We start from the raw sequence: 55,279 nt of genomic DNA, 5'->3' as shown, positions 1-55,279 counted from the left end.
ATTGAATGCACCATCAATAGTGCTCAGGGGTCTCTCATGTCCGCACTGCTTCGCAACGTCTCGATCCGGCACCTGCTGTTGAGTGCCAGCCTCATCATTCTGCTCACCATGGCGCTGGGCGGGCTCTGGCGCAGCAGCCTGACCGCCCGCCTCGGTGAGCTGCCCAACCAGCTCATCCTCAGCGCCAACGAGCAGATCACCCTGCAGGAGCTGCGGTATCACACCACCCAGGTTCAGCAGTTCCTGACCGATGCCGCCGTCTCCGGCGAGATGGACTCCATCGGCGAGGCCGAACAGCACGCCCAGGCGGCTCGCCAGCTACTGGAGCGGCTGCCACAGTTGCAGGCGCCGCTCACCCCGCTGCTGACCCGCCAGCTGGAGATCGGCAAGCGGATGGTGGACATCTATCTGAAAGAGGGGCGCGAGGCTGGCAACCAGCTGATGAAGCAGCCGAACGAAGGCTTCGATGCCCTCACCGACAACATCGCCAGCCAGGTCGCGGCCGTGCTGGAACAGCAACAACAAGGGTTCAAGCAGCGGGAACAGGATATCCGCGCCCAGAGCCAGACCCTGCAGCGTCAGGACATGCTGCAGCTGGCCGTCAGCCTGACCGTCATCCTGCTGATGTTGCTGCTCATCTACCGCAAGACCGTCGGCCCGCTGCAGCATCTGATGGGCCAGCTGGTCGAGCTGGCCAACCACAGCCACAATCTCACCTTCCGCCTGCACAGCCAGGGCAAGGACGAGTTCGCCTATCTGGCGGAGGTGTTCAACCGCTTCCTCGGCAATATCGACAACCTGATCGGCACGGTGCAACTGGTGTCGCGCAAGACCCACGACAAGATGGCGCTGCTGATGGCCCACTCCGGCAGCACCCTCAGCAGCATGCAGCAGGCCCAGCAGAATACCGACATGCTGGCGACCGCCATCAACGAGATGACCGCCACCGTCCACAACATCGAGCACAATACCGAGCAGGCCAGCCAGGACACCCTGCTGACCCAGCAGCAGGCCCACGACGGCCAGCGCCAGGTGAGCCAGACCATCACTCTGATCCGCCAGGTGGCCGACCACATCGAGCAATCCGCCGGGGAAGTGACCCAGCTGGATCAGGAGAGCACCCAGATCGGCAACATACTGCAGGTGATCCACACCATCTCGGAGCAGACCAATCTGCTGGCCCTCAACGCTGCCATCGAGGCGGCCCGGGCCGGCGAGCAGGGCCGCGGTTTCGCGGTGGTGGCCGACGAGGTGCGCCAGCTGGCGACCCGTACTCAGGCCGCCACCGTCGACATCCAGCAGCGTATCGAGGCGCTGCAGCACAACACCCGCCACGCGGTGACCACCATGCACACCACCCGCAACGTGAGCGAACAGGCGGTCAGCCAGGCGGCGGGCACCGGCGAGACCCTGACCGCCATCGTCGAAGCCATCACCCGGGTCAACGACATGAACGGCCACATCGCCACCGCCGCCGGCCAGCAGGCCCAGGTCACCGAAGAGACCAACCGCAATGTGATGGAGGTCGCCAGCATCGCCCGCGAATGCCTGGAGCTGGCGCGCCAGAGCCGCAGCCACACCCGGGACATGAACCAGGCCAACGAGGAGATCGGCCTCATCAGCGATCAGTTCGACGTCAGCAAGGCTGGCTCAGCCAGCCAGGATCAGGAGCTCTTGCACTGGAACGAGGCCTTCATGGTGCAGGTACCCAGCATGGACAACCAGCATCTGGGCTTGTTCGAGGCGATGAACCGGCTCTACCAGGCGGTAATCGACAAGAGCCCGGCCCAGCTGCGCAAGCAGCGGCTCGACGAGCTGCTCAAGCTCGCCACCCGGCACTTCGCCGACGAGGAGCAGGTGATGGAGCAGGCGGGCTACCCCGAGCTGCGCCGCCACAAAGAGGAACACGCCCGGCTGCTGGCGGAGCTCGATACCCTGATGCAGCGCAACGGCACGGACGACGAAGAGTTCAACATGGAGCTGCTGGTGTTTCTCAAAAACTGGCTGCTCAACCACATCTCCAAGGTCGACAAGCAGTACTCGGGCTCCCTGCGCCAGGCCGGGATCGCCTGACGGCCCCATGACAGGCGCCATGCCGACATGCAGAAGGGAGGCATCAGCCTCCCTTCTCTTTTACCTTGCGCCCGGTTTATTGGCGCGCAGGGCTCTGCTGGCACTCGGCGTGGCAGGGGCAGGTCACCAGATGATCGTTCACCATCCCCACCGCCTGCATAAAGGCGTAGCAGATGGTGCTGCCGACGAAGGTGAAGCCGCGCTTCTTGAGCGCCTTGGACATGGCATCCGACTCCGGCGAGGTCGCCGGAATGTCACCGTTGCCCTGGCGCTGGTTGACGATGGGGGCGCCACCCACAAAGCCCCACAGATAATCGACAAAGTCGATGCCTTCCGCCTCCAGCGCCAGATAGGCGCGGGCATTTTTGATGATCGACTGCACCTTGAGCCGGTTGCGGATGATGCCGGTATCCTGCATCAGCCGCTCCACGTCCTGCTCGTCGAACTGCACGATGCGCAGCGGATCGAAGTCGGCATAGGCGCGATGGTAGCTCTCGGTGCGCTTCAAGATGGTGATCCACGACAGCCCCGCCTGCTGGCCGTCGAGGCAGAGCTTGGCAAACAGCTCGCGGGCGTCATGGACCGGCCTGCCCCACTGTTTGTCATGGTATTCAATGTATTCCGGGTCTTTGGTCACCCAGGCGCAACGCAACTCCATTCCCTCTCTCCTGTCATTTCATCCACTCCCCGGGGTCGATGCCAACCCGGGCGTGGGAGTGCCGACAACCCCTCCCGCCCAGGCCCGGCGCAGCGTCATCACATTAATCCGCTGTAATTTCGCCTATTATCCGACCATGCCAGACGGTATACTCCTTCGGTTCACATTCAGCAAATCTTGCTCTGATTTCATTTCGCGCGAAAAAAATTATGCAAAAATTCGATGTCAAAACCTTTCAGGGCCTGATCCTGCAGCTGCAGGACTATTGGTCCCGCCAGGGCTGTACCATCATTCAGCCGCTGGATATGGAAGTGGGTGCCGGTACTTCTCACCCCATGACCTGCCTGCGCGCCCTGGGCCCCGAGCCCATCGCCTGCGCCTACGTGCAACCGTCCCGCCGTCCGACTGACGGCCGCTACGGTGAAAACCCCAACCGCCTGCAGCACTACTACCAGTTCCAGGTGATCATCAAGCCTTCCCCCGACAACATTCAGGAACTCTATCTGGGCTCCCTGAAAGAGCTGGGCATGGATCCCGAGATCCACGATATCCGCTTCGTGGAAGACAACTGGGAAAACCCGACTCTGGGTGCCTGGGGTCTGGGTTGGGAAGTGTGGCTGAACGGCATGGAAGTGACCCAGTTCACCTACTTCCAGCAGGTTGGCGGCCTCGAGTGCAAGCCGGTCACCGGCGAGATCACCTACGGTCTCGAGCGTCTGGCCATGTACATTCAGGGCGTGGACAGCGTCTACGATCTGGTCTGGTCTGACGGCCCGCTGGGCAAGACCACCTACGGCGACGTGTTCCACCAGAACGAAGTGGAGCAATCCACCTACAACTTCGAACACGCCGATGTGGAGTTCCTGTTCCACTGCTTCGAGCAGTACGAGAAGGAAGCCCAGAATCTGCTGGCACTGGAAAAACCGCTGCCGCTGCCTGCCTACGAGCGCATCCTCAAAGCCGCTCACTCCTTCAACCTGCTGGATGCCCGCAAGGCCATCTCGGTCACCGAGCGTCAGCGCTACATCCTGCGCATTCGCACCCTGACCAAGGCGGTGGCGGAAGCCTACTACGCCTCCCGCGAAGCGCTGGGCTTCCCTATGTGTCAGCGCAGTGAGAACAAGCAAGGTTAAGGAACGGACATGGCACAACATACATTTCTGGTAGAGATCGGTACTGCTGAGCTGCCGCCCAAAGCCCTGCGCTCCCTGGCCGAAGCCTTTGCCGACAACTTCAAAGCCGAGCTGACCAAGGCCGATCTGGCCTTCGGCGACGTCGAGTGGTTTGCCTCCCCACGCCGTCTGGCGCTGAAGGTGCACGCGCTGGCCAGCGAACAGCCGAGCAAGAGCGTCGAGAAGCGCGGCCCGGCCGTGGCGCAAGCGTTCGATGCCGAAGGCAAGCCGACCAAGGCTGCCGAAGGCTGGGCCCGTGGCAACGGCATCACAGTCGAGCAGGCCGAGCGTCTGGTCACCGACAAGGGCGAGTGGCTGGTCCACACCGCCAAGGTCGAAGGCCGTCCGGCCAAAGAGTTGTTGGGCGAACTGGTCGCCTCCGCGCTGGCCAAGCTGCCGATCCCGAAGATGATGCGCTGGGGCGACAAGACCATCCAGTTCGTGCGTCCGGTCTTTACCGTGACCCTGCTGCTGGATGGCGAGCTGGTGCCCGCCCACATTCTGGGTATCGACTCTGCCCGCACTATTCGCGGTCACCGCTTCATGGGCGAGAGCGAATTCACCATCGACAACGCCAGCCAGTACCCGCAGATCCTGCAGGAGCGCGGCATGGTGATTGCCGACTTTATGGCGCGCAAGGCCAAGATCAAGGCTGACGCCGAAGCGGCCGCTGCCGCCTTCGGTGGCGTGGCCGATCTGGACGACGACCTGCTGGAAGAAGTCACCGCACTGGTCGAGTGGCCGGTGGTGCTGACCGCCAACTTCGAAGAGAAGTTCCTGGCCGTGCCAGCCGAAGCGCTGGTGCACACCATGAAGGGTGACCAGAAGTACTTCCCGGTCTACGACAAGAACGGCAAGCTGCTGCCGAAGTTCATCTTCGTCACCAACATCGAGTCCAAAGACCCGAGCCAGATCATCAGCGGCAACGAGAAGGTGGTTCGCCCCCGTCTCTCAGACGCCGAGTTCTTCTTCAAGACCGACCTCAAGCAGACCCTGGCCTCCCGCCTGCCGCGCCTTGAAACCGTGCTGTTCCAGCAACAGCTGGGTACCGTCAAGGCCAAGGTCGAGCGCATCGAGACCGTCGCCGGCTTTATCGCCGAGCGTATCGGCGCTGATGTGGCTCAGGCCAAGCGTGCCGGCCTGCTCTCCAAGTGTGACCTGATGACCAACATGGTCGGCGAGTTCACCGACACCCAGGGTGTCATGGGGATGCACTACGCCCGTCACGATGGCGAAGACGAAGCGGTAGCCGTGGCCCTCAACGAACAGTACATGCCGCGCTTTGCCGGCGATGCCCTGCCGTCCGGTCTGGTTGCCTGCGCCGTCGCGCTGGCCGACAAGTTCGACACCCTGGCCGGTATCTTCGGCATTGGCATGCTGCCGAAGGGTGACAAGGACCCGTTTGCCCTGCGTCGCGCCGCCATCGGTGCCCTGCGCATCATGACCGAGAAGCAGCTGGATCTGGATCTGGTGGAACTGGTTGAAGAAGCGGTACGCGTCTACGGCGACAAGCTGACCAACAAAACCGTCGTCACCGACGTGGTCGACTTTATGCTGGGTCGCTTCCGTGCCGCCTATCAGGACGAAGGCATCGGTGCCGACGTGGTGCTGGCCGTACTGGCCCGCCGCCCGACCCGTCCGCTCGACTTCGATCGTCGCGTCAAGGCCGTCAGCCACTTCCGCACCCTGGATGCCGCCCTGGCACTGGCTGCCGCCAACAAGCGCGTGAGCAACATTCTGGCCAAGGTCGAAGGCGAACTGTCGACTGCCGTCAAACCGGAACTGCTGGTCGATGCCGCCGAGAAGGCGCTGGCCACCCAGGTTGCCGAACTGCAAGCCGAACTGGCCCCGCTGTTCGCTGCCGGTGACTATCAGGCTGCCCTCACCCGTCTGGCCGCCCTGCGCGAGCCGGTCGATACCTTCTTCAACGAAGTTATGGTGATGGCCGACGACGAGGCCCTCAAGGCCAACCGTCTGGCGCTGCTGAACAACCTGCGCAACCTGTTCCTGCAAGTCGCGGATATCTCCCTGCTGCAGTGATTCTGGTTGGGTAAGTGATATAAAAAACGGCGCCGTTAAGGCGCCGTTTTTATTGTATTATTCTGTTTTTAGAGAAATTATTTTATTTATTTTTTAGGGGAGGCTACAAATTTTAAAAAATACCGTGCGCAATTTTAACGTGCAGGAGTAGATGAAAACAGAGCAATCCATCACCTCAAAAACTATTTACCGAGACCCACATCTAAAATAGATCTTAACTTGGCATTTCTATTTCCAGCCCCAACATAGTCTAACCAATATAAAAAGTTTTCAAGAAAAATATTATAATATTCCGCCCTAAAGTGTGGTGTTATTTTAGTTGTTGATGAGGTTTTCGCCGCCGAGATGGTAAGCTCTGTCTTTATTTCTACCATATTCATGTCTGCCGCTTTTATTTTATCTTCATTTATAACTATTTTTCCGTTCTGTTTTACTTGTCTAACGCTATGTTTATAGGCGTTTGCCAAGTCACCTAATTTAGACATTGAAGGATGTTCGTTTAGGATACGTCTTCTAAACTCATTTAACTGCACATATTCCACAAGCTCGTCATAGTTATCAAAATAAATATAATCAATAACATTGTTCATTGACTCAACTGCGTTAACAAAATACCTGAATACATCCATATCAAACTCACTCGCATCGGTTAGCCTGTCTCGAGTATAATACTGATTAAAGTCCCTTCCATTAGGGAGTACGATATAACCTATATATTCAACGTGATTACTAAAACATCCAAGCATATAAACTAACACCTAATTAATTACAAGCTGTTTAATTATATAGAAGATCTCACTTATAAATTGAGTGAGATCTCACGAAACCCGTATATTCAATTAGTCTGTAGGTTCGATTAGCCGTCAGGAGTAATCGGACTTTCGCGTAAATGGATTCCCCCCTCATAACGGCCAACCGAATTTTCCAATTTTCTGGCCACCAGCTGATTGGCAGGAATAGGTGGAAAAACAGCATATCAGTCATCCGACTGATAACTCGCTAATCTGACCCATGACGCCTTTGCCAGCAAAGTGGATAGATTCCGGGATCCACATCCTTTGCTACCAATATATTTCTCATATATCTCTTTACGAGATAATAAAACATCCCTCATATGGATACTTACTACAAACATTAATTAACGTACCATATCAAATGTTTTATTATGCATAGGAGATTAACATGAAATATTTAGCCAGCGCACTACTACTCGTACCTAGTTTGTCATTCGCAGGGACAGCAATAATTCCAGATTTTTACACCTTGGAGCAAGTAGGTCAGACATGTATCAAGATATCAAATGTTTCTGGAGAGCCCGCTCAAGTATCAGTCAAGATATATGGTAAAAATGGTGAGAATTTTAATGGTACTTTTGTTCCTTGGAATATTATCCCGAGCCTCAATACTCCATTTGTTCTAGAACCAAGAAAAACTGCTCATTTCTGCCTTCGCGATGCACAAAAAATAACACCGGGTTATGGTGTGATTGATAGTCAACCTCTCGATGGTTCTACAGGGCAAGTATTTGTGGTGGCTAGTGGATACTATGGTAGTGCGTCAAAAGACTACAGCATGGGGTTCTTGATTCCCATCAATGGAGGCCTTCCATTCTAATCGCCATAACGGCCAGCCGAATTTCCCCCTCCGGCTGGCCAACCCCGACTCACGGCAACAACCGCAATCAAAGCCTCTCGTTCGTTCGATGACGTTGCGCTAATCGAACCTACGATTCCTGTGCCAACGCGGCGACAATCGTTTCCACGCTCTGGGCGACCGACAGGGTGGCGCTATCCAGCACCAGACGCTCACTCTCCCAGAGTTGATAGTCGCGATCGATCACCGCCTGCCAATCCGGCAATGCCAGCCCCTCGATATCCACCGTCCGGTTTTCGACCCGCTCGCGGTACAGCTTCGGATTGGAGCAGACGACCTCTACATCGAGACAGGGCACCCCGACCGAGCGGGCGATGTCGTGGTAAGCATCCCGAGTGAGCTGGATGGGGTTAACGGAATCCGTGATGACGGTCGAGCCAAGTGTCAGGTTTTCTCTGGCCAACCCATAGGCAACGAAATAACCGGCGGGTCCCATCTCGTTATCCGCCTGCTCAGCGGCACGAATGGCCTGCTCTATGGTATCGATGCGCAGGTAGACGGCCCTCAACCGCCGGGCCAGGGCCCGTGCTATGGTGCTTTTCCCGCTGCCCGGCAAACCACTGAAGATGATCAGCATGTTCCATTCCCGTGATGAAAGAAGAATCCGAGCCATAGGGTACCGGATTGTCATCGCGCCCACAGCGTCTTGTTCAAGGCTGCACGGGATATGCCCGTCAGCGGACTCCCTTGAGCGATAGCCGTTATCGAATACGCGCGCATATAAGCCAGCCTCTCTACCGATCATCAAAATGCATATGCAGGCTGGCTGCTGCCGATGGATAGCAATAGCCACAAAAATATTTTGTGCGCCCCATTTCTCGTTATTGTACCTCATCAATCAAGCCGTGATTTCTGCCAAAACATGGCTAAATATAAATAACAAAGCATTAAAAACGGATTGTTTTATATATCCAACCATCTTTAATACCATCGTGACAATGAAAAATAGTGACACCCACATTCAAAAACAAACCATTGAAAATCAATAAGTTATCACCCGATCAAAATAAGCAACCCAAACAATAAAATTGAAAAAAGATATATGGCATCAATATCAGATTTATCTGAATTAAATAGCCATGGCCTTTTCCATCTCTCCATTTTAATTTCCGCCATTCACCTGAAACACACAGATGGAGATGTGTAGAATGATCATAAAAAAGAAGTTCGTTATGTTGGCCGCCTTGTCCGCCCTGATGTGCTCTACCAGTGCCTTGGCCACTTACCGGGTCGACGTGCAGTGTCTTGACCAGGTCATCTTGACCGATGTTCATGCCGGTTATATCAAGTCGGCCAGTGGCGGCCCCGACGCAGGCAATGCGGTGGTAATTTCATGGGAAAAGAATTATGAGCAGGGCAGCACGAGCTTCCATGTCTTCAAGAACCTGAATGATTACCCCGGCAGGGGCATGTTCGAGATGGCCTTGCTGGCGCTGGAACGCGGCCTGCCGGTCAGCGCCTGGGGCAATGATGCCCAGTGCTCCGGCGGGATTCATCAGCTGAAGATCACCCGCAGCTTCAACCCCTAATCCTGTCCGCGCACTGATTCGTGCGATAAAGGGAGTGAACACCAAGCCGGGCCAGTCAGCTGCGCCCGGCTTAAACAACCCGCACGACCGTCGCTTGCCTTGCGCTGCAACATGCGAGGATAGGGTCGCCAGGTATCTCCCCCGTTCGCGCCACATCTGCCCCATCGACACATCTGACCCGACCACCACCCGGATAGCCAGTCCGCCGATTTAGTCATATCTTGTCAGGGCGGCTCTGCCAGGGTGACAGGGCCCCTTCACGAGGTGCAACGATGAAACGAGCAATTCAGGCCGCCCTGCTGGCCGTCACCATGGCCGCCGCCGGTGCGCAGGCCGCCGACAAGATCACCACGGTCCCGGTGCAGTTTGCCAAGGGGGCCCACAGCGCCCAGCTCAAGGGCAGCTTCGCGGGCTACGACACCATCCATTACACCCTGGTGGCCAAGGCGGGCCAGACCATGACGGTCAAGATTGGCGGCAGCAGCAACGCCAACTTCAACGTCTTCGCCCCCGGTGCCCAGCCCGGTCAGGCCGAAGCTCTGGGCCGCAACGATGGCGATGGCCAGTGGCAAGGCGCCCTGCCCGCCTCCGGCAAGTACCTGATCCAGGTCTATCAGATGCGCGCCTCCGCCCGCCGTGGCGAGCAGGTCCCCCACACCCTCTCGGTCAGCATCCAGTAAGCCCCGCCAACGCGATGCCCGAGCAACCACCGTCATGCCCTCCTCCCGGGCTGGGCATGACGGCGGCCTGCTGGTAGGGTGGAGCCATCAATTAATCAACGACCGAGACACTATGCAACGCAAGACCCTGACCCTGCTGCTGGCCAGCCATCTGCTGGTGGGCGCCGCCGGCTTTGCGGCCGGCATCTATGCCCTGCCGATCCTGATCGCCCCGCCCGCCCCCGCCAACGAGCAGGTTGCCGCCCGGCAGGCTCAGGCCAGCTTTCACGGCACCTTTCGCCGGGATCTGCAAGACAGCGACCGGCTGCACTGGGGCGAGGGGCAGGTCAGCATAGGGCCCGATGCCATCAGCCTGATGGGCAGGCTGGCGCCTGGCCCCGACTACCAGCTCTACCTGTCGCCCACCTTCGTCGAGACCGAGGCCGACTTTGCCCGCCAGAAGGAGAAGATGGTGAAGATCGGGCCGGTGAAGACTTTCGACAACTTTATCGTCCCCCTGCCTGCCGATGTGAACCCGGCCGACTATGACAGCGTGATCATCTGGTGCGAGACCTTCGGCCAGTTCATCACCGCCGCCCGCTACCGCTAACCATGCGGTCGGTTGCCGGCCCCCATAAAAAAACGGCGCCGCAAGGCGCCATTTCGTCTCAGTCTGCTGCATCAGCCCGGCGGAAAATGGCCACCAATGCTGATTACGCTGACCTGCTGCAGGGTGCTGTTGATGGTAAAGGCGACCCTGTGCTCCTGACTGAGGCGGATCGTGTAGATCCCCTTGTGCTTGCCGCCCAGCTGTTCGTAATGCATGTCGCCCACCTTGTCGGCGGCGTTCTTGGGGTCCGTGCCTCGCACTATCTCCCGTCGCCACTCGTGGTACTTGCTCATGGCCGACGCCGTCACGGCTACGTGCTTGTCCTTGTTGTAGAGGATGCGAGGTTGCGAATCATCGATAGTCCATGCCATAGCCAGCTCCTATTTTTGGCTCCAAAAAGAACCAAACTATAGTGCACACCAGCCAGCCGGCCAGCCCGCCCAACCCCAACCTGTCTGTCTGAGTCACAATCTGGCATGCAAAACGGCGCCATCAGGCGCCGTTTTTTGTCGCAGCCTGCCGCGGCAGACCGGGGGGAATTCAGCCCCTTCAGCCGGTATAGACCGGCAGCAGGCCCGCCATGTTGAGCAGGTGGAAGGCGGCGGTCAGCACCCCGAACAGGAAGACGCCGACGATCATCGGCATGCCACCCGGTGCGCGGAAACCCTCGTCCTTGCCCTCCTGCTTGCCGGCGCGCACCTTCCAGGCCAGCAGGGCCGGGATGATGCAGGTCCACAGGGTGGCCACGGCGCCCGCGTAGCCGATGGCCATCAGGAAGCCGAACGGGAACAGCAGGGAGAGCAGCAGCGGCGGCAGGAAGGTGGCGGCCCACGACTTGGCGCGGCCCTGGCGGCTGTTGTCGAACTTGAACAGATCCGCCAGATAGTCGAACACCCCCAGCCCCACTCCGATGAAGGAGGAGAGGATGGCGGCCATGGAGAAGGCGTTGAGGGCGCTGGCGACCGCCTCGGATTCGATCACCGAGGCCAGCGCCTTGAGCAGCACGTCGACGTTGCCGCCCTGCGCCACCACGGGCCCGAACTCGCTGCGCGGCAGGTTGCCGAACACGCTCACCAGCCAGATGAGGTAGAACAGCAGCGCGATGGCAGTGCCGCCGAGGATGGCGTAGCGGGCGCGGCGCTCTTCACCGTAGTAGGCGCGCATGGAAGAGACTGAGTGGTGATAGCCGAACGAGGTGAGCGCCACCGGCAACATGGCCAGCGCATAGGGAGCATAACTGGCGTGCTGGCTCAGGGTGTCGAACAGCAGGGTCGGCTTGATGTTGATGGAGAGCCCGGAGATGCCGAACACGAAGCTGAGTCCCATGGCGATGACCAGCACTACTGAGATGCGATCCACCGCCCGGGTGGAGTGCCACACCAGGCCGGAGAAGCCCAGGGTAAACAGGATGGAAGCCCACTGGCTGCCGATGCCGGTCATGCCGTCTATGATGAGGCCGGCCGAGGTGATGTAGGCGTAGAGCAGGATGCCGCCGACGAAATAGACGGTGAGGTTGTTGAAGGCGTTGACCTTCTCCCCCAGCAGCTCACGGGTGACGGTATCGAACGACACGCGCAGCGGATAGCCCTGATAGGACTCCAGCAGCATCCAGCCGGAGACTGTCATCACTATCATGGTCAGGGTGATGGCCAGTACCGACCAGAGGGTCCAGGCACCCGCCCCCGCACTCGGCAAACCCAGCATGCCAGCCCCGACACAGACGCCGGCAATGATGCATGCCCCGCCTACCAACGATGGTTTCTGTCCCATTTACTTCTCCAAAGACGATTGTGGATCTGATCGCGACCGCGGACCGTTGCATTTGCTACGCCGGTTGTCATGGTAGATCGCGCTCATCTAGGTGCCGGCGCCCGGCGCTGGCTGCTTCGAAGGGGAAGCGAGGTGCGCTCAGGGCTGACTGCCGGTCCGGCACGGCTGCAGAGCCGCCATGTCGGGGAAGGGACTTTACCCTGCTCCCCCTCAGGTATCAAATTTGGGTGCATTTTCAGGCAGCCCGGCCCCCCTGGGCAGACCGCCTTTGACCGGCGTGTCGGTATTCAATGGGTCAACTGCGGCAGCAGTTGCAGCAGCTGGGTCCGCACCTCGAGCGGCGTCTGGCTGACCCAGATCCCCAGCAGGCCATAACAAAGCAGTGGCAACACCAGCAGCAACAGGCAGAGCAGCCCCAGCAAACGTGGAGGGCTGAGCCTGCGCCCTTTCGTGCCCAAATGCAGCGCATCGGTCCGCTTCGGGCAGGCGGCCACGCAGCTCAGGCAGCTGGTGCACTCGAGGCTGCGCACCGCGATCAGCTGGTGCACCTGGATGCGCGACGGGCAGGCCTGGCTGCACTTGTCGCAATCGTGGCCCGCGCTGCGCAGGCAGCGAGCCGGGTCGCGGCGGATGCGCAGCGGTGTCAGCAACCCCAGCAGGGCGAGCCATGCGCCATAGGGGCAGAGGTAGCGGCAGAACCCTTGCCGGAAGGTGGCGGTGAGCAGCAGCACCCAGCCAAGGCACAGACCCGAGATCAGGGTCAGGTTGAAGAAGAAGGCCCCCATCTTCATGTCCGCCGCCTGATGGTAGGGGCTGGTGAAGTAGCCTGGCAGGGCGTCGTTTGGCACCGCCATCAGCACGATAAACAGCAGAAAAGCGAGCACCAAAAACTTCTGGCCGCGCAACACGACATCGAGCCAGCGCGGCGGCGTCCACTCCCCCGCCAGCCATCGGCTGCGCAGGGCGTGCAGCCACTCACCCACCAGCCCGAGCGGGCAGAACCAGGCGCAGAACGCCCGCCCCAGCAGCAGGGCCGACAGCGAGAGCACCAGCACAGTGATGGTGGCCGCCGGATGGTGGGGATCCACCAGCCCCTGCCCGAGCCAGGCCCGCAGCCCGAGCCCGCCGGCGATGGGCAGGAAGCCGTCCACCACGTCAGGGCGCACCAGCCAGGGGCTCATCCCCTGCCCCAGCTGCCAGACATGCAAGCCGTACTGCAGTGTCACCAGCCCCCAGCAGAGCAACAGCAGCTGGCGTGTGCGTGCCCGCAGCCACTGGCTGTCGAGCGCCTCGAGGGCGGGCAGCGGCCGCCGCTGGTGCCAGAAGGCAAGCGCACCGGCCACCAGCCCGACGCCGAGCCAGAGCAGGCTGTCCGCCGCCAGCAACCAGAGCATGAGCAGCAGGCCGAGGGCAAGACGCCACTGCCAGCCCGATCGCGCCTGCCACGCCAGCAGCACCAGATAGGCCAGGCCGGCGGCCATGGTCACGGCTTCGATCACGCTCATGTTTCCCTCACTGCCTCATCCACCACTGGCGGCAAGGATAACGGACATCTGAATTGATTATTTTGATCTGCATGGGCAGAGGGGGACATTTGCGCCCAATGCCCCCATGGTTGAACCTTATGCCTTGCGGCTGTTGAACAGCGGCTGGTCGGACTCGAACTGATGTGCCAACCCCAGACCCATCAAACAAAACCCCTCGCTGGCGAGGGGGTTGGCATACGCAACAAGGTGGGGGCAGGCTAGCCGCGGGCGCGGCGCAGGTGGTAGTCGACGTGATAGTCGTTGGCATTGCGGAACATGATGGAGTAGTTGAGAAACTCGCCGTTCTCACCGTATGAGAGCGAGGTGAGCCGCAGGATGGGCGCCCCCTGCTCGATGTGCAGCAGCTCCGCCATGCGCCGGTCGGCCAGCACGGCGCTGAAGCTCTCGTAGTTGCCCGCGATGGGGAGCTGGCACTCGTTCTCGATGTAGGCGAACTTGGATCCCTCCAGATGGGCCACCGAGAGGGTGCGAAACAACCGCACCGGCATGTAGCTCTCCTCCACCAGCAGGGCCCGGCCGTCCACCGAACGCACCCGGTTGGAGAAGTAGACCGGCTCGTTCACCTTGATCCTGAGCTGGCTGGCGATGGCGGGCGGGGCCGGCATGGTGCGAAACTCCAGCACCTCGCTGGTCAGGCTGCGGCCCTGTTCACGCATCAGCTCGGTGAAACCGCTCAACCCCTTGGTCTCGTGCTGCACATCCTTCTTGGTCACGTAGGTGCCGCTGCCGTGGCGCCGCTCCACCAGCCCCCACTCGATCAGCATGTCCACCGCCTTGCGCACCGTCATCCGCGATACCCCGAACTGACTCGCCAGAGTTTTCTCGCTCGGCAGCACATCCCCCACCCGGCAATCCGCCCCGTTGACCCGGATACGCAACCGATCCGCCACCGATTTGTAGATCACTGCTAGACCTCTCCTCACTCCGCCTGAGTGGCGACCCAATCGCTCACCTTTATTTCAACCAGCGGAAAATAAACAACTTTAAATTTAAATAACCCGATAAAAACGTCACAAAAACAAGACGTACAACAATATCGCAAAACTTAGATCTCTTTGTCTAAATAAGTGCATGCGCCGGATCACATAACCACCACATATTTCATGAGGGGGTTATCGCTTGTTGTTAGGTTCAATTCAGCAACACGACAACAGCAGTCAGACAATTCTCTAATAAAAAGGGACGCTATATGCTCAGTCAAATTCAACGTTTTGGCGGAGCAATGTTTACGCCTGTATTACTGTTTCCATTCGCAGGTATGGTGGTAGGCATTGCAATCATGCTGAAAAATCCCATGTTCGTGGGAGAAACGCTAGCCAATCCTCAGGGACTGTTTTTTCAAATAGTTCATATTATTGAAGAGGGTGGCTGGACGGTATTTCGAAATATGCCGCTGATATTTGCCATCGGCCTGCCGATCGGTCTGGCAAACAAGGCTCAGGCCCGCGCCTGCCTCTCCGTGCTGGTCAGCTTCATGACCTGGAACTACTTCATCAATGCCATGGGGATGACCTGGGGCGACTATTTCGGGGTCGACTTCAACCAGGCGGTGGGTGGCGAGAGTGGGCTGGCCATGGTGGCCGGCATCAAGACCCTGGACACCAGCATCATAGGTGCCATCGCCATCTCCGGCATCGTCACCGCCCTGCACAATCGGCTGTTCGACCGGCAGCTGCCGGTCTTTCTCGGCATCTTCCAGGGCAGCTCGTTCGTCACCATAGTCGCCTTCTTCGTGATGATCCCCTGCGCCTGGCTGACCCTGCTGGGCTGGCCCAAGGTGCAGATGGGCATCGCCTCCCTGCAGGAGTTCATGCTGGTCTCCGGCCCGCTCGGCGTCTGGGTTTACACCTTCCTTGAGCGGATCCTGATCCCAACCGGCCTGCACCACTTCATCTACGGCCCCTTCATCTTCGGCCCGGCCGCGGTGGAAGGCGGCATCCAGCTCTACTGGGCCCAGCACATGCTGGAGTTCAGCCAGAGCACCCGGCCGCTGATCGAGCTGTTCCCCCAGGGTGGCTTCGCCCTGCATGGCAACTCCAAGATCTTCGGGGCCATGGGGATTGCACTCGCCATCTACGCCACCGCCGCCAAAGAGAACAAGACCAAGGTAGCCGGCTTGCTGATCCCGGCGACCCTGACCGCCATGCTGGTGGGGATCACCGAGCCGCTCGAGTTCACCTTCCTTTTCATCTCGCCCCTGCTGTTCGCCATCCATGCCCTGCTGGCTGCCACCATGGCGACCGTGATGTACCTGTTCGGGGTCGTCGGTAACATGGGCGGCGGTCTGCTCGACCAGTTCCTGCCGCAGAACTGGATCCCCATGTTCCACAATCACGCCGGCATGATGTTTACCCAGATTGCCATCGGGCTGACCTTTACCGGGATCTGGTTCCTGATATTCCGCACGCTCATTCTGAAATTCAATTTGAAAACCCCTGGGCGGGATGAAAGCGAAATAAGACTTTATTCCAAGGCCGATTATCAGGCCGCCAAAAAACAGCGTGGCCATGATATTGCCGGCCATATTCTGGTGGCGCTCGGTGGCGCGGAAAATATCAACAGCCTGAACAACTGTGCCACCCGGCTGCGCATATCGCTGCGCGATGCGGGCCTGGTGGCACCAGATGATGCTTTCAAACAGTTGGGTGCCCACGGCGTGGTCCGCCACGGTGACAGCATCCAGATCATTGTCGGTCTGCATGTACCCCAGCTGAGGGAAAACATGGAGAGCCTGATGAACAACCCCTCCTCCTCTTCTTTCGTAACGGAGTCATGATCATGAAAAAATTCTCTGTCGTCATTGCCGGCGGTGGCAGCACCTTTACCCCGGGCATCGTTCTCATGCTGCTGGAGAACCAGCACCGCTTCCCGCTGCACGAGATCAAGTTCTACGACAACGATGGGGCCCGCCAGGAGGTGATCGCCGAAGCCTGCCGCGTCCTGCTCAAAGAGAGAGCCCCGGACATTGCCTTCAGCTACGGCACCGACCCCAAGGCGGCCTTCAGCGGGGTGGACTTCGTCATGGCCCACATTCGGGTCGGCAAGTACCCCATGCGCGAGCTGGACGAGAAGATCCCGCTGCGCCATGGCGTGGTCGGCCAGGAGACCTGTGGCCCGGGCGGCATCGCCTACGGCATGCGCTCCATCGGCGGCGTGCTGGAGCTGGTCGACTACATGGAGCAGTACTCGCCGGATGCCTGGATGCTGAACTACTCCAACCCGGCCGCCATCGTGGCCGAGGCGACCCGTCGCCTGCGTCCCCACGCCAGGATCCTCAACATCTGCGACATGCCCATCGGCATCGAGGGACGGATGGCCCAGATCGCCGGCCTGCCGTCACGCAAGGAGATGCGGGTACGCTACTACGGCCTCAACCACTTCGGCTGGTGGACCCGCATCGAGGATCTGGCGGGCAACGACCTGATGCCGGCCATCAAGGCCCACGTGGCCAAACACGGCTATGTGCCCAAGCAGGCCGGCCACGCCGAGGCCAGCTGGAACGACACCTTCGCCAAGGCCAGGGACGTGTGGGCTCTTGATCCGGATACCCTGCCCAACACCTATCTGAAGTACTACCTCTACCCGGACTATGTGGTGGCCCACTCCAATCCGGAGCACACCCGCGCCAACGAGGTGATGGAGCACCGCGAGACGCGGGTGTTCAGCGCCTGCCGCGCCATAGTGGCGGCCGGCAAGGCCGACGCCGGCGAGCTGGAGATCGACGAGCACGCCTCCTACATAGTGGATCTGGCCACCGCCATCGCCTTCAACACCCAGGAGCGGATGCTGCTGATCGTGCCGAACCGGGGCGCCATCCCCAACTTCGACCCGGAGGCCATGGTCGAGATCCCCTGTCTGGTGGGCAGCAGCGGCCCCGAGCCACTGCAGGTGGGCAACATCCCGCTATTCCAGCAGGGCATGATGGGTCAGCAGGTGGCCGTCGAGAAGCTGGTGGTGGAGGCGTGGATCGAGCGCTCCTATCAGAAGCTGTGGCAGGCGATCACCCTCTCCAAGACGGTGCCGAGCGCCTCGGTGGCCAAAGCCATCCTGGACGACCTGATCGCCGCCAACCAGGAGTACTGGCCGCCCCTGCAATAAACGCGGGCCAAACAAAAACCCCCTCGCTGGCGAGGGGGTTTTCTTGTTGCTGGCTCTGCCGTGGCGCGATCAGCGCAGGGACTTGACCGAGCGGCGGACGATGAGCTCGGGCTGCACCGTCATCGACTCGACTTCCAGCTCCTTGTTGCGGATCCGGCTCACCAGCTGCTGCACCGCCAGCAGGCCGAGCTCGGCCTTGGGGTGGCGGATGGTGGTGAGCGGCGGGCTGGAGAAGCGCGCCATCTCCACGTCGTCATAACCGATCATGGAGATGTCGTCCGGCACCTTGACTCCGGCTTCCCAGGCGGCGCAGATGGCGCCGATCGCCATGGGATCGTCGAAGGCAAACACCGCGGTCGGCCGCGGGGTGAGGGCCAGGATCCGCTGCATGGCATCGAAACCGCTCTGGCTCTCGTAATCCCCTTCGAAGATCTGCTCGTCTTTCAGGGTCAGCCCCTGTTCGGCAAGGGCATCGCGCACCCCGTCCAGCCGCTGCTGGGTGGTTGGCTTGGCCAGCTGCCCGGTGATGCAGACGATGTCGCGGTGACCCTGCTCCAGCAAATGACGCACGGCCAGGCGCGCCCCGATGCGGGCGTTGTCATTGATGACGTTGGCAAAGTCGCACTCGGTACCCCAGTCCAGCACCACTTGCGGCACGTTCTTGTGGATGCGCAGCATGTCGCGCAGCGGGGTATCGATGTCGGTTCCCAGCACCAGCAGACCGTCGACCCGCTTCTCCATCAGCATGCGCAGGTAGTGCTGCTGACGGGGCGGCTGGTTCTCGGTGTTGCAGAGGATCAGGCTGTAGCCCTGCTCGAAGCAGTACGCCTCCACCCCTTGCACCACTTCCGCAAAGAAGGGGTTGGCACTGGTGGTCACCAGCATGCCGATGGTCTTGGTCGAGTTTATCTTGAGGCTGCGCGCTACCGAGTTGGGCGCGTAGTTGAGTTCTGCCACCGCCTCAAGCACTTTTTGGGTTGCGTCTTCGCTGACCCGACGGGTGTGATTGAGTACATGTGAGACGGTGGAGATGGATACGCCTGCGCGGGAGGCGACATCCTTGATAGTGGCCATCTCTGTCTCCTGAAGATCAAAGGCGGAACATTAGCAGATTTCCCGAATAAAGGCTTGGTTTTAACGAGTGCTGCCAATGAATTGTCAATGCTGGCTAATCTAGGCGGTCATTTCTATTTGCGCAAACGGATTTTGGTCAAAATGGGAGCAGCGTCAGAGTAAAATATCGTCAGTTTTTTCATCTATCATTTATCGAAAGTGCACCTTGTTGAGAAGATGTTAATTGCCATCATCAGCATCAACTTCTAAATAGATAACTGTAATTAGATATTTGTTTCAAAAAAGCACTATTACCCCCTCTCTGGTTAGTATCTTTAACAGCTTGTTATTGCCCAGCGAGGAATGATAGAACCATACCTATTGCCGGACTGGCGGGATCACGGTTCGGAATGGCACACGGAAAATGAAACAATCCACTGATTAAGGGACGAATCGATGAATAAGTTGAGCAAAATGGCAGTCAGGGCAGCGGTTTCTATGGCTCTGTTCGGATCGGTCTCACTGGTCCACGCGGCGGATACCATCAAGATCGGCATCGCCGGTCCGGTCACTGGCCCGGTCGCCCAGTACGGCGACATGCAGTTCACCGGCGGCAAGATGGCGGTCGAGCAGATCAACAAGGCCGGCGGCATCAAGGGCAAGCAGATCGAAGCCGTCATCTATGACGATGCCTGTGACCCGAAACAGGCCGTGGCGGTCGCCAACAAGGTGATCAACGACGGCGTCAAGTTCGTGGTCGGCCACCTCTGCTCCGACAACACCCTGCCCGCCTCCGATATCTATGAAGATGAAGGCGTGCTGATGGTCACCCCGGCCTCCACCAACCCCAAGATCACCGAGCGTGGCTACCAGCTGGTGCTGCGTACCATCGGCCTGGACAGCGATCAGGGCCCAACTGCCGCCAAATACATCATCGAACAGGTCAAACCCCAGCGCGTGGCCGTCATCCACGACAAGAAACAGTACGGTGAAGGCATCGCCTCCAGCGTGAAAGCGGCGCTGGACAAGGCCGGCGTCAAGGTGGTGGCGTTTGAAGGCATCACCGCCGGCGACAAGGACTTCTCCGCCCTGATCGCCAAGCTGCAGAAAGAGAACGTCGATTTCGTCTACTACGGCGGCTATCACCCTGAGCTGGGTCTGATCCTGCGTCAGGCCGGCGAGAAGGGCCTCAAGGCTAAGTTCATGGGTCCGGAAGGGGTGGGTAACAAGGACATCTCCGCCATCGGCGGCCCGGCTTCCGAAGGCCTGCTGGTCACCCTGCCGAACAAGTACGACCTAGTGCCGGCCAACGCCCCGCTGGTTGCCGCGTTCAAGGCCAAGGGCCAGGACTCCTCCGGTCCATTCGTGTGGACCACCTATGCCGCGGTGCAAACCCTGGCTGCCGGTATCGCCAAGGCGGGTGAGGATGACCCGGCTGCCGTTGCCGCTGCCATCAAGGCCGCGCCGGTCGATACCGTGATGGGCCCCCTCAGCTGGGCTCCCAACGGCGACCTGAAAGGGTTTGAATTCGGAGTGTTCCAGTGGCACGCCGACGGTACCTCTACCCAACTCAAGTAATCTGCCGGTCGGGGTGACGTGAGTCACCCCTCCTTTCTTTGCGGGCAAGTACAGGGAACGCAGTATGTCCGAACACTTCCTTTACCTGGTTCAGCAGTTGCTGAACGGGTTAACCATAGGCAGCACCTATGCGTTGATCGCCATCGGCTACACCATGGTCTATGGCATCATCGGCATGATCAACTTCGCCCACGGCGAGGTCTACATGATCGGCTCCTATGTCGCTTTCATGGTGATGGCGGGGCTCATGATGATGGGCATCGACAGCACCTTTCTGCTGCTGGGGGGCGCCTTCCTGGTCAGCATCATCATCACAGGCAGCTATGGCTGGACCATAGAGCGGGTCGCCTATCGCCCGCTGCGGGGCGGCAACCGGCTGATCCCCCTCATCTCCGCCATCGGCATGTCGATCTTCCTGCAGAACATGATGCGGATGGCCCAGGGCTCGCGCGACATCGCCATGCCCACCCTGATCTCCGGCGGCTGGACCCTGGGTGAGGCCGACGGCTTCCAGGCCAGCCTCTCCTGGATGCAGCTCATCATCTTCGTGGTGACCTTCATCACCATGCTGGCGCTGACCCAGTTCATCGGCCGCTCCCGCATGGGCCGCGCCTGCCGCGCCTGTTCGGAAGACATCAAGATGGCCAACCTGTTGGGGATAGACACCCACGTGGTCATCTCCATCACCTTCGTGCTGGGGGCCACCCTGGCCGCCGTCGCCGGCGTGCTGCTCGGCATGTATTACGGCGTCATCAACCCCTACCTCGGTTTTATGGCCGGTCTGAAGGCATTCACAGCCGCAGTATTGGGCGGTATCGGCAGCATTCCCGGCGCCGTGCTGGGCGGCCTGCTGCTCGGTGTGGTGGAGGCGCTCACCGCCGGCTACCTCAGCACCGAGTACAAGGATGTGATGGCGTTCGCCCTGCTCATCTTCGTACTGCTCTTTATGCCCACTGGCATCCTGGGCCGCCCGGAAGTGGAGAAAGTATGATGAAACGCCAATTCATTCATGCCTGCATCGCCAGCCTGGTACTGCTGGTGCTCTCCTTCTGGCTGCTCGGCTTCAAGCTGGAGACCGACGGCACCCGCCTGCTGGTAGTGAGCCGGCTCGACGTGTCGCTGGCCTGGCTATTGGGCGGTGCCACCCTGGTGTTCTGGTTCCAGATGCTGCGCGGCCAGATAAGCCGGCTGTTCCAGGCCTCCATCAGCGGCTTCTCGGTCGGCTTCACCAAGCTGGTGCTGCCAAGCCCGGAAGAGGCGCCCAAGCTCTATAACCTGACCGCCGTGCTGGTGCTGCTGTTTGCGGTGAGCTGGCCCTTCATGGCCTCCCGCGGCGCCATCGATCTCGCCACCCTCACCCTGATTTACATCATGCTGGGGCTGGGCCTGAACGTGGTGGTGGGCCTCGCCGGCCTGCTCGATCTCGGCTATGTTGGCTTCTACGCGGTCGGCGCTTACAGCTATGCCCTGCTCAACAGTTACTTCGGCCTCAGCTTCTGGGAGTGCCTGCCCATCGCCGGCCTGATGGCGGCCACCTTCGGCTTCCTGCTCGGCTTCCCGGTACTGCGGCTGCGGGGGGATTACCTGGCCATCGTCACCCTGGGCTTTGGCGAGATCATCCGCATCCTGCTCAACAACATGACCAGCCTGACCGGCGGCCCGAACGGCATCTCCGGCATTCCCAAACCGACCCTGGGGGGGCTGGAGTTCAACCGCACCGTCAAGGACGGCGGCTTCGAGACCTTCCACGAATTCTTCGGCATCGCCTACAACGCCAACCACAAGGTGATCTTCCTCTACCTGATGGCGCTGGTGCTGGTGGTGGCGACCCTGTTCGTCATCAACCGCCTGCTGCGCATGCCGCTCGGCCGCGCCTGGGAGGCGCTGCGGGAAGACGAGATCGCCTGCAAGTCGCTGGGGCTCAACCCCACCATCATCAAGCTGACCGCCTTCACCATAGGCGCCTGCTTCGCGGGGTTTGCCGGCAGCTTCTTCGCCTCGCGCCAGGGCTTCATCAGCCCGGAGTCCTTCGTCTTCATCGAGTCGGCCATCGTGCTGGCCATCGTGGTGCTGGGCGGCATGGGCTCCCAGATCGGGGTGGTGCTGGCCGCCATCGTGATGACGGTGCTGCCGGAGCTGGCGCGCGAGTTCAACGAGTACCGCATGCTGATGTTCGGCCTCTTGATGGTGTTCATGATGATCTGGCGGCCACAAGGATTGCTGCCGATGACCCGCCCGCATCTGGAGTTGAAGAAATGAGTACGCATCAGAAGTTGTTGGACGTCTCTGAGCTGTCGATGCGATATCTGGCCGGATTGCTGGCGGTGACTTGCTCCACCCTGGACTGGGAGCTGAAAAAATGAGTACTCATCAGAAGTTAATGGAAGTCTCTGATCTGTCGATGCGTTTCGGCGGCCTGCTGGCGGTCAACGGGGTCAAGCTGGACGTGGAAAAGGGGGAGGTGATCTCCATCATAGGTCCCAACGGGGCCGGCAAAACCACCATCTTCAACTGCCTTACCGGCTTCTACCGCCCGAGCGGCGGCATCATTCGCTACAAGGGCGAGGAGATCCAGGGGCTGCCCGGCCACCTCATCGCCCGCAAGGGAATCGTGCGCACCTTTCAGCACGTGCGGCTGTTCAAGGACATGACGGCGGTGGAAAACCTGCTGGTGGCCCAGCACAGACACCTCAACACCGGTTTTCTGGCCGGGCTGTTCAAGACCCCGGCCTTTCGCCGCGCCGAGCGGGAGGGGCTGGAGCAGTCCGCCTTCTGGCTGGAGAAGGTGGGGCTCAAGGATCTCGCCAACCGCGCCGCCGGCAACCTGGCCTATGGTCAGCAGCGCCGGCTCGAGATAGCCCGCTGCATGGCGACCCGACCCGAGCTGCTGATGCTGGACGAGCCGGCCGCCGGCCTCAACCCCCACGAGACCGACGAGCTGAACGAGCTTATCTCCAACCTGCGGGACGAGTTCGGGGTCTCGGTGCTGCTGATCGAGCACGACATGAAGCTGGTGATGGAGATCTCCAACCGCATCTTCGTGGTCAACCAGGGTACCCCGCTGGCCCACGGCAAGCCGGATGAAATCCGCAGCAATCCGGCAGTGATCAAGGCCTATCTGGGCGAGTCGTAAGGACAAAAAGATGTTAGAACTTCGCAACGTATCGACCCACTACGGCAAAATTCAGGCGCTGCACGACGTCAGCGTCGAGGTGAAAGAGGGGGAAATCGTCACCCTGATCGGCGCCAACGGCGCCGGCAAGACCACCCTGCTGATGACCCTGTGTGGCGAGCCCAAGCCGAGCAGCGGCTCCATCTGGTTCGAGGGGGAGCAGATAGACTCGCTCTCCACCGCCCGCATCATGCGCAAGGACATCGCCGTGGTGCCGGAGGGGCGCCGCATCTTCGCCCGCCTGACGGTGGAGGAGAACCTGCTGATGGGGGCCTTCTTCGTCGACAAGGCCGAGCAGCGCGGCCTGCTGGATCAGATTTTCACCCTGTTCCCGCGGCTGCACGAGCGACTGGAGCAGCGGGCCGGCACCATGTCCGGCGGCGAGCAGCAGATGCTGGCCATCGGCCGCGCCCTGATGAGCAAGCCGCGCCTGCTGCTGCTGGATGAACCCTCGCTGGGGCTGGCCCCCATCGTCATCCAGCAGATCTTCGACACCATAGAGCAGCTGCGCCGCGACGGCATGACCATCTTCCTGGTGGAGCAGAACGCCAACCAGGCGCTCAAGCTGGCCGATCGCGGCTATGTGCTGGAGAACGGCCATGTGGTGCTGCAGGACACGGGGGCCGCTCTCTTGGCCAACCCGGCCGTCCGCCAGGCCTATCTCGGCGGCTGACCCATGAGCAGGGCCGACACGGCGCCGAATCACCACAGCTTCTGGCACGATCCGGCCCTGCCCTTCATCGAGGCGCGAGCGGTGCAGGATGGCCGCCGCGTCTGCTACGACAAGCACAGCCATCCCCACTTCTCCATCGGCGCCATCACCGGCGGCCACAGCCACTATCTCAACCAGCGCAGCCGGCAGGAGGTCGGCCGCGGCCACCTGGTACTGATGAACCCGGAAGAGGTGCACGCCTGCAACCCGGTAGCCGATGAACCCTGGTCCTATCTGATGTTCTACCTCGATACCGGCTGGCTGCAGCGCCAGCAGGAGGAGGCCGGGCTGGGCCGTGAATTTCGCCCCTTCGACATGACCGCCAGCCGGGATCCTCTGCTCTATCAGGGGTTGTGCCGGCTCCATCGGCAGCTGTGGCAGGAGCCGGAGCCGCTGGCGCGCGAGGTGGCCTGCCACCAGTTCAGCCGTCAGCTGCTGGCCAGACTAACTCAGGCCAGCTGGGACGATCGGCCGCCGCAGCACCTGCAGCGGGCCGCCGAGCTGATGCAGGACGACTGCAGCAGCGCCCTCACCCTCGCGCAATTGAGCGCGGTGGCCGGGCTCACCCCCTCCCACTTCGTGCGCAGCTTCAGCCGCCATTACGGCATGACGCCCCACGCCTACCTGCTCGATCAGCGCATCCGCCACGCCCGCACCCTGCTCAGGCGGGGGGAGCCGCTGGCGGAGGTGGCACTGGCCAGCGGTTTTGCCGATCAGGCCCACTTCCAGCGCCAGTTCAAGCGGCGGGTGGCCGCCACCCCGGGCCACTACCGCAACCAGCTGACCCGGCCGGGCTAGCGCACCAGATAGGCGGCGCAGAGCAGCAACAACAGCGCCATCGCCCTGTTGAACCAGCGCAGCCGCTGCGGTACCAGCAGCAACCCCTGCAATCGGCTGCCGGCATAGGCCCAGCAGGCGATGGAGCACAGACAGATGACCAGGTAGAGGCCGCTGAACAGGGCCACCTGCCCCACCCCGCCCGCACTGCCATAGGCCCCCATCCCCATGCTGGCGGCGAGCCAGGCCTTGGGGTTGAGCCACTGCATCAGCGCCCCGTACCAGAAGGAGGGTGCCACCCCGTCGACCCCTTCCACCCGGCCGCTGTCCACCAGCAGCTGCCAGGCCATCCAGCCGAGGAAGATTACCCCACCCCAGCGCAGCAGCTCCGCCGCCGCCGGCCATTGCAGCAGGGTGGCGCCCAACCCCAATCCCATCAGCAACAACAACAGGATAAACCCCAGGGTAGCCCCGACCACGTGGCGCAGGCTGGCCGCAAAGCCGTGCCTGGCGCCGCTGCCGAGGGCGACCAGATTGACCGGCCCCGGGGTGATGGACATGGCCAGGGCAAACCCGGCCATGGATAACAGCAGACTCGTCTCCATGAATAACGCTCGTAGCAGCAAAAGGAGCCCCCAGCCTAGCCGGCGCCCCGCCCCGGGTATTGAAGGAAATTGCGATCGGCCCCGGCAATAACCGGACACATTGCGGGCTTAGCGCCGGCCTCCGCTTGCGGTAAACTGGCCCTCAATCACCTATTCGCAGGACATGTTAATGGACCAGTTTGCCCATATCAGTGCCCATGATGCCCACCAGAAGCTCAGCGCCGGTGAAGCCCGCCTGGTGGATATTCGCGACCCCCAGTCGTTCGAGACGGCCCACGCGGTCGGTGCCTTTCACCTCACCAACGGCACTCTGGTGCGTTTCATGAACGAGGTGGACTTCGACACCCCGGTGATCGTGATGTGCTACCACGGCAACAGCAGCCAGGGCGCCGCCCAGTACCTGCTGCAACAGGGGTACGATGAGGTCTACAGCCTGGACGGCGGCTTCGAGGCGTGGCGCAGGGAGTTCCCGATCCAGGCGGGCGACGCATGATCCAGCTGCTGGTGCTCGACAACGCCCGCATGGCCCAGGCGCTGGTGGACTACCTCTCCACCCTCGGCATCTCGTGCGAGCTGACCCAGTCGGAGTTGGGGGTCACCATCTGGCTGGCGGACGAGCAGCGCCTCGCCCAGGCCCAGCAGGAGGTGAAGCGCTTCCTGGCCGAGCCGAGCCATCCCCGCTACATGGAGGCCTCCTGGCAGTCCGGCCGGGCCGATGCCCGCATCGACTACAGCAAGGGGATGAGCGACCCGGTCACCGACTTCCTGCATCAGGCGGGGCCGCTGACCCTGGTGGTGATCATCGCCTGTCTGGCCATCTACGGACTCGACGCCATCGGCCTGCCGATCTTCGACGAGCTGGCCTTTCACCCGACCCTGGCCCAGTTCACCGACTGGCAGGCGTGGCGCTACTTCACCCCGGCCTTCATCCACTTCTCGGTGTTGCACCTGGTGTTCAATCTGCTGTGGTGGTGGTATCTGGGGGGCCAGATTGAACAGCGACTCGGCAGCGGCAAGCTGCTGATCCTGCTGCTGGTAGGCGCCGCCCTGCCCAACCTGGCCGAGTTTTTCGCCAGCGGCCCGCTGTTTGGCGGCCTCTCCGGGGTGGTCTATGCCCTGCTCGGCTACTGCTGGCTGCGCAGCAAGTTGCAGCCGGCCTACGGCCTCACCCTGCCGCCAGCACTGATGGGCTTCATGCTGTTCTGGCTGGCACTCGGTTTCTTCGATCTGCTCGGCACCCGTACCGCCAACATGGCCCACCTGGCGGGCCTGCTGGTCGGCCTGCTGCAGGGCTGGCTGGACAGACACCACCAGCCTGCCTGAGTGGGAGTGGTCATCGAGGTGAGCAATCAGCTTGCCAGCCATAGCGGCCACCAACCTGGCCAGTCTGAACCGGCGACAAGTGCTATACACGAAAAAAAACGCCGCCCCGAGGGGCGGCGTTTTTATTGGCCGACTGGCTTACTGCTTGAGCAGGGTGGGATCGGTCACCTTGACCGCAGTGCCGCCGCTCATGAAGAAGCTGGCGAACTCTGACTGCATTTCGGTGGTCACGTCGCCGCTCGGATCGAAGTTCTCGTCCGGTGCCAGCAGCGAGCTGTGGCCACCAGCCACGAAGCGGGCTGCGTTGTGGCTGGCCGCACCGGTGGCGGTCAGCGGTTGCAGCGCCAGCACCTTGAACAGCGGCTCGGTGCCGCCCAGCGGGGTGGAGGCGATGCTGTTCGGGATCACCTGATCCGACAGGCTCAGCGCGCCATCGCCAACGATCTCGGTGGCGAACAGCGGGAAGTCGCTCTTGATGCCGCTGCCGAGGTTGATCGGGTCAGCCGAATCCAGTACCGACTGGGCCGCGAAGCTGTAGCTCTGCAGCGTGCTGGCCGCAGCGGCCTGCTGGGTGGCGCTCAGGCTCGGCAGGAACTCGTTGACGAAGCAGGTCGGCACCTCGGTCTTGCAGCTGGGGGCGTAGGCGGTAAAGCCCGCTTTCAGCTCGGCACTGCCGCTGGTCAGCACGCCCATCTTGATGGTCGGACCGAAGGTCGGCGAGTTCAGCAACAGCGGCGCTATGCCGCCACCCGGCATGGCCAGGCCACCGGTATCGAACTTGAACAGGGCATCCGCCTGGGCATTGCCGATGGACTGGTTGGCGACCGCCAGCAGGTTGGTGCCGGAGATGGCGCCCAGGGAGTGGCCCAGGAAGTGCACCTTGAGGCTGCCGGCGCTGCCGATGACGCCCTTGCCATTGGCCAGACCGACCGCCAGACGCAGGCCCAGCAGATCCGCCACGCTCTGTTTCAGGTTGTCGCGGGCCACGGTCAGGTAGCTCAGGTTCAGGTAGGGGGTCGGGTTGTCGGAGGTGGTGACTGTATCCATGCTGCCACTCAGGGCGAAGCCGCGCTCACCGTGCAGCGGGTGATCGATCACCACCAGCGCCACCTTCTTGCCTGCCTGCATGCCGGCATAGATCTGGCCCAGCGCCAGCGCATAGGCGTTCTCTTTCACCGAGGTGACGCCGTGCTGATAGATGATCACGTCGGTGATGGTGTTGAGGGCATCCTTGGCGAAGACGCGCATCGGCACCGACTGCACCTCTTCCAGCATGGGCAGCGGGTTGAAGCGGCCGATGTTCTGCTCGGCATCCAGCGGCTTGCCGCCGGAGGTGAGAGTCACCCCGATCAGCTTGCTCGCCTCGGCCAGCAGCTCGCTCTGGCGGGTCGGATCGGCAATCAGCGTCGCCAGCAGGGCCGGATCCACGCCCGCGCCCACCAGCCCGGCGATCACTTCGCTGTCGGACGCTTTCAGGGCATTGGCGATGGCGTACAGGCTGGGGATGGCACCGTGCCAGGACTGGGTCTTGGCCTTGTCCCAGGAACCGGCGGTGGCCGGCGAGGAGAGGAAGTAGGGCAGCTTGACGGTACCGGTATAGACAGTGGTCAGCTGGGCCAGCCCGTTGAGCGGGGCGCCAGGGCCGAAGGCGGTGGCCAGCGCATCTTTCTGCTCCTGCGGCAGGAACTGTTCGGCGTCCAGCTGGGTCAGGAAGGGGTTGCTGCCGGTCACGGCCAGGGTGTAGGTGCCGGGCAGGCTGGTGTTGCCCTTGGCATCCTGCTTCCACAGGGCGGCCGCGTCCAGGGTCGGGCTCTTCAGCACAGATGCCGCAGCCCCTTTCACCGCCACCAGCACATCGGCACCGGACTGGGTACCGAACCAGTCGGAGAAGATGACGTGATCGGTGGAGACGCCGGTGGCGGCCTTGAACAGGCCCTCCTGCAGGGCGATCAGACCGTTGATGGTCTGCTCCTGGGCATTGCTGCCGACGTTGTTCTTGTAGTTGCCGTAGTCGCTGCCGGCCTTGACCGCGTTGCCGTTGCTGTCCTTGAGGGAGTCTGTGGCCACGATCATGTAGTAGGAGGAGGGGTTCAGCGGCTTGAGCGGTACCAGGTTCAGCTTGCCAGCCGAGGCGGCCACCACGAAGTCCACCCCGTAGGTCAGCACCTTCTTCACGCCGCTCGGGCGCAGGGCTGTGCTGTCAAAGCTCAGCTCCAGCAGGTAGAGCGGGGCCACCGAGGCGGCAAACTCGGCGGCAGCCGGTGCCTGGACAGTGATGCCGGACGAGGTGACGGGCACGATCTGGATGGCCTGGGTCGTGGACCAGCCATCCAGGGTCGACATGGCCGACACCGGGTTGGAGAGATCCGCCGTTTCGGTGGAGAATTTCAGGGTGCCATCGCTGGCGCGGGCCGCCAGGGCACTGGGGCGCACTGCGTTGGAACCGGTCAACAGATAGTCGAGATAGCTGGAGGTGTCGCCTTTGTTATCGTCACTGCCACCACAGCCGGCCAGCATAGCACTGACGACTGCGGCATAAATTAGCTTCTTTTTCATATCCTTATCTCTTTTTAGTTGTTATCCATGAAATGCTGACGGCGTTGGGTAAAAACCCGACCGGTACATCTTAACAGCAACGCAACAATTATTAAGTAGCTGGTCGGTCATCTGATCTGCTTTTTTTGTGTACAGCATCAAGGAATTGGAATAGAAACGGGACTCGATAGGTTAACAGCTTCATCCCGGATACCAGACCCGACCAGCGGTCACTTGTACGCCAGATGGCAAAAAGCGACCCCCGATCTCGGCAAAGCGGATCATTTGCCGGTAGAATGGCGCATTGCTTAAGGAGAACCACATGATCGACCCGAAGAAACTGGAAGAGATCGCCAAACAGGTGCACAACTCCCTGCCGCCCGGCATTCGCAGCATGGGTGAAGAGGTGGAGAAGAAGATCCGTCAGGTGCTGCAGTCCCAGCTCGGCAAGCTGGATCTGGTCAGTCGCGAAGAGTTTGACGTGCAGACCAAGGTGCTGCTGCGCACCCGCGAGAAGCTGACCGCCCTCGAGGCCAAGCTGGCCCAGCTCGAGCAGCAGCTCGGCGCCAAGGGCGAATAACACTGCCCCCATAAAGCAAACCCCAGCCAGGCTGGGGTTTGTTGTTTCTGACCTGCCGCAAAGCAAGCTGCGGCAGGCAGATCTAGCGAGGCCTTCCCGGTTACGTGACCGGCCTCATGCCGAACTCAGATGAATTCGTAGGCGTCGCCGAAGATGCGCTCCGGCTCGGCCCCCAGAATCTTGAACTCCTCCCGCGCCGCACCCGCCATCTCGAAGCGACCGGCGACATAGATGTCGTAGTCGTGCAGGCTGACGAAGTCATCCATGATGGCCTTGTGCACCAGCCCGGTCTTGCCGGTCCAGTCGCTCTCCGGCTCCTGCACCACAGGGATGTAGGTGAGCGGGGCGTAGTCGCGCTCCCACTGCTGCATCTGCTCCTGCTCGTAGAGCCAGTGCGCCTGGCGCACGCCCCAGTAGAAGAACACCGGGCGCTTGCTGCCGCTGTCGATCAGGTATTCCAGAATGGCGCGGGCGTAGGAGAAACCGGTGCCGCCTGCCATCAGGATCAGCGGCCGGGGTGACTCTTCCCGCAGGAAGGCCTTGCCCGCCGCCAGCTCAATCTCGATCTCCCCCTGCTCGCGCATGCGGGCCAGCACCTGGCCGGCATAGGCGTTCTCCGGGGTGGCGCCGATCTGCAGCTCCAGCACGCCAGGGCGGGTCGGCGAGTTGGCGATGGAGAAGGGACGCTTGTCCGAATCACTCATCACCACCAGCAGATACTGGCCCGGCTTGAAGCTGACCTCTTGCAGCGGCGTCAGGGCCACGTGCCAGATGGTGTCGACATATTCGCGCAGTTCCTCTACGCGGCACTTGATACGTTGCATTCTTATCCTTGTGACGGGCTCGTTCGGCCCGCTTTCGCTCTTGATTCACTGTGGACTGGCGACCAGCAGAGTGGTCAGGTCAGTCGAGCATACCCAATTCAGCTCAAATGGCATCAATCTTTTGCATCCCGGCCAGGCGGCACGGCCCGCCGGGCCGGCCGCCGCTCATCAACCGAGAATGTTCAGCTCGTCCCAGAGGGCATCGATCTTCTGCTTCACCGCCTCGTCCTGGACGATGGGCTGACCCCACTCGCGGTTGGTCTCTCCCGGCCACTTGTTGGTGGCGTCCAGCCCCATCTTGGAGCCGAGGCCGGAGACCGGCGAGGCGAAGTCCAGGTAGTCGATCGGGGTGTGCTCGATCAGGGTGGTATCGCGGGCCGGATCCATCCGGGTAGTGATGGCCCAAATCACGTCCTTCCAGTCGCGGGCGTTGATGTCATCGTCGCAGACGATCACGAACTTGGTGTACATGAACTGGCGCAGGAAGGACCAGACCCCCAGCATCACCCGCTTGGCGTGGCCCGGATAGCGCTTCTTGATGGTCACCACCGCCATCCGGTAGGAGCACCCCTCCGGCGGCAGGTAGAAGTCCACGATCTCGGGGAACTGCTTCTGCAACAGCGGCACGAATACCTCGTTGAGCGCCACCCCCAGCACCGCCGGCTCATCGGGCGGACGGCCGGTGTAGGTGCTGTGATAGATGGCATCCTTGCGCATCGTCATGTGGGTGATGGTGAAGACCGGGAACTCGTCCACCTCGTTGTAGTAGCCGGTGTGATCGCCATAGGGCCCCTCGGGGGCCAGCTCGCCCGGCTCCAGATAGCCTTCCAGCACGATCTCGGCGCTGGCTGGCACCTCCAGATCGCAGCTGATGGCCTTCACCACCTCGGTACGGCTGCCACGCAGCAGACCGGCGAAGGCGTATTCGGAGAGGGTATCCGGCACCGGCGTCACCGCGCCGAGGATGGTCGCCGGATCGGCGCCCAGCGCCACCGCCACCGGGAAGCGCTCACCCGGATGGGCCTCCTGCCACTCGCGAAAATCGATGGCACCGCCGCGGTGATCCAGCCAGCGCATGATCAGCTTGTTCTTGCCGATCTTCTGCTGACGATAGATGCCGAGGTTCTGCCGTTTCTTGTAGGGGCCGCGGGTGATGGTGAGCCCCCAGGTGACCAGCGGCGCCACGTCGCCAGGCCAGCAGTGCTGGATCGGGATCTGGTCCAGATCGACCGCCTCTCCCTCCAGCACCCGCTGCTGGCAGGGGGCGGACGAGAGACGCTTGGTCGGCATGTTGAGTACCTGCTTGAAGATCGGCAGCTTCTCCATCAGCTCCTTGAAGCCACGGGGCGGCTCAGGCTCTTTCAGGTAGGAGAGCCAGGTCCCCACCTGGCGCAAGGCGGCCACGTTGGGCTGGCCCATGCCCATGGCGACCCGATCCGGGGTGCCGAACAGGTTGGTCAGCACCGGCATGGCGTAACCCTTGGGATTTTCGAACAGCAGGGCCGGCCCACCCGCACGCAGGGTGCGGTCGCTGATCTCGGTCATCTCCAGATAGGGGTCTATCTCGCGCGTGATGCGCTTGAGTTGTCCGCTTTGTTCCAGCTGCGCGATGAAATCACGCAAATCCTTGTATTTCATGCAGGTACCCTGTGTGCAGGCGATGCCGCATTATAACTCCGGGGAGCCGGCGGGTGTACCCGGTTCGGGTTGCACCATCGGACTTGCATGACGCTTTTCCTGCCGGGTCAGCCGATCGGCAAGCTGGGCCAGCAGCCTCGGCTCGTCCACCTGCAACAGCAGGCTGGCCACCTGACCGCTGTACTGGCGGTTGCCCAGCTCCGCCAGCAGGAACTGCTGGGCCGTGTCGGGCAGCGGCGAAAGCTGACTGAGCTGGTGCAGGGCGGTCTGTTTGAGGGAGGCGTTGCGGCTGGCGGCGATCAGCAGATCGCTCGCCGTCTGACCCTGATGAAAGCGCCCCACGCTGGCCAGGGCCGCCACGCTGTCGTGATCCGCCGGTTGGCGCCACAACCTCTGATAGAGGGCACTGTCGCCGGTACGCTCAGCCAGCAGCCGCAGCAAGCGGTTGTCGGGCAGGAAGATGTTCAGGCCGGCCAGCTTGTGCGCCTCGCGCTGCAGCACGGCGACAGGCTGCTCGGCGAGCACGTTCAGCAGCGCCTGCTGTTGCTGGGCCAGATCCGGATTGCGGCTGTTGTAAATCTGCTTGAACTCGAAGCGGTTCGCCTCCAGCAGCTGGCGGTAGTTGTCCTGCCAGGCCTGCAGTTGCCAGCGGCTCAGCACCTGCCGCGCCGCGGCGGCAAAGTCGTAGGCGGGTTGCTGCACCAGAAAGCCGTCCACCTCTTTCTCCACCAGCCAGCTGGGGGCCTTGAACGACTGGGCACGCACCCAGGCCAGCAGTTGCGGGCTGTCAGCCCTGGGCTGACCATCGAGGGTGGCAAGTAGCTGGCACAGCAGATACTCCCGCTGCCCCACGGCCAGAGAGTCCAGCAGGGAATCGATGGCGGCAAACTGTCCCTGCTGCAAGCGGCCGGTCAGGTAGTCGAGGTGGCCCTGCAGTCCCTCGTCGGCCACCAGCGCGACGCGGGGCGCCGTCCCAGTGGACGGAGTCTGGCCCGCCAAAGCTGGCGGCACCAGCAGCCAGCTCAGCATAATCAGGAGTACATGCTTCATGACGTCCCTATCCTTGTGACATCGAGGTTTCATACTACTCAGGCGACCGCAAAATAGATAAACAAAAACCGCGACCTGGGCCGCGGTTTCATCATTTTTCGAGTCGGTTACTTCTGCTGGCGCCGCATGGCGTCGAAGAACTCGTCGTTGGTCTTGGTCATCGCCAGCTTGTCGATGAGGAACTCGATGCCGTCGATCTCGCCCATCGGGTGGACAATCTTGCGCAGGATCCACATCTTCTGCAGCTCGTCGCCGGTGGTCAGCAGCTCTTCCTTGCGGGTACCGGAGCGGGTGATGTCGATGGCCGGGTAAACGCGCTTCTCGGCGATCTTGCGCGAGAGGTGCAGTTCCATGTTGCCGGTGCCCTTGAACTCTTCGTAGATGACTTCATCCATCTTGGAGCCGGTATCGATCAGCGCGGTGGCGATGATGGTCAGGCTGCCGCCCTCTTCAACATTGCGCGCGGCACCGAAGAAGCGCTTCGGACGGTGCAGGGCGTTGGCATCCACACCACCGGTCAGTACCTTGCCGGATGACGGGATGACGGTGTTGTAGGCACGGGCCAGACGGGTGATGGAGTCCAGCAGGATCACCACGTCCTTCTTGTGCTCGACCAGACGCTTGGCCTTCTCGATCACCATTTCGGCGACCTGGACGTGACGGGAAGCCGGCTCGTCGAAGGTGGAGGCGATCACTTCGCCCTTCACCATCCGCTGCATCTCGGTCACCTCTTCCGGACGCTCGTCGATCAGCAGGACGATCAGTTCGCAGTCGGGGTGGTTGTAGGCGATGCTCTGGGCGATGTTCTGCAGCAGCATGGTCTTACCGGCCTTGGGCGGTGCGACGATGAGACCGCGCTGGCCTTTACCGATCGGGGATGCCAGATCCAGTACGCGGGCGGTGATGTCTTCGGTGGAACCGTTGCCACGCTCCATGCGCAGACGCTCGTTGGCGTGCAGCGGAGTGAGGTTTTCAAACAGGATCTTGTTGCGGGAGTTTTCCGGACGGTCGTAGTTGACCTCGTTGACCTTGAGCAGCGCGAAGTAGCGTTCGCCCTCTTTCGGCGGCCGGATCTTGCCGGAGATGGTATCGCCGGTGCGCAGGTTGAAGCGGCGGATCTGGCTCGGGGAGACGTAGATGTCGTCCGGGCCGGCCAGGTAGGAGCCGTCTGCACTACGCAGGAAGCCGAAACCATCGGTCAGGATTTCCAGCACACCGTCGCCGAAGATATCCTCGCCACCCTTGGCGTGCGCCTTGAGGATCGCGAAAATAATGTCTTTCTTGTGCGCCCGAGCCAGATTTTCCAACCCCATGGATTCGCCAAGCTGTACCAGCTCGGACACAGGAGTGTTCTTTAATTCAGTCAGATTCATAGTGGTGAAAGTCTGTAAGCAAGGATTGAAATGAGGAGACAGTCTGCTGGATTGATGCTGATCGGATTTGATTTGCCAGGCTGATGTGTGAGCAAAGAGTCAGGCAAAAAGGTTAGCAAACGAGCGATAAATTAGCACCAATCGGGGTGAGCGTCTAGGTGATAAAACAGAAGGAGCGCATTATTGCAATGCGCTCCTCGATGATTATTACAGGTTGCCGTCCAGGAACTCTTTCAGCTGAGTCTTGGACAGGGCACCGACCTTGGTCGCTGCCACTTCGCCATTCTTGAACAGCAAGAGGGTCGGAATACCACGAATGCCATATTTGGGCGGAGTGTCGGCGTTATGGTCGATGTTCAATTTCGCCACGGTCACACGACCGGCATACTCTTGGGCGACTTCGTTCAGGATCGGGGCAATCATCTTGCACGGACCACACCATTCGGCCCAGAAGTCGACCAGAACGGCGCCATCGGCTTTGATTACATCTGCCTCGAAGCTGGCATCGCTCAGCTGAACAATCTTGTCACTCATCTCCAACTCCAGTCAGTAATTAAGGCTTTATTGACGTATCAACAAAGGCAATAGTTGCCCTATTTGAAATGATCCTGTTTATTATTGCAAGCCTAACCTGATAACCTACCGCCATGAGCAAAACACACTTAACGACCGACAAATTCGCCCAAATGGGCCTCGAACCCGAAGTTCTGGCTGGTCTGGAATCAAAGGGATTTCACTATTGCACCCCCATCCAGGCACTCTCTCTGCCGCTGCTGGTAGAAGGCCATGACCTCGCCGGCCAAGCCCAGACGGGTACCGGCAAAACCATCGCCTTCCTGGCTGCCACCTTCAACTATCTGCTGACCCACCCGCTGACCAAGCCGCGCCTCATCAATCAGCCGCGCGCCATCATCATGGCCCCGACCCGGGAGCTGGCAGTACAGATTTACAACGATGCCGACAGCATGGCCGCCTCGACCGGCCTCAAGCTCGGCCTCGCCTACGGCGGTGAAGGGTACGACAAGCAGCTGGCCGTGCTGGAGCAGGGTGTCGACATCCTGATCGGCACCACAGGCCGCATCATCGACTACTTCAAGTCCAAGGTCATCGATCTGAGCAACATCCAGGTCGTGGTGCTGGACGAAGCGGATCGCATGTTCGATCTCGGCTTCATCAAGGACATCCGTTTCCTGTTCCGCCGCATGCCGCCCGCTACCGAGCGTCTGAGCATGCTGTTCTCCGCCACCCTCTCCCTGCGGGTGCAGGAGCTGGCCTACGAACACATGAACCACCCGGAACATGTGCAGGTCGAGCCGGAGCAGATGACCGGCGTACGAATCAAAGAAGAGCTCTTCTACCCTTCCAACGAAGACAAGATGTTGCTGCTGCTCTCCCTGATGGAAGAGGAGTGGCCGGAGAAAGCCATCGTCTTCGCCAACACCAAGCACGTCTGTGAAGACGTTCACGCCTGGCTGGAGAATGACGGCCACCGGGTCGGTCTGCTGACCGGCGACGTGCCACAGAAGAAGCGGATGAAGATCCTGGAGGACTTCACCAAGGGTGCGGTAGACATCCTGGTTGCCACCGACGTGGCCGCCCGTGGTCTGCACATCCCTGACGTGACCCACGTCTTCAACTACGACCTGCCCGACGACGCCGAGGACTACGTACACCGCATCGGTCGTACCGGTCGTGCCGGCAAGAGCGGTCACTCCATCAGCCTGGCCTGTGAAGACTATGCCTTCAACCTGCCGGCCATCGAGGAGTACATCCACCACCCGATCCCGGTCAGCAAGTATGACCGCGAGGCGCTGCTGGATGACGTGACCGCGCCGAAACGGGTGTTCCGCAACCGTCAGCCGGTGAACCGCAACATGCGCGATCGCCAGGGCGGTGGCAACAGCAACAACCGTCGTCGTCCTCCCCGCAAAAGCTGAAGGATAGGCCCAGTTGCACAACTCGCCTCTCTATGCCGCCATCGACCTCGGCTCCAACAGCTTTCACATGCTGGTGGTGCGCGAGGTCGCCGGTGCCTTGCGCACCGTCACCAAGGTCAAGCGCAAGGTGCGCCTCGCCGCCGGTCTGGATGCCGATTTTCGTCTCAGCCGTGCCGCCATGGAGCGGGGCTGGGACTGTCTGCGCCTCTTCTCCGAGCAGCTGCAGGACATTCCGGCCGACAACATCCGGGTAGTGGGCACCGCCACCCTGCGCCTGGCCACCAACGTCGACGAGTTTCTGCGTGAAGCGGAACGGGTGCTCAACCACAACATCGAGATCATCTCGGGTGAGGAAGAGGCCAAGACCATCTATGAAGGGGTCTCCTGGACCTCGGCGGGGGAAGGCAACCGGCTGGTGATCGACATCGGCGGCGCTAGTACCGAGCTGGTGATCGGCGAACAGAGCGAGGCCAAGCTGCTCAACAGCCTGCACATGGGCTGCGTCACCTGGCTCAACAACCACTTCGGTGACGGCGAGCTGAGCGAAGCGCGCTTCAACCAGGCCATTGCCGCCGCCAAGACGGTGCTGGAGAAGGTGTCAGATGATTACCGCGTGCTCGGCTGGCGCACCTGCGTCGGCGCCTCCGGTACGGTGCAGGCGCTGCAGGAGATCATGCTGGCGCAGGGCAAGAGCGAGCGGGTCACCCTGCCGAAGCTGCAGGAGCTGATGGGTCAGGCCATCGCCTGCGGCAAGCTCGACCAGCTGCAACTGGAAGGGCTGGCGGCCGAGCGGCTGACCGTGTTCCCCTCCGGCCTCGCCATCCTGATCGCCATCTTCGAAACCCTCGGCATCGAGAGCATGACGCTAGCGGGCGGCGCCCTGCGTGAGGGGCTGATCTACGGCCTGCTCGGCAACAATCACGACTGTGATGCCCGCGATCGTACCGCCGACAGCCTGATCAGCCGCTACCAGCTGGACAAGGAGCACGCCGAGCGGGTACGCGATACCGCCATCGAGGCGTTCACCCAGCTGCAGCCGGCCTGGCGTCTCTCCAAGCGCTACGGTCGCCCGATCCTGCGTTACGCGGCCCTGCTGCACGAGATCGGTCTGTGCATCGAGTACAAGAAGGCGCCGCAACACGCCGCCTACATCATCGACAACATCGACATGCCGGGTTTCACCCCCGCGCAGAAGAAGCTGCTGTCGGCCCTGCTGTTCAACCAGCGGGACGAATTCAAGCTGGAACCGCTGGAGAAGCAGGGTGCCGTCACGGCTCGCCAGGCGATCCGGCTGGCCCGCATCCTGCGCATCGCGCTGATCCTCTGCATGCGCCGCACCCAGGGCACAGTGCCGATCTTTACCCTGCAGGCGGATGACGAGGCTCTGACGCTGACCCTGCCCAAGGGGTGGCTGGACGAGCACTACCTGCGCGCCAGCGAGCTGCGCCTCGAAGTGGAGCGCCAGCAGAAGATGGGCTGGCCTACCCGGCTGCTGGAAGCCTGATTGGCCCAGACCAATCAGTGCCCCAAGGTTCCGACAATCTCTTTCGCAGCCAGCACTGGCGCCACTCAGGCCTGCCCCTTGATTTTATTGGGCTGATGGGCAGATCCCGCCCTTGCGTCTGGGCTCTGCCTCCCCCCTCATGGCCTATGTTCGACTAGAGTAGGGTTGTCTTCACAACCAACCGGAATGGACGCCATGAAACCTTTGCCCCTGATCGGACTGACCGCCCTGCTCACCGCCTGCGGCGGCGGGGGCGGCGACAACAGCAGCCAGCCACCACAGGCCCAGCTCTCGCTGGCCTTCTCCGACGCCCCGGTAGATGCCGTCAGCAAGGTCTGCATCGCCGTCTCCAACATCAGCATCCACCCCGTCGCCGGCACCGAGCAGAGCTGGACCACCGCCAGTTTCCTCACCTCGGCCCAGGACGATGGTTGCACCCCGAGCGGTGAGACCATTCCGCTCGACAGCGCAGGGAGGCCGCTGTTTACCTACATCGATCTGTTGAGTTATCAGGGGTCCGCCAGTCGCCCCCTGCTGGCCAGCCAGAGCGTGGTACCCGGCAACTACAGCCAGATGCGGCTGCGGGTGCTGGACGGGCGGGAGGTCGCCAACCAGTTTCTGGACGGCACCCCCTACTCCTACGTCAAGCAGGATGATGGGGTGATCAAGCCGCTGGAGGTGCCCAGCAGCGAGCTCAAGCTGGACGCCTTCACCATCGCCGCCAACGGCCTCAGTGCCTTTACCACCGAATTCGATCTGCGCCAGTCCATGGTGCTGCCAGGCCACGAGCAGTACTACAAGCTCAAGCCGAGAGGCGTACGGCTGGTGAACAACACTCAGGTTGCCACCGTCAAGGGCACGGTGGCAGCCGGGCTGTGCGGTGGTCAGCTGATCGACAAGGCCTTCGTCTACTTCTACCAGCCCAGAAGCGACGACAGCTACCCCGACATGGCGGACAGCGACAACGGCTTCTACGCCAGCGCCCCCGTGCTGCCGCAGACCGGAGGTGGCTTTGGCTACGAGCTGGGATTTGTCAATCTCGGCAGCTACGATCTGGTGCTGGTCTGCAACGGCGACGAGGATGATCCGGCAGTGGCCGACGATCCGCTGCAGCAGGTGCAGATACAGAAAGCCCAGACGGTGGTGGCGCCCACCACCAGCATCAACTTCCAGTAACGGGCGACAAGGGGGACGACGACCGCATGAGCAGATACCAACCCATCAGTTGCGATCTCTACGACTGGCTGGAGATCGCCGCCAGCTGGCAGCTGCCGGTCACCCTCACCTGTAAGGATGGCCGCCAGTGGGCGGACAAGATCCGCACCATAGAGGCCAGAGAAGGGGTCGAGTACCTGCTGCTGCACGGCGGCGAACGGCTCAGCCTGGCGGAGCTGGCGACCATGACGCTCAACTGGCAGGGGGAGGAGAAGCTGATCCGCTTCGCCCCGTCAGCACCAGCCGACAGCCAATAGATGGCAAGAGGGCCAACCCCATCGGGTTGGCCCTCTTCTTTATATCCCTCGCGTGCGGCGTTATCCCGCCAGCGCCGCCATCACGTAGACATCGAAGCGGTTGCTTTTGGTCTCGATGGCCATGCTCGGCTTCTGCTCGTTGAGCCAGCCAGCGTAGTCCGGCCGCTTCACCACCACCCGCCGGTCCGCCATGGTGAGCGCCGCCGGCAGCAGGGCATCGGCGTCGAGATCCGCCCCCACCAGCGACTGGAACACTCGCATCTCTTTTTTCACCAGCGCCGACTTCTGCTTGTGGGGGAACATGGGGTCGAGGTAGATGACATCCGGCCGCTCGGCCAATCCCAGCAGGGTCTCCACCGCAGGGCCGTGCAGCAGTTGCATCCGCTCGCGCACCCAGGGGCCGATCTCGGGATCCTGCGCGGCGCGCGCCAGCCCGTCCTGCAACAGAGCGGCCACCACGGGGCTGCGCTCAATCATGGTCACCTTGCAGCCGAGGGAGGCGAGCACGAAGGCATCGCGTCCCAGCCCGGCGGTGGCATCCACCACGGTCGGCATGGCGCCCGCCTTGAGCCCCACCGCCTTGGCGATGGACTGGCCACGGCCACCGCCGAACTTGCGGCGATGAGCCACAGCCCCTTCGACGAAATCCACGTAGACGGCACCCAGCTTGGGTTCGTCCAGCTTGCGCAGCTCCAGCCGCTCCGGGGTGAACACCAGGGCAAACTGGGGCAGGTCGATCTGGTCAAGCTGGCTGCTCAGGGCTTCTGCCTGGGCCGCCTTGGCGGGGTCTTCGAGGAGGATTTGCATGGGCTCTGGATGCATTCTAAGTTCAGTGAACCGAGTGTATCACAGCCCCTTTGCGTGGCTGTAGGGAGGAAACCCCATGCACCTGCTTATCACCCTGCTGCTTGCCGCCCAGAGCGGCGGCCAGCTCAAGGTTTGTGGCGTTGACTGGCCCCCCTTCTCCTACGCCGAACAGGGCAAGCTGATGGAGGGCATATCGGTCGAGATCCATCAGGAGGTGGCACACCGCCTCGGCATGCAGCTCACCCTGCTCGAACTGCCGTGGGGACGCTGCGAACAGTACGTCAACACCGAGCTGGCGGACGGCATTCTCGACAACGCGCCCCTCCCCGGCTGCTACCACTCCGATCTTGCCACCGCCTTCTACCCGCTGGCCGCCTATGTGCGCAGCGACAGCCCGCTGCAAACCTTCTCGTGGGAGATGGCCAAGGGGCTGAAAGTGGGGATGGTCAGGGGCTATGACTACACCGACAGGATCAAGCACTTCACCGGCTGGGTGCCCATCAAGGCCCACTCCGACAAGCAGCTGCTGCTGATGCTGGAAAAGAGCCGGGTCGACCTGATAGTGCTGGATTACTTCTCGGCCCCCATTCTCTCCAGAGAACAGGACGTCAAGATCCGCGCACTTACCCCCTTCCTCGACTCGACTCCGCTCTACCTCTGCTTCGGCAAGCAGAAGGCAGACCTGCTGCCCGCCTACAACAAAGCGCTGCAGCAGATGCTGGACGAAGGGGTGCTGGATCGCATCTATCTGCGCTATCTCGGGGAGGATTACCGGACACTGAAGGAGAAACAGGAGAGGATGAAAGCGGCGCAGTAAGGATCAACTGGTCTGCAGGAACATGCTCTTGTCGTTGAGCTGCAAATACTCGGTGAGGTCGTCGTAGGCGAGCGGCCGGCTCAGCAGATAACCCTGGGTGAAGGCGCACCCCTTCTGGCAGAGGAAATTGAGCTGCTCGCGGGTCTCCACCCCCTCGATCACCACCTGCATGCCGAGGTTGTGCACTATGTTGATGATGCCGTCCAGCAGCAGCCGGTCCTGCTCGTTGAACGGGATGTGGCGCACGAAGGCCCGGTCGATCTTCACCAGGTCCACCGGGAAGTTGCGCAGATAGTTGAGCGCCGAGTAGCCGGTGCCAAAGTCGTCGATGGCCAGCTTGCAGCCCGCCTCGCGCAGGGCATCGATCCGCACCCTGTGCTGATCGCTGGTCTCCATCAGCAGGGATTCGGTGATCTCGATGACGATGTCCGCCGGGTCCAGTCCGAAGTGGTGGATCACCTTGAGCCACTCGCTCGCCTCCGGATCTATGGTCTGGAACTCCAGGGTGGAGCGGTTGATGGACATCTGCAGATCCGGGAAGCCGGATTGCTGCAGCCGCGCCAGATCCCGGCACGACTGCCACAGCACCAGCGCCCCCAGCCCCTGGATGAGCCCGGCCTCCTCCGCCAGCGGGATGAAGTCCGCCGGCGACACCTGACCCCAGTGCGGGTGATACCAGCGTACCAGCGCCTCCAGCTTGGCGACCCGGCCGCTGCGGTTGTCCCAGATCGGCTGGTAGGCCATGGTCAGCTGCTCGAGCTTGATCGCCTCCGCCAGATCCTGCTGCATCTGGTGACGCTGGCGCACCTCTTCGCGCATGGAGGCGCAGTAGCTGCCGAGCAGCCGTCCCTGCCGCTTGGCGGCAAACAGCGCCTGCTCGGCGTTGCGCAGCAGCTCGTCGCTCTCCAGCCCATCGCCCGGGCAGAGGGTGATGCCGATGGTAGCCGTCACGTAGAGGTGCTGGTTGGCCAGCATGAAGGGGCGGGCGAAGCCGCCGACCACCTGCTTGGCAAACACCTCGGCCTGGCGGCGGTTGACGATGCCGGGCACCAGGAAGGCGAACTCGTCGCCGCCGATGCGGGCCACCAGATCTTCGGTGCGTACCCGGCTCACCAGCCGATCCGACACCTCCCGCAGCAGGGCGTCACCGGCATGGTGATCCATGCTGTTGTTGACCGCCTTGAAGTTGTTGAGGTCGAGCACCATCAGCGCGAAGCGCTCGCCCCGCTCGCAGAAGCGGCTGAGGCAGCGGCCGAACAGCCAGCGGTTGGGCAGCCCGGTGAGATTGTCGTAGTTGGCCTGGGCGGCGATCTTCTGCTCCGCCAGCTTGGTCTGGGAGAGATCGCTGAAGATGGCGATGTACTGGCTGATCCGCCCCCCTTCCCGCAGGGTGCTGATCATCAGCTGCTGGGGGTAGAGCTTGCCGTTCTTGCGCTTGTTCCACACCTCGCCGCGCCACACCCCCACCCGCTCCAGCGCGTGGTACATGTCGGCGTAGAAGGCCTGATCGTGCAAGCCGGACTTGAGCAGGCTGGGGCGCTGGCCGCACACCTCCTCCTCGCTGTAGCCGGTGATCTGTTCGAACGCCGGGTTGACCGAGATGATGCGACTGTCGGCGTCGCACACCAGGATAGCCTCTGACAAGTTGTCATAGACCCGGTGGGAGAGCTTGAGCTGCTCGGCGTGACGTTTGAGGGGGTCTATGTTCTCCAGCACCACCATCAGGTAGTCGGGCTGCAATTGGTCGTCCCGCACCAGGGTCACGGTAACCCGCCCCCACAGCAGCTGGCCGTCACGGTGCAGGTAACGCTTCTCCTGGGTGAAGGCGGTACGCTCGCCACGTCTGAGCTCTTCATAGCAGGCGACGCTGCGCAGCCAGTCTTCCGGATGATTGAGCTCGGCGGCGTTGCGATGGACCAGCTCCTCCTGGCTGTAGCCCAGCATCTTTTCGATGGCCGGATTGGTCCAGAGGATCTTGCCGTCCAGATCGAGCTTGCCGATCCCCACCGGGGCATGGGACATCATGGTGTGCAGAAAATCGTGGTACTCGGGCTGGGGCGGCGCCGGCTGCTGCAGCATCAGCGCCAGTTCGCGCCCGGCCAGCGGAGCCAGCAGGCGCAGCAGGCCCATCACCTTGTCCATGTTGGTGAGTGGCCGCTTGAACAGCAGGCTGCAGATGCCCACCGTCTCCCCCTGCGCACTCTTGAGGGCGATGCCGGCATAGGCCTGGATCTGCCAGGCCTGCAACACGGCGGCGTGGGGGAACAGCTGCTGTACCCGATCGCTGAACCAGGCCTCGCCCTCCTGCAGGGTGATCTCCCCCAGAGTGGCGCTGACCGGAAAACTGAAGCGGGTCGTATCGAGAGAGGCAGGATAGGTTGCATGCACCTTGCAGGAGAGCCCCGCTTGATCCCTACCCGAAATCAGGACGAAGTCGGCCCCGACCGCTGCTGCGATTTCACTCACAAAGGTATCGAAATATCCCTGACCACTCGAATGAGACAGACTTGAGATGATTTGATAGACAGACTCGAGTGCTCGCCTCATGGCAAGGTTCTTTCTCTCCTTGGAAGGTAGACCCCGACTCTACTGAAGAGGCGGGAACAGTGCAAACATGCTATCCGCAAGATATTAAAATGCCTTGAGAAAAGGGACCAAAAGGTCCCTTTTTATCTCAAAAATCACGCGGTGATCGCACTCTGTGGCAAAGGTGTACCTGCTTGAAGCTCACGCCTGGCGGGGCCTGCAGCCTCATGCGGCAATCCCGCTGTGGCGCAGCAAGGCATCCACCTGAGGCTCACGGCCACGGAAGGCGCGGAACAGCTCCATCGGCTCCTTGGAACCGCCCTTCTCCAGGATGTTCTTCAGGAAGGAGTGGCCGGTCACCGGGTTGAAGATCCCCTCCTCCTCGAAGCGGGAGAAGGCGTCGGCGGAGAGCACTTCCGCCCACTTGTAGCTGTAGTAGCCCGCCGCATAACCGCCGGCGAAGATGTGGGAGAAGCTGTGCTGGAAGCGGTTGAAGGCCGGCGGCGTCATCACCGCCACCTCGCGACGCACCTCGTCCAGCAGCGCCGGGATCTGATCCGCATTGGTCGGGTCAAACTCCTGGTGCAGACGGAAGTCGAACAGGGCGAACTCCAGCTGGCGCAGCATCTGCATGGCCGCCTGGAAGTTGCGGGCGGTCAGCATCTTCTCCAGCAGATCGGCTGGCAGCGGCTCGCCGGTCTCGTGATGGCCGGAGATGAAGGCCAGTGCCTCGGACTCCCAGCACCAGTTCTCGAGGAACTGGCTCGGCAGCTCCACCGCGTCCCAGGCCACGCCGTTGATGCCGGCCACGCCGGCCACGTCGATCCGGGTCAGCATGTGGTGAATGCCGTGACCGAACTCGTGGAACAGGGTGACCACTTCGTTGTGGGTAAACAGGGCGGGTTTGCCGTCCACCGGGCCGTTGAAGTTGCAGGTCAGGTAGGCCACCGGCTTTTGCAGCGAACCGTCCTGACGGTAGCGACGACCCAGGCAGACGTCCATCCAGGCGCCGCCCTGCTTGTGCTCGCGGGCATAGAGGTCGAGGTAGAAGCTGCCGCGCAGCTCATCCTCGGCATCGAAGATGTCGTAGAAGCGCACGTCCGGGTGCCAGGTGTCGATGCCGAGGCGCTCGCGCACCTTCATGCCGAACACCCGCTTGACCACCTCGAACAGCCCTTTCACCACCTTGCTGGCGGGGAAGTAGGGGCGCAGCTGCTCGTCGGAGATGGAGAACTTGTGCTGCTTGAGCTTCTCGGCGTAATAGGGAATATCCCAGGCCGCCAGCTCGCTCTGGCCGTGCTGTTCGCTGGCGAAGGCGCGGATCTCTTCGAGCTCGGCCTTGCCCTGCGACAGGGAGCGGCGCGCCAGATCGGTGAGGAAGTTCACCACCTGCTCCGGCTTGTCCGCCATCTTGGTGGCAAGGGAGAGCTCGGCGTAGTTGGCAAAGCCGAGCAGCTGGGCCAGCTCGCGGCGCAGGGTGAGCAGCTCGGTCATGATGGCGGAGTTGTCCCACTTGCCGGCATTGGGGCCCTGGTCGGAGGCGCGGGTGGTGAAGGCCTCGTACAGCTCGGCGCGCAGGGCGCGGTTGTCGGCATACATCATCACCGGCAGGTAGGAGGGGATGTCCAGAGTGAACAGCCAGCCTTCCTTGCCCTTCAGCTCGGCCAGCTGGCGAGCGGCGGCCTGTGCACTCGCAGGCAGCCCGGCCAGCTCGGCCTCGTCGGTCACCAGCTTGCTCCACCCCTGGGTCGCGTCCAGCACGTTGTTGCTGAAACGGGAGGCCAGCTCGGAGAGGCGGGCCTGGATCTCGCCGTAGCGCTGCTGTGCCTCGGCGGGCAGGCCGATACCGGACAGGCGAAAATCGCGCAGGGTATTCTGGATCTCCTTGCGCTGGGCGGCGCTCAGCAGGGGGAAATCGTCGCTCTCGGAGAGGGCCAGGTAGGCTTGATAGAGCCCTTCGTGCTGACCGACATAGGTCTGGAATTCGGACAGCAGCGGCAGGCAGGCGTCGTGGGCCTCGCGCAGCGCCTCGCTGTTGAGCACTGAGTTGAGGTGACTGACCGGCGACCAGATCCGGGACAGACGGTCATTTACTTCTTCCAGCGGGGCGATCAGGCTGTCCCAGGTATGGGGCTCGCGCTGGGCCAGCACATCGCTGATCTTCTGTTTGCAATCGGCAATAGCCTGCGTCACGGCAGGCTGTACCTGGTCGGGCTGGATCTGGCTGAACGGGGGCAGCGAGTCCATTGTCAGCAAAGGGTTAGTCATCCGGCAATACCTCTAAATTCTCTACAGCCCCTGCCGTCCAGAAGCTTGCTTGGACTACCTAAGATGTAGGCAGAAACCCCATTAATCAAGCCTTTGCCATCGAGAGCGAGGGCCGCGGCCCACATTTGGTCAAAAGGTGCGCGCAAAACGACCAGATAGCCTCCCAGAAACGACAATGCCGGCCCCGGGGCCGGCATTGTCTGCATTGCATAGAAGGCGTCCTGCCATCAGGCCCGGGCATCTTCCTTCAGCCACTGCGCCACGCGCTTGGCGAAGTAGGTGAGGATGCCGTCGGCCCCGGCCCGCTTGAAGCAGAGCAGGGACTCCATGATGCTCTCCTTCTCCTTCAGCCAGCCGTTCTGGATCGCCGCCATGTGCATGGCGTACTCGCCGCTCACCTGGTAGGCAAAGGTCGGCACGCCGAACTGATCCTTCACCTGGCGGATCACGTCCAGATAGGGCATGCCCGGCTTGACCATCACGCTGTCGGCCCCTTCCTGGATATCCAGCGCCACCTCGTGCAGGGCTTCGTTGCTGTTGGCCGGATCCATCTGATAGGTGGCCTTGTTGCTCTTGCCGAGGTTGCCGGCCGAGCCGACCGCGTCGCGGAACGGGCCGTAGTAGCAGGAAGCGTACTTGGCGGAGTAGGCCATGATCTGGGTGTTGATGAAGCCGTTCTCTTCCAGCGCCGCGCGAATGGCACCGATACGGCCATCCATCATGTCTGACGGCGCCACGATATCGACCCCGGCGGCGGCGTGGGAGAGCGCCTGTTTCACCAGGATTTCGGTGGTGATGTCGTTCAGCACATAGCCTTCATCATCGATGATGCCGTCCTGACCGTGGGTGGTAAACGGGTCGAGCGCCACGTCGGTGATGACCCCCAGCTCCGGGAAGCGGGCCTTCAAGGCACGCACGGTGCGCTGGGCCAGCCCGTCCGGGTTGTAGGCCTCTTCCGCCAGCAGGCTCTTCTGCTCCAGCGGGGTGACCGGGAACAGGGCGATGGCCGGCACGCCCAGAGCCACCAGTTCGGCTGCCTCCTCCAGCAACAGATCGATGGAGAGACGCTCCACCCCCGGCATGGAGGGAACGGCTTCACGGCGGTTCTCCCCCTCCAGCACGAACACGGGGTAGATGAGATCATTGGCGGTCAGTACGTTCTCGCGCACCAGACGACGGCTGAAATCATGTTTGCGCACCCGGCGCAGGCGGCGGCCCGGAAAGGCGCCTGGAAGAGTTGTAGCCATGAGTCACTCCAAAAGAGGAAGTTGGAAAAACGCGGCGGAGGTGGCCCGGGTATGGGCCAGCAAGGCCTCGGGCGCTTCACCACGGCAGGCCGCCACCACCTGGGCGATGTGCGGCAAAAAAGCGGGTTCGTTGCGTTTGGGTCTGGGTTTCAGATCCCGCGGCACCAGGTAGGGGGCGTCCGTCTCTATCATCAGCCGGCCAGCCGGAATGCGGGCCACCTGTTCACGCAGCAACTGACCGCGACGCTCGTCACAGAGCCAGCCGGTCACCCCGATATGCAGCCCCAGCGCCAGACACTCGTCCAGCTCCTCATCGGAGCCGGTGAAGCAGTGCAGCACGGCCCCCGACAGTTTGGGCAGCCAGGGGCGCAGGATCTCGATGAAACGGGCGTGGGCATCGCGGCAATGGAGAAACACCGGCATCCCGAGCTCGGCGGCCAGCGCCAGCTGGGCGTCGAACACCGCGTCCTGCACCGGACGAGGCGAGAAGTCGCGGTTGTAGTCGAGACCGCACTCGCCGATGGCCACCACCTGTGGCAGCGCCGCCAGCTCGCGAAGGGCGGGCAGGGTCGCCTCATCGACGCTCTTGGCATCGTGGGGATGGACCCCGGCGGTGGAGAAACAGTAGCCAGGCCAGCGGGCGGCCAGGGCGGCGCTCTCGCAGCTGCCGATCAGATCGGTGCCGGTCAGGATCAGCGCCTCCACCCCGGCGGCGCGGGCGCGGGCCACCAGATCGGCCTGTTCATCGGCGAACTGGCTGCTGGTCAGGTTTACACCTATGTCGATCATGGGGTCAGCGGGTCCGAACAAAAGGAAGACATATCAGGTATTTGAAAACCATCTACTCGATGGGGCCTTACCATACGCCTCGAACGGGAGCATGAAAAGAGGAAGGGAGCCTCAGCTCCCCTCTTCCGTTGATTCCTGTTGCTCCTCGTCCTCTTTCTTCACGTAAAAGCGGGCGAAGAACAGACCTATCTCCCACAAAGCCCACATGGGGATCGCGAGCAGGGTCTGGGAAAAGACATCGGGCGGCGTCAACAGCATGCCGACCACGAACACCCCGACGACGACGTAGGGACGCTTCTCCTTCAGGCTCTTGGGGGTGGTCACCCCGGTCCAGCACAGCAGTATGGTGGCTACCGGAATTTCGAACGCCACCCCGAATGCGAAGAACAGGGTCAGCACGAAGTCCAGATAGCTGGCGATGTCGGTCGCCACCGTTACCCCGGCGGGCGCGGTGCTGGTGAAGAAACCGAACACCAGCGGGAACACCACGTAGTAGGCAAACGCCATGCCGGCGTAGAACAGCACGGCACTGGAGGCGACCAGCGGCATGATGAGACGCCGTTCATGCTGGTACAGACCGGGGGCGATGAAGGCCCAAGCCTGGTAGAGCAGATAGGGGATCGCTACGAAGAAGGAGACCACCAGGGTCAGCTTGATGGGCGTCAGGAAGGGCGTCGCCACGTCCGTCGCTATCATGCTGGTCCCTTCCGGCAGCTGGCTGAGCAGCGGCTGGGCCACGAAGTCGTAGATGTTGTTGGAGAAGTAGATCAGCGCGATGAACACCAGCAGGATGGCAGTGATGGAACGCAGCAGGCGCGTTCTCAGCTCCACCAGGTGGCTGATCAGAGGTTGCTCGGCCTGACTCATGGCTGCTTCACCTCCCCTTGTTCGGTATGTGGCTGGGCACCGGAGCGCTCATCCACGATCGCAGTCTGTTCCGGCGCGGCCGCCGCGGCGGCTGGCGGCACCGGCTCCTCCTTCACCTCGGCCGATGCCGGTGCAGGATGGATGGTGTTTTGCTGTTCGTATGGACGGGTCACCGATTGTGCGGCCGCTTTCAGCTGCTCGATAGACTCCTGCAGCTCGGGGCTCAGGTTGTTCATCTGCAGCTGTTCGGCCTTCTTCAGGTCGTTGTGCAGATCCTGCAACTTGAGCTCCTGCTCCAGTTCGGCCTTGACCGAGTTGGCGGTGCTGCGGATCAGTCTGATCCAGTGGCTGGCGGTACGGATCGCCACGGGCAGCCGCTCGGGGCCGAGCACCACCAGGGCGACGACACCAATGACAACCAGCTCCCAGAAACCGATATCGAACATGGCTTAGGCCTGATCTTTATCTTTCTGCTTGGCGGCATCGCTAGGCTGGCCAGCCGCTTCGTTCAGCTGCTTCGGCGGAAACTCGGCATCCTTCTGCTCGGACTTGGCATCGCTCGGCTCGTCAGAGAGTGCCTTCTTGAAACCCTTGACCGCGGCGCCCAGATCACCGCCGATGCCACGCAGCTTCTTGGTACCAAACAGCAGCACGACGATGACTGCGATGATCAACAATTGCCAAATACTGATACCACCCATGATTTTTATCTCCAGGACAGGCGCCCGCTGGCGCGGTTTATTTAATGGGAACGGGTCCGCAACCAACCCAGCAACCAGCATAACCCGGCGCCGGCGAGGCTGATTTGTCCCCACTCAATGTGTTGTTTTTGGGTCAGCAAGAATACACCGGCCAATAGCAGGCTGGCTCCAACCCCTAAGAGGTAGCGAGCCTGTCCCTGCCGACGGCTGTGACGGCGGAACTCGGCGAACATCTGGTCGAAATGGTGCTGTTGATGGCGAGTCTGGCGCAGGGTCTCGTAGACCAGCTCCGGCAGTTCCGGCAGCTTCTCCGCCCAGAATGGCGCCTTCTCCTTGATGGCGGTCCACACCGCCTTGGGCCCCACCTGCTGGTACATCCAGTTTTCCAGATAGGGTTTGGCGGTCTGCCACAGATCCAGCTGGGGATAGAGTTGACGACCCAGCCCTTCCACATAGAGCAGGGTTTTCTGCAGCAGCACCAGCTGCGGTTGCACCTGCATGTTGAAGCGACGGGCGGTGTTGAACAGGTTGAGCAGCACGTGGCCGAACGAGATCTCGGACAGCGGCTTCTCGAAGATGGGTTCCAGCACGGTGCGGATGGCGAACTCGAACTCGTCCACCTTGGTATCGGGCGGCACCCAGCCGGACTCCACGTGCAGCTCGGCCACCCGGCGGTAGTCGCGGTTGAAGAAGGCGAGGAAGTTCTCCGCCAGGTAGCGCTTGTCTTCCCGGTTGAGGGTGCCGACGATGCCGCAGTCGATGCCGATCCAGAGCGGATTCTCGGGGTGCTCATAGGAGACGAAGATGTTGCCCGGGTGCATGTCGGCGTGGAAGAAGCTATCGCGGAACACCTGGGTGAAGAACACCTCCACCCCGCGCTCGGCCAGCAGCTTCATGTTAGTGCCGTTGGCCTCCAGCGCCGCGATGTCGGAGACCGGAATGCCGTAGATCCGCTCCATCACCAGCACCTGCTCGCGGCAGTGCTCGGTGAACACCTCGGGCACGTAGAGCGCCTCGGAGCCGGTGAAGTTGCGGCGCAGCTGGATGGCGTTGGCTGCCTCCCGCATCAGGTTGAGCTCGTCGAGGATGGTCTTGCGATACTCCTCCACCACCTCGATGGGGCGCAGTCGTCCGCTCTGGGGCACGAAACGGGCCACCAGGCGGGCCAGCGCCTGCATCAGCCGCAGGTCGGCCTCGATGACCGGCTCGATATCGGGGCGGATAACCTTGATCACGATCTCGCGGCCGTTCTCCTTCAGCCTGGTGGTATGCACCTGGGCGATGGAGGCGGACGCCAGCGGCGTCTCGTCGAAGTCGTCGAACAGGGTCTCTATGGTGCAGCCCAGGCTTGCCTCGATCTGGCGACGGGCGGCCTGACCGCAGAAAGGGGGCACCCTGTCCTGCAGCAAAGCCAGCTCTTCGGCGATATCCGGAGGCAGCAGATCGCGCCGGGTCGAGAGCATCTGGCCGAACTTGATGAAGATGGGGCCGAGCGCCTCGAAGGCGAGCCGGATACGGGCACCACGGCTCAGCTCCTGGTGTTTGTTCTTGAGCCAGAACAGGCTGCGGCGGGCCAGCCGGCCGGGCCAGGGCTGATAACGGGCGGGCACCAGCTCGTCGATGCCCTGCTCCAGCAGGATGCTGATGATGCGATAGAGGCGCTTGAACTCCTTCGGTGTCATCAGGCTACCCGCTGTTCGAAGCGGGCCAGCCGCAGCTCGACCGCTTTCATCTGTTGCGCCAGCAGCTCGACATCGTCGTTGAAGCTGGCCACTTCCAGCGGACCCGGCGCAAGCCGGATCTCTTCGGTCAGATACTCGGCCAGCTGACGCTGGCTGCGGCACAGTTCACGGCCCAGCAAGCGACGCGCCTGACGGGCACCACGCAGCAGGGTGTGGGCCAGCACGTCGCCGGTATAACGGGACAGCTCCTCTTCCCAGTCGATGTCGAGCTCGCCCAGCAGCACGCTGAACGCCTGCACCAGCTGGGGGTCACCGCTCAGATCAAGCTTCTCCTCGCGGATATAGCGCGTCAGAGAGGAGGGATCCTTGAGCAGGCCGAGGGCGGTCAGGGAGAGGCTCAGCACCGCATCGGCCTCCCCTTCAAACTTGGCCAGCACATCCAGCCGGCGCCCGGAGAAGACAAACCAGAGCGGCTTGAGCTCGCGCAGCTCCAGCTTGAGTACCTTGCCCGCCAGCTTGCGCAGCCGCTCGGGGCTCTGCTTGTCCAGTTCCAGCAGCCGGTTGAGGCTGGTTTCGATCACCGCGGTGACCATGGCATCCATCGGCATAGGCGACCTTAAAACTTGTAACCACGGTGCAGGGCGACCACGCCCTGGGTCAGGTTGTAGAACTCCACCTGCTCGAAACCGACATTTTCCATCATGCCGGCCAGGGTCTGCTGATCCGGGTGCATGCGGATGGATTCCGCCAGATATTTGTAACTTTCGCTGTCGTTCGCGACGATTTCGCCCATTTTCGGCAGCAATTTGAAGGAGTAGAGGTCATAGAGCTTGGCGATCACTTCGCTCACCGGCTTGGAGAACTCCAGCACCAGCAGACGGCCGCCCGGCTTCAGTACCCGGAACATGGAGGCGAGCGCCTTATCCTTGTCGGTAACGTTGCGCAGGCCGAAGCCAATGGTGATGACGTCGAAATGGTTGTCCGGGAAGGGGAGCGCCTCGGCGTTGGCCTGAACGTAGGAGACGTTGTTGGCCACCCCCAGGTTGCGCAGCTTGTCGCGACCCACCTTGAGCATGGAGTCGTTGATGTCGGCCAGTACCACCTGACCGGTTTCACCGACGATGCGGGAGAACTTGGCGGTCAGATCGCCGGTACCACCGGCAAGATCCAGCACCTTCTGACCCTTGCGCACACCGGAGCAGTCGATGGTGAAGCGCTTCCACAGGCGGTGGATGCCGAACGACATCAGATCGTTCATCAGATCATACTTGGCTGCCACCGAATGGAAGACGCCGGCGACCAGGGTTTCCTTCTCGGTCGCGGCCACGGTTTTAAAGCCAAAATGCGTTGTCGTAGTCTGTTCTGACATCCCTTAAACACCCATAGAGCAAAGAATGGCCGCCAGTTTACCAGAGCCAATGGCGTGCGGACACCTTAAACCCGGCTGGCGACCAACTGCATCCCCAGCACCACCATGGCCAGACAGAGAAACAGGTTGAGGCCGATGTTGAGCAGCGCCTTGAGATAAGCGCCATGCTGGGCCAGCGCTACCGTATCCAGCGCAAAAGAGGAGAAGGTGGTGAGGGCACCGAGGATCCCCACCATCAACAGCGGCTTCATCGGGTGTTCGGCTATGTGGCCGTGCAGGATGAGGGCGTAGGCTACCCCCATGATGAAGGAGCCGATCAGATTGACCATCAGGGTGCCGTAGGGGAAGTGGCGCCCCAGCAGCAGCGCCATCAGCTCGGCGATGCCAAAACGCAGGCAGGCACCGATGGCCCCGCCGGCAGCAACAAATAACCAGGTTTGCATGGAAGCAGACTCCACAGTATCAGGCCGACATTATGCAAAATGTCGACCCGGGGGGACAGCAGGGCAATTAATCGACGCCCTCGGCTCAACGGCGAAAATCGACCGGCTCGCTCTGTGCCAGGTGCAGCGTGGTCCGGGCCGGCCTGGTGTCGGCAATCAGTTTGCCATGGCGAATGGAGTAGCGCACCGGCACTTGCCGGCGCACCGCATCGAAGCCGTTTTCGGCAGGCAGGATCAGCAGATTGGCCGGCTTGCCCAGCTCGATGCCGTAGCGATCCTGCACGTTCAGGGTGCGGGCGCTGTGACTGCCGATCAGCTTGAGACTGTCGTTGATCTCTTCGTACCCCATGACCTGACAGACATGCAGCCCCATGTGCAGCACCTGCAGCATGTTGGCCGTCCCCATGGGATACCAGGGGTCGAACACGTCGTCGTGACCGAAGCAGACGTTGATGTTCGCCGCCAGCATCTCCTTCACCCGGGTGATGCCGCGGCGCTTGGGATAGCTGTCGAACCGCCCCTGCAGGTGGATATTCACCAGCGGGTTGGCGACGAAGTTGAGGTCGGCCAGCTTCAACAGCCGGAACAGGCGCGACGCATAGGCCCCGTTGTAGGAGTGCATGGCGGTGGTGTGGCTGGCGGTCACCCGCTGGCCCATGCCGCGCTCGTAGGCCAGGGTCGCCAGCGTCTCGATAAAGCGGGACTGCTCATCATCGATCTCGTCACAGTGCACATCGACCAGAACCTGATACTTCTCGGCAAGATCGAACACATAGTGCAAGCTTTCGACCCCATATTCCCGAGTGAACTCGAAATGGGGGATGGCGCCGATCACGTCGGCACCCAGCTTGAGGGCCTCTTCCAGCAACGCCTTGCCGTTTGGGTAGGAGAGGATCCCCTCCTGCGGGAAGGCGACGATCTGCAACTCCACCCACTCCTGCATCTCTTCCCTCACCTCCAGCATCGCCTTGAGAGCGACCAGATTGGGATCGGAGACATCGACGTGGGTACGGACAAACTGGATACCGTTGGCGATCTGCCACTTCAGCGTCTGGATGGCGCGCCGTTTCACATCCTCGTGGGTCAGCATTGCCTTGCGCTCGGCCCAGCGTTCGATCCCCTCGAACAGGGTGCCGGAGAGGTTCCAGCTCGGCTCGCCCGCCGTCTGGGTGGTATCGAGATGGATGTGCGGTTCGATAAAGGGGGCAATGGCGAGCCCCTCCTCCCCATCCAGCTCATGGGTGGAGAGCAGATGAGTGCTCATGGGCTCGATGGCACGGATCAGGCCACTCTGGCAGAGGATCTGCCAGGTCCCTTCCCTGCCGGCCAGGCGCAGGTTCTTTATCAGCATGTTTTTCTTCCTTTTTTCAGCCGCCAATTGCTTTTTCAAGCCACAACTTAGCTTGGATCAATTTGATAGAAAAGCGTTCATATTGAATACATATGAGACTGTTACTATTGATAGACAGCAACAATAAAAGGGAGTTGATTGGGATGAAAGCAGGATTGACCGAGATCGGCAGCGCAGGCTTGTTTCACGAGTATCTGCAGACGCTGGGCATCAGCAAGCCGCCGTTGACCTCGATAGAGAAGCAGTGGGAATACAAGCGCGATGAACGACTGGTGGCCGCCATCCAGATAGAAGCGTCGGGGCAGCCCCGTTTCTATCTCGATGCCAGACAGATATCGATGAATTGAAAAAGCAGAAACAAAAAAGCCTCCCGATTGGGAGGCTTTAATATTTAATGGTGCTGATACCCAGAATCGAACTGGGGACCTCATCCTTACCAAGGATGCGCTCTACCGACTGAGCCATATCAG

The 55,279-nt window shown here is 61.6% G+C and carries 52 protein-coding genes; 24 read left to right on the top strand and 28 right to left on the bottom strand.

All coding sequences use genetic code 11. The features are described from left to right. Nucleotides 1–36 precede the first annotated feature (36 nt). Entirely contained in the window at nt 37–2,073 is a 2,037-nt protein-coding gene (locus PG897_RS18395) for a bacteriohemerythrin (protein WP_201885381.1), read from the top strand. 76 nt (nt 2,074–2,149) lie between these two features. On the opposite strand, the gene PG897_RS18390 is transcribed toward PG897_RS18395, so the two are convergent. After that, complete coding sequence (locus PG897_RS18390) at nt 2,150–2,731, bottom strand: DNA-3-methyladenine glycosylase I (protein WP_201882984.1); 582 nt, start codon at nt 2,729–2,731, stop codon at nt 2,150–2,152. A gap of 209 nt (nt 2,732–2,940) precedes the next feature. Here PG897_RS18390 and glyQ point away from each other — a divergent pair, with 209 nt between their 5' ends. Both glyQ and glyS read left to right on the top strand, forming a co-directional pair. After that, on the top strand, nt 2,941–3,864 hold the full coding sequence (gene glyQ, locus PG897_RS18385; RefSeq protein ID WP_005339464.1) for a glycine--tRNA ligase subunit alpha: 924 nt from the start codon (nt 2,941–2,943) through the stop codon (nt 3,862–3,864). A gap of 9 nt (nt 3,865–3,873) precedes the next feature. Further along, nucleotides 3,874–5,943, top strand: a complete 2,070-nt coding sequence (gene glyS, locus PG897_RS18380; protein ID WP_201882986.1) for a glycine--tRNA ligase subunit beta — start codon at nt 3,874–3,876, stop codon at nt 5,941–5,943. A 182-nt stretch (nt 5,944–6,125) separates the two neighbouring features. Here the strand turns inward: glyS and PG897_RS18375 are convergent, their stop codons facing one another. Next, nucleotides 6,126–6,572, bottom strand: coding sequence for a hypothetical protein (locus tag PG897_RS18375; protein ID WP_201882988.1), 447 nt, complete (start codon nt 6,570–6,572; stop codon nt 6,126–6,128). Between the two features lie 553 nt (nt 6,573–7,125). Here PG897_RS18375 and PG897_RS18370 point away from each other — a divergent pair. Beyond that, entirely contained in the window at nt 7,126–7,557 is a 432-nt protein-coding gene (locus tag PG897_RS18370) for a hypothetical protein (RefSeq protein ID WP_139392397.1), read from the top strand. Between the two features lie 109 nt (nt 7,558–7,666). On the opposite strand, the gene PG897_RS18365 is transcribed toward PG897_RS18370, so the two are convergent. Continuing rightward, the gene (locus tag PG897_RS18365; RefSeq protein ID WP_201882990.1) at nt 7,667–8,173 is read right to left on the bottom strand and encodes an AAA family ATPase; all 507 of its coding nucleotides are present in this window, start codon (nt 8,171–8,173) and stop codon (nt 7,667–7,669) included. A gap of 571 nt (nt 8,174–8,744) precedes the next feature. Between PG897_RS18365 and PG897_RS18360 the strand changes: the two genes are divergently transcribed. From PG897_RS18360 to PG897_RS18350, 3 genes are all read left to right on the top strand, one after another. Then, a complete protein-coding gene (locus PG897_RS18360; RefSeq protein ID WP_201882992.1) occupies nt 8,745–9,125 on the top strand; it encodes a hypothetical protein in 381 nt (126 codons plus the stop codon). Between the two features lie 272 nt (nt 9,126–9,397). Then, nucleotides 9,398–9,805: a hypothetical protein gene (locus PG897_RS18355; RefSeq protein WP_005307387.1), complete on the top strand. Its 408-nt coding sequence runs from the start codon at nt 9,398–9,400 to the stop codon at nt 9,803–9,805. A 112-nt stretch (nt 9,806–9,917) separates the two neighbouring features. After that, a complete protein-coding gene (locus PG897_RS18350) occupies nt 9,918–10,394 on the top strand; it encodes a DM13 domain-containing protein (protein ID WP_017788494.1) in 477 nt (158 codons plus the stop codon). A gap of 71 nt (nt 10,395–10,465) precedes the next feature. On the opposite strand, the gene PG897_RS18345 is transcribed toward PG897_RS18350, so the two are convergent. The 4 genes from PG897_RS18345 to PG897_RS18330 form a co-directional block, all read right to left on the bottom strand. Beyond that, the gene (locus tag PG897_RS18345) at nt 10,466–10,765 is read right to left on the bottom strand and encodes a hypothetical protein (RefSeq protein WP_005307369.1); all 300 of its coding nucleotides are present in this window, start codon (nt 10,763–10,765) and stop codon (nt 10,466–10,468) included. Nucleotides 10,766–10,943: 178 nt separating this feature from the next. Beyond that, nucleotides 10,944–12,164 (bottom strand): aromatic amino acid transporter, encoded by a 1,221-nt coding sequence (locus tag PG897_RS18340; RefSeq protein ID WP_005307366.1) that lies wholly within the window; start codon nt 12,162–12,164, stop codon nt 10,944–10,946. 287 nt (nt 12,165–12,451) lie between these two features. Further along, on the bottom strand, nt 12,452–13,669 hold the full coding sequence (locus tag PG897_RS18335; RefSeq protein ID WP_201882994.1) for a 4Fe-4S binding protein: 1,218 nt from the start codon (nt 13,667–13,669) through the stop codon (nt 12,452–12,454). 239 nt (nt 13,670–13,908) lie between these two features. Then, the gene (locus PG897_RS18330) at nt 13,909–14,616 is read right to left on the bottom strand and encodes a GntR family transcriptional regulator (RefSeq protein WP_010635556.1); all 708 of its coding nucleotides are present in this window, start codon (nt 14,614–14,616) and stop codon (nt 13,909–13,911) included. Between the two features lie 284 nt (nt 14,617–14,900). Here PG897_RS18330 and PG897_RS18325 point away from each other — a divergent pair, with 284 nt between their 5' ends. After that, the gene (locus tag PG897_RS18325; protein ID WP_216988833.1) at nt 14,901–16,487 is read left to right on the top strand and encodes an alpha-glucoside-specific PTS transporter subunit IIBC; all 1,587 of its coding nucleotides are present in this window, start codon (nt 14,901–14,903) and stop codon (nt 16,485–16,487) included. Nucleotides 16,488–16,489: 2 nt separating this feature from the next. Next, nucleotides 16,490–17,809 (top strand): 6-phospho-alpha-glucosidase, encoded by a 1,320-nt coding sequence (locus PG897_RS18320; RefSeq protein ID WP_201882897.1) that lies wholly within the window; start codon nt 16,490–16,492, stop codon nt 17,807–17,809. Between the two features lie 69 nt (nt 17,810–17,878). Here the strand turns inward: PG897_RS18320 and PG897_RS18315 are convergent, their stop codons facing one another. Next, nucleotides 17,879–18,883, bottom strand: a complete 1,005-nt coding sequence (locus tag PG897_RS18315) for a substrate-binding domain-containing protein (protein ID WP_017780582.1) — start codon at nt 18,881–18,883, stop codon at nt 17,879–17,881. Between the two features lie 435 nt (nt 18,884–19,318). On the opposite strand from PG897_RS18315, the gene PG897_RS18310 reads away from it, so the two are divergent. The 6 genes from PG897_RS18310 to PG897_RS18285 all read left to right on the top strand — a co-directional run bounded on the left by PG897_RS18310 (nt 19,319) and on the right by PG897_RS18285 (nt 25,122). Beyond that, nucleotides 19,319–20,440 (top strand): branched-chain amino acid ABC transporter substrate-binding protein, encoded by a 1,122-nt coding sequence (locus PG897_RS18310; RefSeq protein WP_005307334.1) that lies wholly within the window; start codon nt 19,319–19,321, stop codon nt 20,438–20,440. A gap of 64 nt (nt 20,441–20,504) precedes the next feature. Then, nucleotides 20,505–21,431: a high-affinity branched-chain amino acid ABC transporter permease LivH gene (gene livH, locus PG897_RS18305; protein WP_005307331.1), complete on the top strand. Its 927-nt coding sequence runs from the start codon at nt 20,505–20,507 to the stop codon at nt 21,429–21,431. After that, nucleotides 21,431–22,699, top strand: a complete 1,269-nt coding sequence (locus PG897_RS18300) for a high-affinity branched-chain amino acid ABC transporter permease LivM (RefSeq protein ID WP_019841062.1) — start codon at nt 21,431–21,433, stop codon at nt 22,697–22,699. Before livH ends, PG897_RS18300 begins: the two co-directional genes overlap by 1 nt. Before the next feature lie 100 nt (nt 22,700–22,799). Beyond that, on the top strand, nt 22,800–23,573 hold the full coding sequence (gene livG, locus PG897_RS18295) for a high-affinity branched-chain amino acid ABC transporter ATP-binding protein LivG (protein ID WP_005307326.1): 774 nt from the start codon (nt 22,800–22,802) through the stop codon (nt 23,571–23,573). Between the two features lie 10 nt (nt 23,574–23,583). Then, nucleotides 23,584–24,285, top strand: a complete 702-nt coding sequence (locus PG897_RS18290) for an ABC transporter ATP-binding protein (RefSeq protein WP_005307325.1) — start codon at nt 23,584–23,586, stop codon at nt 24,283–24,285. A gap of 3 nt (nt 24,286–24,288) precedes the next feature. Then, a complete protein-coding gene (locus PG897_RS18285; protein ID WP_201882901.1) occupies nt 24,289–25,122 on the top strand; it encodes an AraC family transcriptional regulator in 834 nt (277 codons plus the stop codon). Here the strand turns inward: PG897_RS18285 and PG897_RS18280 are convergent. Further along, nucleotides 25,119–25,805 carry a LysE family translocator gene (locus PG897_RS18280; protein ID WP_201882903.1) on the bottom strand — a complete coding sequence of 229 codons (687 nt, stop codon included), beginning with the start codon at nt 25,803–25,805 and terminating at the stop codon, nt 25,119–25,121. The genes PG897_RS18285 and PG897_RS18280 overlap by 4 nt on opposite strands. A gap of 70 nt (nt 25,806–25,875) precedes the next feature. Here PG897_RS18280 and glpE point away from each other — a divergent pair, with 70 nt between their 5' ends. Then, nucleotides 25,876–26,199: a thiosulfate sulfurtransferase GlpE gene (gene glpE / locus PG897_RS18275; protein WP_005307320.1), complete on the top strand. Its 324-nt coding sequence runs from the start codon at nt 25,876–25,878 to the stop codon at nt 26,197–26,199. Continuing rightward, nucleotides 26,196–27,029, top strand: a complete 834-nt coding sequence (gene glpG / locus PG897_RS18270; protein ID WP_270829239.1) for a rhomboid family intramembrane serine protease GlpG — start codon at nt 26,196–26,198, stop codon at nt 27,027–27,029. Before glpE ends, glpG begins: the two co-directional genes overlap by 4 nt. A gap of 138 nt (nt 27,030–27,167) precedes the next feature. On the opposite strand, the gene PG897_RS18265 is transcribed toward glpG, so the two are convergent. Beyond that, nucleotides 27,168–29,585: a VolA/Pla-1 family phospholipase gene (locus PG897_RS18265; RefSeq protein WP_201882905.1), complete on the bottom strand. Its 2,418-nt coding sequence runs from the start codon at nt 29,583–29,585 to the stop codon at nt 27,168–27,170. Nucleotides 29,586–29,886: 301 nt separating this feature from the next. On the opposite strand from PG897_RS18265, the gene ubiK reads away from it, so the two are divergent. Continuing rightward, complete coding sequence (ubiK, locus tag PG897_RS18260; RefSeq protein ID WP_005307315.1) at nt 29,887–30,144, top strand: ubiquinone biosynthesis accessory factor UbiK; 258 nt, start codon at nt 29,887–29,889, stop codon at nt 30,142–30,144. 125 nt (nt 30,145–30,269) lie between these two features. On the opposite strand, the gene fre is transcribed toward ubiK, so the two are convergent. From fre to trxA, 5 genes are all read right to left on the bottom strand, one after another. Continuing rightward, complete coding sequence (gene fre / locus PG897_RS18255) at nt 30,270–30,968, bottom strand: NAD(P)H-flavin reductase (protein ID WP_017780576.1); 699 nt, start codon at nt 30,966–30,968, stop codon at nt 30,270–30,272. Nucleotides 30,969–31,136: 168 nt separating this feature from the next. Then, the gene (ubiD, locus tag PG897_RS18250; protein WP_005307312.1) at nt 31,137–32,606 is read right to left on the bottom strand and encodes a 4-hydroxy-3-polyprenylbenzoate decarboxylase; all 1,470 of its coding nucleotides are present in this window, start codon (nt 32,604–32,606) and stop codon (nt 31,137–31,139) included. A gap of 30 nt (nt 32,607–32,636) precedes the next feature. Beyond that, a complete protein-coding gene (locus tag PG897_RS18245; RefSeq protein ID WP_201882907.1) occupies nt 32,637–33,656 on the bottom strand; it encodes a hypothetical protein in 1,020 nt (339 codons plus the stop codon). A 107-nt stretch (nt 33,657–33,763) separates the two neighbouring features. After that, a complete protein-coding gene (rho, locus tag PG897_RS18240) occupies nt 33,764–35,029 on the bottom strand; it encodes a transcription termination factor Rho (RefSeq protein ID WP_005307308.1) in 1,266 nt (421 codons plus the stop codon). Nucleotides 35,030–35,236: 207 nt separating this feature from the next. Continuing rightward, nucleotides 35,237–35,563: a thioredoxin TrxA gene (trxA, locus tag PG897_RS18235; protein WP_005307306.1), complete on the bottom strand. Its 327-nt coding sequence runs from the start codon at nt 35,561–35,563 to the stop codon at nt 35,237–35,239. A gap of 113 nt (nt 35,564–35,676) precedes the next feature. Here trxA and rhlB point away from each other — a divergent pair, with 113 nt between their 5' ends. From rhlB to PG897_RS18215, 4 genes are all read left to right on the top strand, one after another. Beyond that, a complete protein-coding gene (gene rhlB, locus PG897_RS18230; protein WP_005307299.1) occupies nt 35,677–36,966 on the top strand; it encodes an ATP-dependent RNA helicase RhlB in 1,290 nt (429 codons plus the stop codon). A 13-nt stretch (nt 36,967–36,979) separates the two neighbouring features. Then, nucleotides 36,980–38,470, top strand: a complete 1,491-nt coding sequence (gene gppA / locus PG897_RS18225; RefSeq protein ID WP_017766329.1) for a guanosine-5'-triphosphate,3'-diphosphate diphosphatase — start codon at nt 36,980–36,982, stop codon at nt 38,468–38,470. 195 nt (nt 38,471–38,665) lie between these two features. Next, nucleotides 38,666–39,646: a DUF4382 domain-containing protein gene (locus PG897_RS18220; protein WP_201882908.1), complete on the top strand. Its 981-nt coding sequence runs from the start codon at nt 38,666–38,668 to the stop codon at nt 39,644–39,646. A gap of 26 nt (nt 39,647–39,672) precedes the next feature. Continuing rightward, nucleotides 39,673–39,942 (top strand): Rho-binding antiterminator, encoded by a 270-nt coding sequence (locus PG897_RS18215; RefSeq protein WP_201882909.1) that lies wholly within the window; start codon nt 39,673–39,675, stop codon nt 39,940–39,942. Nucleotides 39,943–40,002: 60 nt separating this feature from the next. Here the strand turns inward: PG897_RS18215 and PG897_RS18210 are convergent, their stop codons facing one another. Continuing rightward, nucleotides 40,003–40,749 (bottom strand): class I SAM-dependent methyltransferase, encoded by a 747-nt coding sequence (locus PG897_RS18210; RefSeq protein ID WP_017766326.1) that lies wholly within the window; start codon nt 40,747–40,749, stop codon nt 40,003–40,005. Nucleotides 40,750–40,825: 76 nt separating this feature from the next. Here PG897_RS18210 and PG897_RS18205 point away from each other — a divergent pair, with 76 nt between their 5' ends. Beyond that, nucleotides 40,826–41,566, top strand: a complete 741-nt coding sequence (locus tag PG897_RS18205) for a substrate-binding periplasmic protein (RefSeq protein WP_042052093.1) — start codon at nt 40,826–40,828, stop codon at nt 41,564–41,566. A 3-nt stretch (nt 41,567–41,569) separates the two neighbouring features. On the opposite strand, the gene PG897_RS18200 is transcribed toward PG897_RS18205, so the two are convergent. The 12 genes from PG897_RS18200 to PG897_RS18145 all read right to left on the bottom strand — a co-directional run bounded on the left by PG897_RS18200 (nt 41,570) and on the right by PG897_RS18145 (nt 54,809). After that, nucleotides 41,570–44,113 (bottom strand): putative bifunctional diguanylate cyclase/phosphodiesterase, encoded by a 2,544-nt coding sequence (locus tag PG897_RS18200; RefSeq protein ID WP_017766324.1) that lies wholly within the window; start codon nt 44,111–44,113, stop codon nt 41,570–41,572. A 204-nt stretch (nt 44,114–44,317) separates the two neighbouring features. Continuing rightward, a complete protein-coding gene (prlC, locus tag PG897_RS18195) occupies nt 44,318–46,360 on the bottom strand; it encodes an oligopeptidase A (protein ID WP_065017809.1) in 2,043 nt (680 codons plus the stop codon). A 227-nt stretch (nt 46,361–46,587) separates the two neighbouring features. Continuing rightward, nucleotides 46,588–47,607, bottom strand: a complete 1,020-nt coding sequence (gene hemB / locus PG897_RS18190; protein WP_017766322.1) for a porphobilinogen synthase — start codon at nt 47,605–47,607, stop codon at nt 46,588–46,590. Nucleotides 47,608–47,610: 3 nt separating this feature from the next. Next, nucleotides 47,611–48,396: a TatD family hydrolase gene (locus tag PG897_RS18185; RefSeq protein WP_201882911.1), complete on the bottom strand. Its 786-nt coding sequence runs from the start codon at nt 48,394–48,396 to the stop codon at nt 47,611–47,613. A gap of 111 nt (nt 48,397–48,507) precedes the next feature. Beyond that, nucleotides 48,508–49,263: a twin-arginine translocase subunit TatC gene (tatC, locus tag PG897_RS18180; RefSeq protein WP_005307280.1), complete on the bottom strand. Its 756-nt coding sequence runs from the start codon at nt 49,261–49,263 to the stop codon at nt 48,508–48,510. Then, entirely contained in the window at nt 49,260–49,709 is a 450-nt protein-coding gene (gene tatB / locus PG897_RS18175; protein ID WP_117405838.1) for a Sec-independent protein translocase protein TatB, read from the bottom strand. The genes tatC and tatB overlap by 4 nt, the downstream gene beginning before the upstream one ends. 3 nt (nt 49,710–49,712) lie before the next feature. Continuing rightward, nucleotides 49,713–49,964: a Sec-independent protein translocase subunit TatA gene (gene tatA, locus PG897_RS18170; RefSeq protein WP_005307275.1), complete on the bottom strand. Its 252-nt coding sequence runs from the start codon at nt 49,962–49,964 to the stop codon at nt 49,713–49,715. Between the two features lie 41 nt (nt 49,965–50,005). Continuing rightward, nucleotides 50,006–51,646 (bottom strand): ubiquinone biosynthesis regulatory protein kinase UbiB, encoded by a 1,641-nt coding sequence (gene ubiB / locus PG897_RS18165; protein WP_270829238.1) that lies wholly within the window; start codon nt 51,644–51,646, stop codon nt 50,006–50,008. Continuing rightward, on the bottom strand, nt 51,646–52,254 hold the full coding sequence (locus PG897_RS18160; RefSeq protein ID WP_005307271.1) for a ubiquinone biosynthesis accessory factor UbiJ: 609 nt from the start codon (nt 52,252–52,254) through the stop codon (nt 51,646–51,648). Before PG897_RS18160 ends, ubiB begins: the two co-directional genes overlap by 1 nt. Nucleotides 52,255–52,262: 8 nt before the next feature. Next, complete coding sequence (gene ubiE / locus PG897_RS18155; RefSeq protein WP_010635575.1) at nt 52,263–53,015, bottom strand: bifunctional demethylmenaquinone methyltransferase/2-methoxy-6-polyprenyl-1,4-benzoquinol methylase UbiE; 753 nt, start codon at nt 53,013–53,015, stop codon at nt 52,263–52,265. A 65-nt stretch (nt 53,016–53,080) separates the two neighbouring features. Continuing rightward, complete coding sequence (crcB, locus tag PG897_RS18150) at nt 53,081–53,458, bottom strand: fluoride efflux transporter CrcB (protein WP_005307266.1); 378 nt, start codon at nt 53,456–53,458, stop codon at nt 53,081–53,083. 85 nt (nt 53,459–53,543) lie between these two features. Then, nucleotides 53,544–54,809 carry a cytosine deaminase gene (locus PG897_RS18145; protein ID WP_201882913.1) on the bottom strand — a complete coding sequence of 422 codons (1,266 nt, stop codon included), beginning with the start codon at nt 54,807–54,809 and terminating at the stop codon, nt 53,544–53,546. Between the two features lie 92 nt (nt 54,810–54,901). On the opposite strand from PG897_RS18145, the gene PG897_RS18140 reads away from it, so the two are divergent. Further along, nucleotides 54,902–55,156, top strand: coding sequence for a hypothetical protein (locus tag PG897_RS18140; protein ID WP_010635577.1), 255 nt, complete (start codon nt 54,902–54,904; stop codon nt 55,154–55,156). Nucleotides 55,157–55,279 lie beyond the last annotated feature (123 nt).

Origin of the sequence: Aeromonas sp. QDB20 (genome assembly GCF_027707805.1) — a bacterium.
Classification (GTDB): Bacteria; Pseudomonadota; Gammaproteobacteria; order Enterobacterales; family Aeromonadaceae; genus Aeromonas; species Aeromonas dhakensis.
The sequence above is the reverse complement of the archived record's forward strand: the minus strand, read 5'-3'. Positions and strand labels throughout refer to the sequence as shown.

Excerpts from the sequence above, each read along its gene's own strand:
- PG897_RS18205 (WP_042052093.1), top strand. The coding sequence starts at position 40,826 with ATGCACCTGCTTATCACCCTGCTGCTTGCCGCCCAGAGCGGCGGCCAG.
- PG897_RS18355 (WP_005307387.1), top strand. The coding sequence starts at position 9,398 with ATGAAACGAGCAATTCAGGCCGCCCTGCTGGCCGTCACCATGGCCGCC.
- PG897_RS18315 (WP_017780582.1), bottom strand. The coding sequence starts at position 18,883 with ATGGCCACTATCAAGGATGTCGCCTCCCGCGCAGGCGTATCCATCTCC.
- PG897_RS18350 (WP_017788494.1), top strand. The coding sequence starts at position 9,918 with ATGCAACGCAAGACCCTGACCCTGCTGCTGGCCAGCCATCTGCTGGTG.
- glpG (WP_270829239.1), top strand. The coding sequence starts at position 26,196 with ATGATCCAGCTGCTGGTGCTCGACAACGCCCGCATGGCCCAGGCGCTG.
- PG897_RS18320 (WP_201882897.1), top strand. The coding sequence starts at position 16,490 with ATGAAAAAATTCTCTGTCGTCATTGCCGGCGGTGGCAGCACCTTTACC.
- ubiE (WP_010635575.1), bottom strand. The coding sequence starts at position 53,015 with ATGTCAGAACAGACTACGACAACGCATTTTGGCTTTAAAACCGTGGCC.
- PG897_RS18325 (WP_216988833.1), top strand. The coding sequence starts at position 14,901 with ATGCTCAGTCAAATTCAACGTTTTGGCGGAGCAATGTTTACGCCTGTA.
- PG897_RS18245 (WP_201882907.1), bottom strand. The coding sequence starts at position 33,656 with ATGAAGCATGTACTCCTGATTATGCTGAGCTGGCTGCTGGTGCCGCCA.
- rhlB (WP_005307299.1), top strand. The coding sequence starts at position 35,677 with ATGAGCAAAACACACTTAACGACCGACAAATTCGCCCAAATGGGCCTC.
- trxA (WP_005307306.1), bottom strand. The coding sequence starts at position 35,563 with ATGAGTGACAAGATTGTTCAGCTGAGCGATGCCAGCTTCGAGGCAGAT.
- crcB (WP_005307266.1), bottom strand. The coding sequence starts at position 53,458 with ATGCAAACCTGGTTATTTGTTGCTGCCGGCGGGGCCATCGGTGCCTGC.
- PG897_RS18335 (WP_201882994.1), bottom strand. The coding sequence starts at position 13,669 with ATGAGCGTGATCGAAGCCGTGACCATGGCCGCCGGCCTGGCCTATCTG.
- ubiB (WP_270829238.1), bottom strand. The coding sequence starts at position 51,646 with ATGACACCGAAGGAGTTCAAGCGCCTCTATCGCATCATCAGCATCCTG.
- ubiD (WP_005307312.1), bottom strand. The coding sequence starts at position 32,606 with ATGAAATACAAGGATTTGCGTGATTTCATCGCGCAGCTGGAACAAAGC.
- PG897_RS18285 (WP_201882901.1), top strand. The coding sequence starts at position 24,289 with ATGAGCAGGGCCGACACGGCGCCGAATCACCACAGCTTCTGGCACGAT.
- PG897_RS18360 (WP_201882992.1), top strand. The coding sequence starts at position 8,745 with ATGATCATAAAAAAGAAGTTCGTTATGTTGGCCGCCTTGTCCGCCCTG.
- PG897_RS18300 (WP_019841062.1), top strand. The coding sequence starts at position 21,431 with ATGAAACGCCAATTCATTCATGCCTGCATCGCCAGCCTGGTACTGCTG.
- prlC (WP_065017809.1), bottom strand. The coding sequence starts at position 46,360 with ATGACTAACCCTTTGCTGACAATGGACTCGCTGCCCCCGTTCAGCCAG.
- PG897_RS18390 (WP_201882984.1), bottom strand. The coding sequence starts at position 2,731 with ATGGAGTTGCGTTGCGCCTGGGTGACCAAAGACCCGGAATACATTGAA.
- tatC (WP_005307280.1), bottom strand. The coding sequence starts at position 49,263 with ATGAGTCAGGCCGAGCAACCTCTGATCAGCCACCTGGTGGAGCTGAGA.
- tatB (WP_117405838.1), bottom strand. The coding sequence starts at position 49,709 with ATGTTCGATATCGGTTTCTGGGAGCTGGTTGTCATTGGTGTCGTCGCC.
- PG897_RS18365 (WP_201882990.1), bottom strand. The coding sequence starts at position 8,173 with ATGCTGATCATCTTCAGTGGTTTGCCGGGCAGCGGGAAAAGCACCATA.
- PG897_RS18200 (WP_017766324.1), bottom strand. The coding sequence starts at position 44,113 with ATGAGGCGAGCACTCGAGTCTGTCTATCAAATCATCTCAAGTCTGTCT.
- glyQ (WP_005339464.1), top strand. The coding sequence starts at position 2,941 with ATGCAAAAATTCGATGTCAAAACCTTTCAGGGCCTGATCCTGCAGCTG.
- livG (WP_005307326.1), top strand. The coding sequence starts at position 22,800 with ATGAGTACTCATCAGAAGTTAATGGAAGTCTCTGATCTGTCGATGCGT.
- PG897_RS18290 (WP_005307325.1), top strand. The coding sequence starts at position 23,584 with ATGTTAGAACTTCGCAACGTATCGACCCACTACGGCAAAATTCAGGCG.
- PG897_RS18310 (WP_005307334.1), top strand. The coding sequence starts at position 19,319 with ATGAATAAGTTGAGCAAAATGGCAGTCAGGGCAGCGGTTTCTATGGCT.
- PG897_RS18220 (WP_201882908.1), top strand. The coding sequence starts at position 38,666 with ATGAAACCTTTGCCCCTGATCGGACTGACCGCCCTGCTCACCGCCTGC.
- livH (WP_005307331.1), top strand. The coding sequence starts at position 20,505 with ATGTCCGAACACTTCCTTTACCTGGTTCAGCAGTTGCTGAACGGGTTA.
- PG897_RS18375 (WP_201882988.1), bottom strand. The coding sequence starts at position 6,572 with ATGGATGTATTCAGGTATTTTGTTAACGCAGTTGAGTCAATGAACAAT.
- hemB (WP_017766322.1), bottom strand. The coding sequence starts at position 47,607 with ATGGCTACAACTCTTCCAGGCGCCTTTCCGGGCCGCCGCCTGCGCCGG.
- PG897_RS18185 (WP_201882911.1), bottom strand. The coding sequence starts at position 48,396 with ATGATCGACATAGGTGTAAACCTGACCAGCAGCCAGTTCGCCGATGAA.
- tatA (WP_005307275.1), bottom strand. The coding sequence starts at position 49,964 with ATGGGTGGTATCAGTATTTGGCAATTGTTGATCATCGCAGTCATCGTC.
- PG897_RS18265 (WP_201882905.1), bottom strand. The coding sequence starts at position 29,585 with ATGAAAAAGAAGCTAATTTATGCCGCAGTCGTCAGTGCTATGCTGGCC.
- fre (WP_017780576.1), bottom strand. The coding sequence starts at position 30,968 with ATGCAACGTATCAAGTGCCGCGTAGAGGAACTGCGCGAATATGTCGAC.
- PG897_RS18210 (WP_017766326.1), bottom strand. The coding sequence starts at position 40,749 with ATGCAAATCCTCCTCGAAGACCCCGCCAAGGCGGCCCAGGCAGAAGCC.
- PG897_RS18145 (WP_201882913.1), bottom strand. The coding sequence starts at position 54,809 with ATGCTGATAAAGAACCTGCGCCTGGCCGGCAGGGAAGGGACCTGGCAG.
- PG897_RS18340 (WP_005307366.1), bottom strand. The coding sequence starts at position 12,164 with ATGGGACAGAAACCATCGTTGGTAGGCGGGGCATGCATCATTGCCGGC.
- glpE (WP_005307320.1), top strand. The coding sequence starts at position 25,876 with ATGGACCAGTTTGCCCATATCAGTGCCCATGATGCCCACCAGAAGCTC.
- ubiK (WP_005307315.1), top strand. The coding sequence starts at position 29,887 with ATGATCGACCCGAAGAAACTGGAAGAGATCGCCAAACAGGTGCACAAC.
- PG897_RS18370 (WP_139392397.1), top strand. The coding sequence starts at position 7,126 with ATGAAATATTTAGCCAGCGCACTACTACTCGTACCTAGTTTGTCATTC.
- PG897_RS18140 (WP_010635577.1), top strand. The coding sequence starts at position 54,902 with ATGAGACTGTTACTATTGATAGACAGCAACAATAAAAGGGAGTTGATT.
- PG897_RS18395 (WP_201885381.1), top strand. The coding sequence starts at position 37 with ATGTCCGCACTGCTTCGCAACGTCTCGATCCGGCACCTGCTGTTGAGT.
- rho (WP_005307308.1), bottom strand. The coding sequence starts at position 35,029 with ATGAATCTGACTGAATTAAAGAACACTCCTGTGTCCGAGCTGGTACAG.
- glyS (WP_201882986.1), top strand. The coding sequence starts at position 3,874 with ATGGCACAACATACATTTCTGGTAGAGATCGGTACTGCTGAGCTGCCG.
- PG897_RS18345 (WP_005307369.1), bottom strand. The coding sequence starts at position 10,765 with ATGGCATGGACTATCGATGATTCGCAACCTCGCATCCTCTACAACAAG.
- PG897_RS18160 (WP_005307271.1), bottom strand. The coding sequence starts at position 52,254 with ATGCCGATGGATGCCATGGTCACCGCGGTGATCGAAACCAGCCTCAAC.
- PG897_RS18215 (WP_201882909.1), top strand. The coding sequence starts at position 39,673 with ATGAGCAGATACCAACCCATCAGTTGCGATCTCTACGACTGGCTGGAG.